This window comes from Streptacidiphilus sp. BW17 (genome assembly GCF_041262485.1).
In the GTDB taxonomy this organism is placed as follows: domain Bacteria; phylum Actinomycetota; class Actinomycetes; order Streptomycetales; family Streptomycetaceae; genus Streptacidiphilus.
On record NZ_JBGCCR010000007.1, the window covers coordinates 1 to 57,040 of the forward strand.

The 57,040-nt window shown below is 70.5% G+C and carries 50 protein-coding genes and 3 tRNA genes (1 of these 53 cut by a window edge); 20 read left to right on the forward strand and 33 right to left on the reverse strand.

All coding sequences use genetic code 11. From position 1 onward, the window contains the following. Window positions 1-110 precede the first annotated feature (110 nt). Window positions 111-1,289: an ROK family protein gene (locus tag ABH940_RS10660; RefSeq protein WP_370063578.1), complete on the forward strand. Its 1,179-nt coding sequence runs from the start codon at window positions 111-113 to the stop codon at window positions 1,287-1,289. 18 nt (window positions 1,290-1,307) lie between these two features. On the opposite strand, the gene ABH940_RS10665 is transcribed toward ABH940_RS10660, so the two are convergent. From ABH940_RS10665 to ABH940_RS10690, 6 genes are all read right to left on the reverse strand, one after another. Then, entirely contained in the window at window positions 1,308-2,447 is a 1,140-nt protein-coding gene (locus ABH940_RS10665; protein ID WP_370063576.1) for a DUF475 domain-containing protein, read from the reverse strand. A gap of 96 nt (window positions 2,448-2,543) precedes the next feature. After that, entirely contained in the window at window positions 2,544-3,122 is a 579-nt protein-coding gene (locus ABH940_RS10670) for a TerD family protein (protein ID WP_370063574.1), read from the reverse strand. A 20-nt stretch (window positions 3,123-3,142) separates the two neighbouring features. After that, entirely contained in the window at window positions 3,143-3,718 is a 576-nt protein-coding gene (locus tag ABH940_RS10675; protein ID WP_370063572.1) for a TerD family protein, read from the reverse strand. Window positions 3,719-3,885: 167 nt separating this feature from the next. Next, window positions 3,886-4,344 carry a peroxiredoxin gene (locus tag ABH940_RS10680; RefSeq protein ID WP_370063570.1) on the reverse strand — a complete coding sequence of 153 codons (459 nt, stop codon included), beginning with the start codon at window positions 4,342-4,344 and terminating at the stop codon, window positions 3,886-3,888. Window positions 4,345-4,619: 275 nt separating this feature from the next. Beyond that, window positions 4,620-5,549 carry a DinB family protein gene (locus ABH940_RS10685; RefSeq protein WP_370063568.1) on the reverse strand — a complete coding sequence of 310 codons (930 nt, stop codon included), beginning with the start codon at window positions 5,547-5,549 and terminating at the stop codon, window positions 4,620-4,622. 214 nt (window positions 5,550-5,763) lie between these two features. Continuing rightward, complete coding sequence (locus ABH940_RS10690; RefSeq protein WP_370063566.1) at window positions 5,764-6,210, reverse strand: DUF3052 domain-containing protein; 447 nt, start codon at window positions 6,208-6,210, stop codon at window positions 5,764-5,766. A 539-nt stretch (window positions 6,211-6,749) separates the two neighbouring features. Here ABH940_RS10690 and aceE point away from each other — a divergent pair. From aceE to ABH940_RS10705, 3 genes are all read left to right on the forward strand, one after another. Then, on the forward strand, window positions 6,750-9,500 hold the full coding sequence (aceE, locus tag ABH940_RS10695; RefSeq protein ID WP_370105123.1) for a pyruvate dehydrogenase (acetyl-transferring), homodimeric type: 2,751 nt from the start codon (window positions 6,750-6,752) through the stop codon (window positions 9,498-9,500). 165 nt (window positions 9,501-9,665) lie between these two features. Further along, complete coding sequence (locus ABH940_RS10700; protein ID WP_370105124.1) at window positions 9,666-10,418, forward strand: G1 family glutamic endopeptidase; 753 nt, start codon at window positions 9,666-9,668, stop codon at window positions 10,416-10,418. 368 nt (window positions 10,419-10,786) lie between these two features. Next, window positions 10,787-11,914 (forward strand): alpha/beta hydrolase, encoded by a 1,128-nt coding sequence (locus ABH940_RS10705; protein WP_370105125.1) that lies wholly within the window; start codon window positions 10,787-10,789, stop codon window positions 11,912-11,914. Window positions 11,915-12,075: 161 nt separating this feature from the next. Here the strand turns inward: ABH940_RS10705 and ABH940_RS10710 are convergent, their stop codons facing one another. Together ABH940_RS10710 and ABH940_RS10715 are read right to left on the reverse strand one after the other, a co-directional pair. Continuing rightward, window positions 12,076-13,113, reverse strand: a complete 1,038-nt coding sequence (locus tag ABH940_RS10710; RefSeq protein ID WP_370063558.1) for an aldo/keto reductase — start codon at window positions 13,111-13,113, stop codon at window positions 12,076-12,078. Continuing rightward, window positions 13,110-13,511, reverse strand: coding sequence for a MerR family transcriptional regulator (locus tag ABH940_RS10715; protein ID WP_370063556.1), 402 nt, complete (start codon window positions 13,509-13,511; stop codon window positions 13,110-13,112). Before ABH940_RS10715 ends, ABH940_RS10710 begins: the two co-directional genes overlap by 4 nt. 118 nt (window positions 13,512-13,629) lie before the next feature. On the opposite strand from ABH940_RS10715, the gene ABH940_RS10720 reads away from it, so the two are divergent. Next, a complete protein-coding gene (locus tag ABH940_RS10720; protein WP_370063812.1) occupies window positions 13,630-14,481 on the forward strand; it encodes a serine hydrolase domain-containing protein in 852 nt (283 codons plus the stop codon). Here the strand turns inward: ABH940_RS10720 and ABH940_RS10725 are convergent. Further along, window positions 14,472-15,218, reverse strand: coding sequence for a pirin family protein (locus ABH940_RS10725; RefSeq protein WP_370105126.1), 747 nt, complete (start codon window positions 15,216-15,218; stop codon window positions 14,472-14,474). The two genes, ABH940_RS10720 and ABH940_RS10725, sit on opposite strands and share 10 nt — an antisense overlap. Before the next feature lie 284 nt (window positions 15,219-15,502). Here ABH940_RS10725 and ABH940_RS10730 point away from each other — a divergent pair, with 284 nt between their 5' ends. From ABH940_RS10730 to fabF, 5 genes are all read left to right on the forward strand, one after another. Continuing rightward, window positions 15,503-16,669: a PucR family transcriptional regulator gene (locus ABH940_RS10730; protein ID WP_370105207.1), complete on the forward strand. Its 1,167-nt coding sequence runs from the start codon at window positions 15,503-15,505 to the stop codon at window positions 16,667-16,669. Window positions 16,670-16,772: 103 nt separating this feature from the next. Further along, window positions 16,773-17,720, forward strand: a complete 948-nt coding sequence (locus tag ABH940_RS10735; protein ID WP_370063552.1) for an ACP S-malonyltransferase — start codon at window positions 16,773-16,775, stop codon at window positions 17,718-17,720. Beyond that, entirely contained in the window at window positions 17,717-18,745 is a 1,029-nt protein-coding gene (locus ABH940_RS10740; RefSeq protein WP_370063550.1) for a beta-ketoacyl-ACP synthase III, read from the forward strand. The genes ABH940_RS10735 and ABH940_RS10740 overlap by 4 nt, the downstream gene beginning before the upstream one ends. Before the next feature lie 37 nt (window positions 18,746-18,782). Then, window positions 18,783-19,031 carry an acyl carrier protein gene (locus ABH940_RS10745; protein WP_370063548.1) on the forward strand — a complete coding sequence of 83 codons (249 nt, stop codon included), beginning with the start codon at window positions 18,783-18,785 and terminating at the stop codon, window positions 19,029-19,031. A 128-nt stretch (window positions 19,032-19,159) separates the two neighbouring features. After that, a complete protein-coding gene (gene fabF, locus ABH940_RS10750; protein ID WP_370063546.1) occupies window positions 19,160-20,422 on the forward strand; it encodes a beta-ketoacyl-ACP synthase II in 1,263 nt (420 codons plus the stop codon). 101 nt (window positions 20,423-20,523) lie between these two features. Here the strand turns inward: fabF and ABH940_RS10755 are convergent, their stop codons facing one another. From ABH940_RS10755 to ABH940_RS10765, 3 genes are all read right to left on the reverse strand, one after another. Continuing rightward, window positions 20,524-22,827, reverse strand: a complete 2,304-nt coding sequence (locus ABH940_RS10755) for a protease pro-enzyme activation domain-containing protein (RefSeq protein ID WP_370105127.1) — start codon at window positions 22,825-22,827, stop codon at window positions 20,524-20,526. Between the two features lie 210 nt (window positions 22,828-23,037). Next, complete coding sequence (locus tag ABH940_RS10760; protein ID WP_370063542.1) at window positions 23,038-23,532, reverse strand: DUF3145 domain-containing protein; 495 nt, start codon at window positions 23,530-23,532, stop codon at window positions 23,038-23,040. A gap of 278 nt (window positions 23,533-23,810) precedes the next feature. Next, on the reverse strand, window positions 23,811-24,830 hold the full coding sequence (locus ABH940_RS10765; protein WP_370063540.1) for an NADP-dependent oxidoreductase: 1,020 nt from the start codon (window positions 24,828-24,830) through the stop codon (window positions 23,811-23,813). A 130-nt stretch (window positions 24,831-24,960) separates the two neighbouring features. Between ABH940_RS10765 and ABH940_RS10770 the strand changes: the two genes are divergently transcribed. Both ABH940_RS10770 and ABH940_RS10775 read left to right on the forward strand, forming a co-directional pair. After that, complete coding sequence (locus ABH940_RS10770) at window positions 24,961-25,410, forward strand: MarR family winged helix-turn-helix transcriptional regulator (protein WP_370063538.1); 450 nt, start codon at window positions 24,961-24,963, stop codon at window positions 25,408-25,410. A gap of 148 nt (window positions 25,411-25,558) precedes the next feature. Beyond that, window positions 25,559-25,632: transfer RNA gene (locus ABH940_RS10775), tRNA-Ile, on the forward strand. Window positions 25,633-25,807: 175 nt separating this feature from the next. Here the strand turns inward: ABH940_RS10775 and ABH940_RS10780 are convergent. The 4 genes from ABH940_RS10780 to ABH940_RS10795 form a co-directional block, all read right to left on the reverse strand. After that, complete coding sequence (locus tag ABH940_RS10780) at window positions 25,808-26,527, reverse strand: dienelactone hydrolase family protein (RefSeq protein WP_370063536.1); 720 nt, start codon at window positions 26,525-26,527, stop codon at window positions 25,808-25,810. 133 nt (window positions 26,528-26,660) lie between these two features. Next, window positions 26,661-27,260 (reverse strand): HdeD family acid-resistance protein, encoded by a 600-nt coding sequence (locus tag ABH940_RS10785; RefSeq protein WP_370063534.1) that lies wholly within the window; start codon window positions 27,258-27,260, stop codon window positions 26,661-26,663. A gap of 76 nt (window positions 27,261-27,336) precedes the next feature. Beyond that, a tRNA-Asn gene (locus tag ABH940_RS10790) sits at window positions 27,337-27,409 on the reverse strand. A 54-nt stretch (window positions 27,410-27,463) separates the two neighbouring features. After that, window positions 27,464-27,536: transfer RNA gene (locus tag ABH940_RS10795), tRNA-Asn, on the reverse strand. Between the two features lie 263 nt (window positions 27,537-27,799). Here ABH940_RS10795 and ABH940_RS10800 point away from each other — a divergent pair. Further along, complete coding sequence (locus ABH940_RS10800; protein ID WP_370063532.1) at window positions 27,800-28,093, forward strand: YtxH domain-containing protein; 294 nt, start codon at window positions 27,800-27,802, stop codon at window positions 28,091-28,093. A 40-nt stretch (window positions 28,094-28,133) separates the two neighbouring features. Beyond that, window positions 28,134-29,558 (forward strand): FGGY family carbohydrate kinase, encoded by a 1,425-nt coding sequence (locus tag ABH940_RS10805; protein WP_370105128.1) that lies wholly within the window; start codon window positions 28,134-28,136, stop codon window positions 29,556-29,558. A gap of 6 nt (window positions 29,559-29,564) precedes the next feature. Here the strand turns inward: ABH940_RS10805 and ABH940_RS10810 are convergent, their stop codons facing one another. The 5 genes from ABH940_RS10810 to ABH940_RS10830 all read right to left on the reverse strand — a co-directional run bounded on the left by ABH940_RS10810 (window position 29,565) and on the right by ABH940_RS10830 (window position 36,601). Next, window positions 29,565-30,842 carry an RNA polymerase sigma factor gene (locus ABH940_RS10810; protein ID WP_370105129.1) on the reverse strand — a complete coding sequence of 426 codons (1,278 nt, stop codon included), beginning with the start codon at window positions 30,840-30,842 and terminating at the stop codon, window positions 29,565-29,567. Between the two features lie 118 nt (window positions 30,843-30,960). After that, a complete protein-coding gene (gene dnaG, locus ABH940_RS10815) occupies window positions 30,961-32,880 on the reverse strand; it encodes a DNA primase (RefSeq protein ID WP_370063525.1) in 1,920 nt (639 codons plus the stop codon). 98 nt (window positions 32,881-32,978) lie between these two features. Next, on the reverse strand, window positions 32,979-34,247 hold the full coding sequence (locus tag ABH940_RS10820; RefSeq protein WP_370063523.1) for an NAD(P)/FAD-dependent oxidoreductase: 1,269 nt from the start codon (window positions 34,245-34,247) through the stop codon (window positions 32,979-32,981). Window positions 34,248-34,464: 217 nt separating this feature from the next. Next, window positions 34,465-35,733, reverse strand: coding sequence for a deoxyguanosinetriphosphate triphosphohydrolase (locus ABH940_RS10825; RefSeq protein WP_370105130.1), 1,269 nt, complete (start codon window positions 35,731-35,733; stop codon window positions 34,465-34,467). Between the two features lie 103 nt (window positions 35,734-35,836). Then, window positions 35,837-36,601, reverse strand: a complete 765-nt coding sequence (locus ABH940_RS10830) for a serine protease (RefSeq protein ID WP_370105131.1) — start codon at window positions 36,599-36,601, stop codon at window positions 35,837-35,839. A 394-nt stretch (window positions 36,602-36,995) separates the two neighbouring features. Here ABH940_RS10830 and ABH940_RS10835 point away from each other — a divergent pair, with 394 nt between their 5' ends. Next, a complete protein-coding gene (locus ABH940_RS10835; protein ID WP_370063517.1) occupies window positions 36,996-38,159 on the forward strand; it encodes an alpha/beta hydrolase in 1,164 nt (387 codons plus the stop codon). A gap of 120 nt (window positions 38,160-38,279) precedes the next feature. Here the strand turns inward: ABH940_RS10835 and ABH940_RS10840 are convergent, their stop codons facing one another. Further along, window positions 38,280-39,191, reverse strand: a complete 912-nt coding sequence (locus ABH940_RS10840; RefSeq protein WP_370063515.1) for a PAC2 family protein — start codon at window positions 39,189-39,191, stop codon at window positions 38,280-38,282. 455 nt (window positions 39,192-39,646) lie between these two features. Between ABH940_RS10840 and ABH940_RS10845 the strand changes: the two genes are divergently transcribed. Next, entirely contained in the window at window positions 39,647-40,333 is a 687-nt protein-coding gene (locus ABH940_RS10845; protein WP_370063513.1) for a GNAT family N-acetyltransferase, read from the forward strand. A 12-nt stretch (window positions 40,334-40,345) separates the two neighbouring features. Here the strand turns inward: ABH940_RS10845 and ABH940_RS10850 are convergent, their stop codons facing one another. From ABH940_RS10850 to ABH940_RS10870, 5 genes are all read right to left on the reverse strand, one after another. Continuing rightward, entirely contained in the window at window positions 40,346-40,807 is a 462-nt protein-coding gene (locus ABH940_RS10850) for a hypothetical protein (protein WP_370063511.1), read from the reverse strand. Between the two features lie 90 nt (window positions 40,808-40,897). Beyond that, on the reverse strand, window positions 40,898-41,869 hold the full coding sequence (locus ABH940_RS10855) for a hypothetical protein (protein WP_370063509.1): 972 nt from the start codon (window positions 41,867-41,869) through the stop codon (window positions 40,898-40,900). 519 nt (window positions 41,870-42,388) lie between these two features. After that, window positions 42,389-45,106 (reverse strand): pyruvate, phosphate dikinase, encoded by a 2,718-nt coding sequence (gene ppdK / locus ABH940_RS10860; protein WP_370063507.1) that lies wholly within the window; start codon window positions 45,104-45,106, stop codon window positions 42,389-42,391. Window positions 45,107-45,615: 509 nt separating this feature from the next. Next, window positions 45,616-46,788 (reverse strand): tRNA dihydrouridine synthase DusB, encoded by a 1,173-nt coding sequence (gene dusB / locus ABH940_RS10865; protein ID WP_370063505.1) that lies wholly within the window; start codon window positions 46,786-46,788, stop codon window positions 45,616-45,618. 58 nt (window positions 46,789-46,846) lie between these two features. Then, a complete protein-coding gene (locus ABH940_RS10870) occupies window positions 46,847-47,737 on the reverse strand; it encodes a helix-turn-helix transcriptional regulator (protein ID WP_370063503.1) in 891 nt (296 codons plus the stop codon). Between the two features lie 102 nt (window positions 47,738-47,839). Between ABH940_RS10870 and ABH940_RS10875 the strand changes: the two genes are divergently transcribed. Both ABH940_RS10875 and ABH940_RS10880 read left to right on the forward strand, forming a co-directional pair. Beyond that, window positions 47,840-49,306, forward strand: coding sequence for an MFS transporter (locus ABH940_RS10875; RefSeq protein WP_370063501.1), 1,467 nt, complete (start codon window positions 47,840-47,842; stop codon window positions 49,304-49,306). 67 nt (window positions 49,307-49,373) lie between these two features. Further along, a complete protein-coding gene (locus ABH940_RS10880; protein WP_370063499.1) occupies window positions 49,374-49,973 on the forward strand; it encodes an NADAR family protein in 600 nt (199 codons plus the stop codon). Window positions 49,974-49,988: 15 nt separating this feature from the next. Here the strand turns inward: ABH940_RS10880 and ABH940_RS10885 are convergent, their stop codons facing one another. From ABH940_RS10885 to ABH940_RS10895, 3 genes are read right to left on the reverse strand one after another with little or no spacing between them, the layout of a single operon-like run. Beyond that, window positions 49,989-50,762, reverse strand: coding sequence for a DUF4097 family beta strand repeat-containing protein (locus ABH940_RS10885; RefSeq protein WP_370063497.1), 774 nt, complete (start codon window positions 50,760-50,762; stop codon window positions 49,989-49,991). After that, on the reverse strand, window positions 50,759-51,412 hold the full coding sequence (locus ABH940_RS10890) for a response regulator transcription factor (RefSeq protein WP_370063495.1): 654 nt from the start codon (window positions 51,410-51,412) through the stop codon (window positions 50,759-50,761). Before ABH940_RS10890 ends, ABH940_RS10885 begins: the two co-directional genes overlap by 4 nt. Continuing rightward, window positions 51,400-52,635, reverse strand: a complete 1,236-nt coding sequence (locus ABH940_RS10895) for a histidine kinase (protein WP_370063493.1) — start codon at window positions 52,633-52,635, stop codon at window positions 51,400-51,402. Before ABH940_RS10895 ends, ABH940_RS10890 begins: the two co-directional genes overlap by 13 nt. A gap of 174 nt (window positions 52,636-52,809) precedes the next feature. Here ABH940_RS10895 and ABH940_RS10900 point away from each other — a divergent pair, with 174 nt between their 5' ends. Further along, on the forward strand, window positions 52,810-53,247 hold the full coding sequence (locus ABH940_RS10900; RefSeq protein WP_370063491.1) for a hypothetical protein: 438 nt from the start codon (window positions 52,810-52,812) through the stop codon (window positions 53,245-53,247). Between the two features lie 156 nt (window positions 53,248-53,403). Here the strand turns inward: ABH940_RS10900 and ABH940_RS10905 are convergent, their stop codons facing one another. After that, complete coding sequence (locus ABH940_RS10905; RefSeq protein ID WP_370063808.1) at window positions 53,404-54,786, reverse strand: glycine--tRNA ligase; 1,383 nt, start codon at window positions 54,784-54,786, stop codon at window positions 53,404-53,406. Window positions 54,787-55,128: 342 nt separating this feature from the next. Between ABH940_RS10905 and ABH940_RS10910 the strand changes: the two genes are divergently transcribed. Continuing rightward, window positions 55,129-55,578 (forward strand): Fur family transcriptional regulator, encoded by a 450-nt coding sequence (locus tag ABH940_RS10910; protein ID WP_370063489.1) that lies wholly within the window; start codon window positions 55,129-55,131, stop codon window positions 55,576-55,578. Here ABH940_RS10910 and ABH940_RS10915 read toward each other — a convergent pair. After that, window positions 55,557-56,468 (reverse strand): isoprenyl transferase, encoded by a 912-nt coding sequence (locus tag ABH940_RS10915; RefSeq protein ID WP_370105132.1) that lies wholly within the window; start codon window positions 56,466-56,468, stop codon window positions 55,557-55,559. The two genes, ABH940_RS10910 and ABH940_RS10915, sit on opposite strands and share 22 nt — an antisense overlap. A 100-nt stretch (window positions 56,469-56,568) precedes the next feature. Further along, a protein-coding gene (recO, locus tag ABH940_RS10920; RefSeq protein ID WP_370063485.1) for a DNA repair protein RecO crosses the window boundary here: on the reverse strand, window positions 56,569-57,040 show its 3' portion. It continues 275 nt past the right edge of the window; the window shows 472 of its 747 coding nt (coding positions 276-747); its start codon lies off the right edge, out of view; its stop codon occupies window positions 56,569-56,571.

Here is a 57,040-nt window from a genome sequence, read left to right on the forward strand (position 1 = left end):
CGGCTTCCTCCACCGCTACAACTACCATCGCTGTCACACCGCACTCGGAGGCCAAACCCCCATCAGCCGAGTCAACAACGCTGCGGATCAATACATCTAGAGTGTTGACCATGATTGCCAAGCCGGCGACCTCCGCCACGCTCCGGGAGATCAACCTCCGCACCGTCTTCGACGTCATCCGTGCGCGGGCTCCCATCTCCCGGGCGGAGGTGGCCCGGGTCACCGGGATCTCCAAGCCGACCGTCTCCGCGCTGCTCCAGGACCTGCTCGACCTGGGGCTGGTCGCCGAGTCCGGTGGCGCCGACCGTCAGGAGCTCGGCCCCACCTACGGCGCGCTCTTCTTCGCCCCGCGCCCGGAGGCGGCGCACGTGCTGGCGCTCGACGTCGGCGCGCGCCATCTGCGCGGCGCGGTGGCCAACCTGGAGGGCGAGATCCTGGCCCGCGCGGACGTCGAGGTGGCCGGGCAGGACGCACCGCAGATCGTCGCGACGGCAGCCTCGCTGATGGCCACGGTCGCGAACGCCGCAGGCCTTCCCCCGAGCAGCCTCCAGCACGCCGCCGTGGGCGTCCCCGGCGTCGTGGACCTCAAGGAGGGCCGCATCTGGCAGGCCCTGAACGTCCCTGCACTGGACGGCTATCCGGCGCAGAAGGCGTTCACCGAGGCGCTCGGCGGGATGCCGGTGACGCTGGAGAACGACATCCACCTGGCCGCGCTCGGCGAGCGCCGCTGCGGACGTGGCGCGGATGTGGACAACTTCTGCTTCCTGTCCGTGGGCACCGGTGTCGGCGCGGGCCTGGTGCTGCGCGGCGAGCTCCACCGCGGTTTCGCGGGAGCGGCAGGCGAGTTGGACAGCGTCTTCGACGAAGCCGAGATCGAGTCCAACGACCCCTGCGCGGCGGAGATCCTGCGCTACGCGGAGACGCTCTTCCCGGCCGGGGCCGCGCCCACCGGAGCGGAGGAGCTCTTCTCCCTGGCCCGCGCCGGGGACGCGCACGCGGTGGCGGCGATCGACGAGGAGGCCCGCCGGATCGCGGGCTACCTGGCACCGGTCGCGGCGGTCGTCGACGTCGAACTCGCCATCCTCGGCGGCGGCATCGGGCTCAACGGCGACCTGCTCCTCGACCGCGTCGCCGCCCGCCTGGCCCGACGCGTGCCGTACCCGCCGCGTGTGGAGGTCTCCGCGCTCGGTCACGCCGCGGTGCTGACCGGCGCGGTCGCGCTGGCGACGCACGAGGCGCTGGAGCAGATCCTGGCCGCACGCTTCCACGCCACCCACCGCAGACCGTAGTGCGCTACCGGCGCACTCCTACAGCCGCGCCGTGTGCGCGGGCGCGGACAGTTCGGCGTCCTCGCCGTCCCCGTCGCCCTCACGGCGGTTGCGGACCATCGAGCTGAGCAGGGCGAGGCCGATGAACGCGACGCCGATCAGGCCGGTGACGACCTCGGGGATCGTGTACTTGATGGAGACCATCAGGATCATCGCCAGCGCGCCGATCGCGTAGTGCGCGCCGTGCTCCAGGTAGACGTAGTCGTCCAGCGTGCCCTGGCGGACCAGGTAGACGGTCAGCGAACGGATGTACACCGCGCCGATGCCCAGGCCCAGCGCGATCTGGAAGATGTTCTGGCTGATCGCGAACGCGCCCACCACGCCGTCGAACGAGAACGACGCGTCCAGGACCTCCAGGTAGAGGAAGAGGAAGAACGCCGCCTTCCCGGCGACGAGCAGCGTCGACTTCCCGGACCTCCCGGAAGCCGCCTCACCCTCGCCGACCTCGCCCGCCGCGTCGTCGTCCGCCTCGTCCTCACCCGCGCTCTCGAACAGGTTGGACAGCCCGCCGACCACCAGGTACGAGACCAGTCCGGCGACTCCCGCCAGCAGCACGGTCTCCGCCTGTGCGCCCGCGAAGAACCGCGCGGACAGCATCAGTACGACCAGGGCGACGATCACCGACAGCTGGTCCAGCTTGCCGATACGCTCCAGCCCCCGCTCCAGCGGGCCGAGCCAGCGGATCTCCTTCTCGCCGAAGACGAAGTCGAGGAAGATCATCAGCAGGAACGTTCCGCCGAAGGCGGCGATCGCCGGGTGGGCGGCGTCCAGGTGCTGCGCATAGGTGAGGCCGTTGTAGGTCTTCGACGAGTCCAGCGCCAGCGAGACCACGGTCTGCGGGCCGATGTGCGCGGTCAGCGCGACAACCAGCAGCGGGAAGATGAGGCGCATGCCGAAGACGGCGATCAGCACACCCACCGTCAGGAAGATCCGCTGCCAGAACGGGGTCATCCGCTTCAGCACCGTCGCGTTGATCACCGCGTTGTCGAAGGAGAGCGAGATCTCCAGGACCGACAGGATCAGGACGACGCCGAACCCGTTCGCCCCCCATAGGTACGCGGCGGCGGCCAGACCGAGCAACGTGATCCCGAAAGACCAACGGAAGGTGCGGAGGAACACGTGTCCCAACCTTTCACGTCCGGACGAGCGAAGGGCGGGCGGGTACCTCACCCGTACCGGTGAACGCCCGCCCGCCCCTCAGCTCATGACTTCTTCTTACGAAACGTTCACCCCGAAGTCTAGAGCGATCCCGCGCAGTCCGGACGCGTATCCCTGGCCAACCGCACGGAACTTCCACTCACCCTGGTAGCGGTAGAGCTCCCCGAAGATCATCGCGGTCTCTCCCGAGGCGTCCTCGGAGAGGTCGTACCGCGCCAGCTCGCCGCCGTCGGCCTGGTTGACCACGCGGATGAACGCGTTGCGCACCTGGCCGAAGCTCTGCAGGCGGCTGTCGGCGTCGTAGATCGAGACCGGGAAGACAATCTTGTCGACCTGCGCCGGGACCAGCGCCAGGTTGACCTTGATCACCTCGTCGTCCTCCGCGCCGGTGCCGCCCACGAGCTCGTCGCCCATGTGCTCCACCGAACCGTCAGGGCTCTTGAGGTTGTTGTAGAAGACGAAGTACTCGTCGCCGAGCACGCGTCCCCCCGCGCACAACAGCGCGCTGGCGTCCAGGTCGAAGGCGGCCCCGGTGGTGGCTCTGGCCTGCCAGCCCAGTCCGATCTGCACGGCCGTCAGGTTCGGTGCCGCCTTGGACAGCGAGACGTTGCCGCCCTTGGCCAGACTGACGCCCATAACGTGTTCCCGCCCCTCGATCAGACGTTGACGCCGTAGTCCTGGGCGATGCCGCGCAGGCCGGAGGCGTAACCCTGGCCGATGGCACGGAACTTCCACTCGGCGCCGCTGCGGTAGAGCTCGCCGAAGACCATCGCGGTCTCGGTCGAGGCGTCCTCGGAGAGGTCGTAACGGGCGATCTCGCCGCCGCCGTTCTGGTTCACCACGCGGATGTACGCGTTGCGCACCTGGCCGAAGTTCTGCTGGCGGTTCTCGGCGTCGTAGATGGAGACCGGGAAGACGATCTTCTCGATGTTCGCTGGCACGGCCGTGAGGTTGACCTTGACGATCTCGTCGTCGCCCTCGCCCTCACCGGTCAGGTTGTCGCCGGTGTGCTCCACCGAGCCGTCCTGGCTCTTGAGGTTGTTGTAGAAGACGAAGTCCTTGTCGGAGGCGACCTTGCCGCTCGACGAGAGCAGCAGCGCGCTGGCGTCGAGGTCGAAGTCGGCTCCCGTGGTGGTGCGAACGTCCCACCCGAGCGCGACGAGGACGGCGGTCAGACCCGGCGCCTCCTTGGTGAGCGAGACATTGCCACCCTTGCTGAGGCTGACACCCACGAGTCCTCCAGAAGTTCAGGGGACATGCCGTGTCCCCGTTGGTGCGGTTGCGGTCACTTGACAAGCCAACGGCTCGATCGTAGTGGCGGGTTCCCGCCCGGCGCAGCCGCAGCGCACCAACGGTTACGACAACGTCGCAGTCCCCTCGCGTTCCGGGACGAAAGGGCTCAGATCGCCTGGAGCGCCTTCAGGTACTCCTGCTGGTCACGCGCGTCCGGGAGACCGTTGACGACGGTCCAGCGGACGACGCCCTCCTTGTCGATGACGAAGGTGCCGCGCACGGCGCAGCCCTTCTCCTCGTCGAACACGCCGTAGGCGCGGGAGACCTCACCGTGCGGCCAGAAGTCCGAGAGCAGCGGGTACGCCAGACCCTCCTGCTCGGCGAAGACGCGCAGCGACGGCAGCGTGTCGTTGGAGACGGCGAGGATCTGCACGTCGTCGTTCTGGAACGACGGCAGCTCACGCTCCAGGCTGCAGAGCTCGCCGGTGCAGACACCGGTGAAGGCGAACGGGTAGAACACCAGGACAACGTTCTTCTCGCCACGGAAGTCGGAGAGCTTGACCGCCTCGCCGTGCTGGTTCTTGAGCTCGAACTCGGGAGCCTTGGAACCGACCTCGATTGCCATGCGAAAAACCCCTCATCGTCGTGGGCCGTGCCGGTGACAATCCTGCCATGAGGCAGGCGGGTGACCATGCAGTGTCCAGGGGCGCGGGGAACTGCTGCCTGCCGCCGCAGGGGTTGCACCATCCAGGGGCGCGGGGAACTGCGCGAGAAACCACCCTGCGCGGATTGCCCTGCACGCTCGGCCCACCACGTGGGTGAGTGGCTTGTCGCGCAGTTCCCCGCGCCCCTGGATGGTGCAACTTCCTCGTCGCCGGTAACTGCGGCTCCACCCCAAGCTCACTTGAAGCCCGGCAGGCGGCTCAGCACGCTCACCGCGCTCACCGCCCTGCGGAGCAACGTTCCGCCGGGCAGGTTCGGGACCTGGTCGACCAGCGGGGCCAGTGCCAGCAGGCCTCCCACCCGACGGAGCCGGATCTCGCCCTTGGCGATCATCGACGGCAGCGAGCCCGAGCTCACCAGCAGATGCTCCGCCGCGCCCTCCACCCCCGGAACGTCGTCCTCAGCGGTCCGCGGGCGCGTACGCCACCCGTCCGCGTCCGCCGTGAAGACCCAGCCGACACCCTCGCCCCCCTGGGCGGGGCCCTGAGGTTCCCACAGCCCCGCCGAGGACGGCAGCCGCTGCCGCCATGCGAGCGCGCCGACGACGTCGACCATCGCCGCAAGGCCCGCGTCGGCCAGCGGACGGGGGATCTCCGCGCCCGCGCAGGCCTGAGCCAGCTCATGGCCCATCGCGTGGATCTGCGTCAGCACCGGCAGCGGGCCGAGCGGGGAGTCGACCAGCCTGCGGCCCAGCTCCGGGACCGGCAGGACCTCGTCGAGCGCCGCGGCGACCCGCTCCCTGCCCTCGGCGAGCGCCGCGAGGACCTCGTCGCGGGAGGGGTCGAAGGGCTTGGGCCGCCTGGGGGTCGGCGTCTCGCCGCGCGCCGCCGCCATGAGCGCGCCGAGGACGGGGCGTCCCGGCCAGGAACCCAGCGCAGCGAAGGCGCGCAGATCGCCCTCCCCGGCGTCCGCAAGGGTCAGGAGCGCGTCCCAGCCGCCCAGGATCCGGGCGCGGACGGCCTCCGGCGACTCCTCGGCGATCCCGCGCGGCCCGTGCAACTGCGGCGCGTGCGGTACCGGAGCTGCCTCCCCGCCCTCGGAGTCCCCGGAGTTCTCGGCGTTCTCGGAGACTTCGGAGTCCTCGGAGGCGGACTGATCATCTGCCATGCCGCCATTCTGCCGCCGGGCACTCCCGACCAGCGCGCCGACCACCCCGGTGGTCACTCGCGCCGGTCACTCGCGGCGTCCGGCTGCCGCCTGCGCATTTCGCCCACAGCGCAAAACCGCGGGGCCCGGACGGAGCATGCTCCGTCCGGGCCCCGGACGTCCTCACGCCTCAGCGGCGGCAGTCTCTGGTCGGGTGCGCCTCAGCGGCGCGCGCTCAGCGCTTGCCGGCCTTGGCCGCCTTCGGCGTGGCCAGCCGGACGGCCGACCACTCCTTGCTCACCGCGGCGGTGCTGGTCTGCGAGAGACCCGCCGTCTGCGCGGCGTCCGCGATGTCGTGGGCCTCAACGTGGCCGTCGCGCCCGGTCTTCGGAGTCAGCAGCCAGATCAGGCCGCCCTCCACCAGGTACTCCTGGGCATCGACGAGGGAGTCGGTGAGATCTCCGTCTTCGCTGTCCTCGCGGAACCACATCAGCACGACGTCGGCGACGTCGTCGTAGTCCTCGTCGACGAGTTCGGTGCCGGTGATCTCCTCGACGGCCTCACGCAGCTCCTGGTCGACGTCGCTGTCGAAACCGAGCTCCTGGACCACCTGTCCGGTCTCAAGACCCAACCGACGAGCCGGGTTGGTCCTGTCCTCCGCGGGGTCCGCGGTCGCGCTCACGGGTATTGCCTCCTATAGCCGACCCTGTCTCCTGGTACCAGGGCTGTGCCGGTAGTCCACACGGGCGGGGCGCGGAGCGCAAGTACCCGGCCGCCGATCAGGCCCTGGCTACGGTGCGTCGCGGCGCGACACGCCGTCGTGAGTGACACAGATCACTCCCATTTGCCCCAGTATCACCGGCAACCAATATTGCGCGCAGCTGATTGCCGTTCCACTTACCCGCCGTAGGCGACGCTCACTCCTCGTAGGCGAATCCGTCTCACCCTTCGACCGTGTGACCGAGCACTCGTTGACCCGGCGTAGAGTCTCTCTTTGGCCCTCCCCAGCCTGCCCACTCCACACCGTTGTGGGGAAGGTCGGGCCACCTCGTCGTTGCCACCGCGATTAGGACGAGAACCGGGACGAAATGCCCCCAAGGGACCACTCCCAAATGGGCGCGAATCGGTTACTCATGGGTAGAGATGACGTTTTCTCCCCCTGCGGTCCACGATGGAGGCGGCGCGACACACCTCCAGAACGACCGACAGTGAAGGAACAGCGTGGCTTCCGGATCCGATCGCAACCCGATCATCATTGGCGGCCTGCCCAGTCAGGTCCCGGACTTCGATCCCGAGGAGACCAGCGAGTGGCTGGACTCCCTTGACGCCGCCATCGACGAGCGGGGCCGTGAGCGCGCCCGCTACCTCATGCTGCGGCTGATCGAGCGCGCCCGCGAGAAGCGTGTCGCCGTGCCGGAGATGCGTAGCACGGACTACGTCAACACCATCGCCACCAAGGACGAGCCGTTCTTCCCCGGCAACGAGGAGATCGAGCGCAAGGTCCTCAACGCGACCCGCTGGAACGCCGCGGTGATGGTCTCCCGCGCCCAGCGCCCGGGCATCGGGGTCGGCGGTCACATCGCCACCTTCGCCTCCTCGGCCTCGCTGTACGACGTGGGCTTCAACTACTTCTTCAAGGGCAAGGACGCCGACGGCGCGTCCGGGGACCAGATCTACTTCCAGGGCCACGCCTCCCCGGGCATCTACGCCCGTGCCTACCTGCTGGACCGACTGAGTGAGCAGCAGCTCGACGGCTTCCGCCAGGAGCACTCGGGAGCCCCGCACGGCCTGTCGAGCTACCCGCACCCGCGCAACATGCCGGACTTCTGGGAGTTCCCGACCGTGTCCATGGGCCTCGGCCCGCTGGGCGCGATCTACCAGGCCCGGATGAACCGCTACCTGCTGAACCACGGCATCAAGGACACCACCGACTCCCGCGTCTGGGCCTTCCTCGGCGACGGCGAGATGGACGAGGTCGAGTCGCTGGGCCAGCTGTCCATCGCCGCGCGCGAGGGCCTGGACAACCTGACCTTCGTGGTCAACTGCAACCTGCAGCGCCTCGACGGCCCGGTCCGCGGCAACGGCAAGATCATCCAGGAGCTGGAGTCGATCTTCCGCGGCAACGGCTGGAACGTGATCAAGCTCATCTGGGACCGCAGCTGGGACCCGCTGCTGGCCCAGGACCGCGACGGTGCGCTGGTCAACAAGATGAACAGCACGCCCGACGGCCAGTTCCAGACCTATGCCACCGAGTCCGGCTCCTACATCCGCGAGCACTTCTTCGGCGGCGACCTGCGCCTGCGCGCGATGGTCGAGGGCATGACGGACGAGCAGATCCAGCACCTGGGCCGCGGCGGCCACGACCACAAGAAGGTCTACGCCGCGTTCAAGGCCGCGACCGAGCACAAGGGCCAGCCGACCGTCATCCTGGCCCAGACCGTCAAGGGCTGGACGCTGGGCCCGAACTTCGAGGGCCGCAACGCGACCCACCAGATGAAGAAGCTGACGGTCGAGGACCTCAAGCGCTTCCGTGACCGGCTGCACCTGCCGATCACCGACAAGCAGCTGGACGAGGGCTACCCGCCCTACTACCACCCGGGCAAGGACTCGGAGGAGATCCAGTACATGCACGACCGCCGTGCGGAGCTCGGCGGTTACATGCCGACCCGCAAGGTGCGCCCGCGCAAGCTGGAGCTCCCCGGCGACGACGCCTACAAGGTGCTGAAGAAGGGCTCCGGCCAGCAGTCGATCGCCACCACGATGGCGTTCGTCCGCCTGCTCAAGGACCTGATGCGGGACAAGAACATCGGCAAGCGCTTCGTCACCATCGCGCCGGACGAGTACCGCACCTTCGGCATGGACTCGCTCTTCCCGTCGGCGAAGATCTACGACCCGATGGGGCAGCAGTACGAGTCGGTCGACCGCGACCTGCTGCTGGCGTACAAGACGTCCCCGCAGGGCCAGATGATCCAGGACGGCATCACCGAGGCCGGTTCCACCGCCTCGCTGATCGCCGCGGGTTCGTCCTACGCCACCCACGGCGAGCCGCTGATCCCGGTCTACGTCTTCTACTCGATGTTCGGGTTCCAGCGGACGGGTGACCAGTTCTGGCAGATGGCCGACCAGCTGGCGCGCGGCTTCGTGCTCGGCGCGACCGCCGGCCGCACCACGCTGACCGGTGAGGGCCTACAGCACGCCGACGGCCACAGCCAGCTGCTGGCCTCGACCAACCCGGCCGTCGTCGCCTACGACCCGGCCTACGGCTACGAGATCGCCCACATCGTGCAGGACGGTCTGCGCCGCATGTACGGCAGCAGCGCGGAGCAACCGCACGGCGAGGACATCTTCTACTACCTCACCGTCTACAACGAGCCGATCCAGATGCCGGCCGAGCCGGACAACGTGGACGTCGAGGGCATCCTCAAGGGCGTCCACAAGCTGTCGGTCGGTCAGGCGGGCCAGATCCCGGCGCAGATCCTCGCCTCGGGCGTGTCGGTGCCGTGGGCGCTGGAAGCCCAGAAGATCCTCGCCGACGACTGGAACGTCAAGGCCGACGTCTGGTCGGTGACCTCCTGGAACGAGCTGCGCCGCGACGCGGTGGAGACCGAGGAGTTCAACCTGCTCCACCCGGACGAGGAGCAGCGCTACCCGTACGTGCAGCGCAAGCTCTCCGGCGCGGAGGGCCCGTTCGTGGCCGTCTCCGACTGGATGCGCGCGGTGCCGGACCAGATCGCGCGCTGGATCCCGGGGCAGTACCAGTCGCTGGGCGCCGACGGCTTCGGCTTCGCCGACACCCGTGGCGCGGCGCGCCGCTTCTTCCACATCGACGCGCAGTCGATCGTGCTGAGCGTGCTGACCGAGCTGGCCAAGCAGGGCAAGGTCGACCGCACCGCGCTGAAGGCGGCCATCGACCGCTACCAGCTGCTCGACGTGAAGGCCGCCCACCCGGGCGCCGCGGGCGGCGACGCCTGAGCGTAGCTCTCACCAACTGATCGACCGGACCGGGACCCTGACGCATCGTCAGGGTCCCGGTCCGCTTTTCTGTGGATTCCGGTAAAGCACTCCCCGCCGTGGTGGCACTCCTCTACTTTGGCGGCACGCCGACAAGCCGTCGGCGTCCCGTGCGAGAGGAGCACCATGCGAACGATCCGTCGCACCACCGCTCTGTCCGCAGCCCTGCTGGCGGTTCTCGCGTCCGCCGGCCCCGCGGTGGCGACCGCGGCACCCGCCATCGCCCCGGCGCTCGCCAACAGCACCGCGCACAACCTGCACGTCCACCTGCGCAACGCCTCCAGCTCCAACTGGTCCGGCTACGCCGCCACCGGAGGAGGTTTCACCTCCATCTCGGCCAGTTGGGTCGAGCCGACCGGCAAGTGCGGCAGCGCGACCAGCTACTCCAGCTTCTGGGTCGGCATCGACGGCGACGGCAGCAACAGCGTCGAGCAGACCGGCTCCGAGGTGGACTGCTCGGGCGGTTCACCGCAGTACTACTCCTGGTACGAGATGTATCCGGCGTACCCGGTGAACTTCAGCAACGCCGTACGGCCGGGCGACCACTTCACCGGCTCAGTGACGTTCCTCGGCTCGGGCAAGTTCACCATGAAGCTGAGCGACACCACGGCGGGCTGGAGCCGCTCGGTGACCAAGTCCTACTCCCCGGCCAAGCGCTACTCGGTCGAGGTGATCGCCGAGGCCCCGTCCAGCTCCACCGGAGTGCTGCCGCTGGCCGACTTCGGCACAGTGAACTTCACCGGCGCCCTGGCCAACGGCAAGGCGCTGGGCAGCTACAGCCCGACGGTGATCAACATGGTCTCCGGCTCGACCACCAAGGCGTCCACCTCCGCGCTCTCCGGCGGCGAGGGTTTCTCGGTCACCTGGAAGCACAGCTGATCCACCGGCCGACCCACGGCTGATCCACCGGCCGACCCACGGCTGATCCATGGCTGACCCACGAGGTTCAGCGCGTAGCCACCGCACGACAACAGGGGGTGACGCCCATGGCGTCACCCCCTCATCGTTTCGTGAACGCCTCGTAAGAATCGACGCCGAATGCCCGGCGATTGACGGCCATTGTGATGGTTGTCCCAGTTTCCCCCTGGCCCGTACGGCGTACGCAGCCAGGTGGTGCCCGTAAGGTTGCGCAGAGCGTCTCGCATCGCGGTCACCCGCTGCTTCGCGCGAACGCTTGTGAGCATCCGCAAGACCTCCGGGCGCGACGGCCCGTTCGATGGTTGACGGCAGCCCGAGGAGACACCTGCATGCGGTTCAAGCGCACCCTGGTGGCGGCACTGGTCTCGGTCACCTGTCTTGCCGGTACCGGCGCGGCCGCCGCAGGCGCGGCCGTCTCGGACGAGCAGTTGGCCGTCACCACCCCGCCCGCAGGCAGCTCCGCCTGGGTCCAGGACCACTCCTACGGCGTCCAGCTCCCCGACCCGGCCACCGCGAGCGCGGCCGACGTCGCCACGTTCTTCGGCGGGCTCACCGCCGCGCAGCAGCAGCGGCTGGTCGCTGCCTACCCGCTGGTCGTCGGCAACCTCGACGGCGCGCCGCTGGCGCTGCGCTACCAGGCCAACCGGGTCGCCATGCGGGCCGAGCTGGACGGCCTCACGGCCCAGGCCGTCAAGGACCCGACGACCACCGGCCAGATCGCCATGCTGACCCAGCTGCTGCAGCCCGGCCACCAGGTGCTCGCCTTCGACCCGCGCAGCCGCGGCCTCGTCGCCGAGGTCTTCGGCGACCTCGCCACGGCCCAGCGGGTCTCCGTCTACGTCCCCGGTTCGGACATGGACCTGTCCCACTTCTCCCAGGCCGAGCAGGCGGCCCAGAACCTCCGCTCCGAGGAGGCCCTGGTCTCCCCCGGCACCACGACGGCGGCCATAGCGTGGTCCGACTACGTGACCCCCGTCGGCCTCGGCGCCGACGCCGCGACCTCCCGTCTGGCGGAGGCCGGCGCCCCGCGCCTGGTCCGCCTGCTGGCGGGCCTCGCGGTGACGACGGAGTCGTCCACGCCGCCGAGCCTCTTCTGCCACTCCTACGGCTCGGTCCTCTGCGGCAACGCGGCCCCGTCGATCCACGCGGCGGACGGGGTGACGGACATGGTCGTCCTCGGCAGCCCCGGCATGGACGTCGACGACGCCGCGGCGCTCGGCGGCGGGGTGCAGCTCTGGGCCACCACCCGGAACCCCAACGACTGGATCGGCAACGTCCCCTTCCTCGAGGTCGGCGGCCTCGGCCACGGCGCAGACCCGACGGGCACGTCCTTCGGCGGCCACGTGATCGCCTCGACGGGAGCGGTAGGCCACGAGGGCTACTTCACCGACGGGACGACGAGCCTGCGCAACTTCGCCGACATCGCGGTCGGCGACTACGGCGACGTCACGAACTGAGTTGTCGGGGGCCAACCTTCTGCAGCCGGGACGTTGCACTGTCTGGGGGCGCGGGGAACTGCGCGAGAAACCACCCTGTTTGGTGAGTCCCTGAACGAGCAGAGCCATCCGCTCATCGGTGGTTTCTCGCGCCCCTGGGTAGTGCAACTACCTCAGATCACTCAGCTTGAGATGCTGCGCATGTCCGCGTAGCGGTCCCCCGCGACCTGAGCGGCGATCGGCTCCAACTCCCCCAGCTCCTCCGGGGTCAGAATCAGAGAAGCCGCCGCCGCGTTCTCCTCCAGGCGGCTGCGCTTGCGCGTGCCCGGGATCGGGATCACCGGCAGGCCGTGCACCTGGGCGCGCTGCTGGACCCAGGCCAGGGCCACCTGGCCCACCGTCACGCCGCGCTCCGCGGCGATCTTGTGGACCGGGGCCAGCAGTGCGGCGTTGTGCGCGGCGTTGTCGCCGGTGAAGCGCGGCTGGTGGTTGCGGAAGTCGTCCGCCGCAAGCTCGTTGGCGTTGCTGAAGGAGCCGGTCAGGAAGCCGCGGCCGAGCGGCGAGTACGCCACCAGCGCCACACCCAGCTCCGCCGCCGCCGGGACGGCCGTGCGCTCCACGTCCCGCGAGAACAGCGACCACTCGGACTGCAGCGCGGCGATCGGGTGGACCGCGTACGCCTCGCGCAGCTCCGCGCCGCTGACCTCGGACAGGCCCAGGTGGCGCACCTTGCCCGCGGCGACCAGCTCGGCCATCGCGCCGACCGACTCGGCCAGCGGGACCTCCGGGTTGCGCCGGTGCATGTAGTACAGGTCGATGTGGTCCAAGCCCAGGCGGCGCAGGCTCGCGTCGACGGCCTGACGGATGTACGCGGGGTCGTTGCGGACGGCCCGCTGGGTCGGGTCGTCCTCGCGGCGCTCGATGGCGAACTTGGTCGCCAACAGCACCTCGTCGCGGTGCGCCCGGACGAACGGGCCGACCAGCTCCTCGTTGCGGCCGAAGCCGTACATGTCGGCGGTGTCGAACAGGGTGACGCCGAGCTCCAGCGCGCGCTCCAGCGTGGCGCGGGACTCCTCGGCCCCGGTGTCGCCGAACTGGTCACTGTAGAAGTCGCTCATCCCCATGCAGCCGAGGCCCTGGACGCTCACCTGGGGGCCGTGCGCACCGAGCGTCGTGGTCGGCATACCGGAACCGGTCGAGCCGGTCGGGTTGGTGGTCATGTGCAGTCCTGCCTCTCCCCGTACAAGTCGATCTTGTAGTCAAGCACCAGAAGGTTCGCCTGCAGGTCGCGGATCCGCGCGAGCACCTCTTCGCGGTGCTCGACCAGCAGTTCCCGTCGCTCGGCCTCGGTCCCCGCGCCGGCGCGGACGAGTTCCGCGTAGCGCAGCATCCCGGCGACCGGCATGCCGGTGGCGCGCAGGTTGCCGAGGAAGGCGAGCCAGCCCAGGTCCGCGTCGCAGAAGCGGCGCTGGCCGTGGTGGGAGCGGGCCGGGTGGTCGAGCAGGCCGATCCGCTCGTACCAGCGCAGCGTGTGAGCGCTCAGGCCGGTCCGCTCGACGACCTCGCCGATGGTGTACCGAGGCACCAACTCCGCAGTCATCGCGGTTGCTTCGGACATCCGCGCCCCCTTCCGATCTTTCGTGGACGACGCTACTTACCTAGAGTGCACTCCAAGCAAGCGGACACGCCCCCGACACGGTCCACTCGGCCCGGCTCATAGACTCCACCCCATGACCCTGGACAGCCTGCGCATCGTCGAACAGTGGCCCATCACCACCGCCGCGACCGTCGTGGTCCGCCGCGACGGCAGCATCGCCGGGAGCCACGGGCCCCAGCAGCACCCGTTCAAGCTGGCCTCGGTGACCAAGCCGCTGAGCGCCTACGCCGCCCTGGTAGCGGTCGAGGAGGGCGCGCTGGAGCTGGACGACCCGGCGGGCCCGGAGGGGTCGACCGTACGGCACCTGCTCGCCCACACGTCCGGGCTGGCCTTCGACGAGCACAAGGCGATGGCCGCGCCCGGTACCCGCCGTCTCTACTCCAACGCCGGTTTCGACGTGCTGGCCGAGGTCGTCGCCAAGGCGACCGGCATGCCGTTCCCGCAGTACGCGGCGGAGGCGGTCTTCACGCCGCTCGGCATGACCTCGACCTGGCTGGACGCGACGAGCAAGAGCCCGGCCGGGGCGGGCGGCGTCTCCACCGCCGCCGACCTGGCCCGCTTCGCCGCGGAGCTCCAGGCGCCGCGCGTGCTGCACCCGGAGACCCTGGCCGAGGCGACCCGGGTCGCCTTCCCCGGCCTGAACGGGGTGCTGCCCGGCTACGGCCACCAGAAGCCGAACGACTGGGGGCTCGGCTTCGACATCCGCGACCACAAGTCCCCACACTGGACCGGCCTGACCAGCTCACCCGCGACCTTCGGCCACTTCGGCCAGTCCGGCACTTTCCTCTGGATCGACCCGGAGGCGGGCGCGGCCTGCGTCACGCTGACCGACCGCGACTTCGGCCCGTGGGCCGCCGAGGTCTGGACGCCGTTCACCGACGCCGTGCTCGAAGAGCTCAGGGAGACTCAGCCGTGGGGGACTCAGCCGTAGGAGACCGGCGACTCCATCGCCCAGACCAGCAGCTCCGCGCCGTCGGGGCCGGCGGTGGGGTCGACCGGTGCGTCGCCCTCGCCGATCCGCAGCGCGTCCCCTGCGGCCAGCTCGCGTCCGCGTCCGCGCGGGCCGCCGCGCTCGCGGAAGCCGACGCCGCCCCGGGCGAGGTGCGCGTACACGTACGCGGCGCGCGGCAGTTCGGGCAGCGGGCAGTACGGCTGGGCGCGCAGCAGGTGCAGCGACGCGTCCTCGCGCCGCAGCAGGCCTGGCGGGGTGAGCAGCACGTGCTCGGCCCCTGGGTCGATCGGGTCGGCGAGGGCGTAGGCGGGCTCCGTCCCGAAGCTGCCGGGCTGCAGCCAGAACTGCAGGAACCGCACCGGCTGCGCAGCATCGTCCCCGGCGGCCGCCGCCACCGTGCCCTCGCTGTGGATGACGCCATCGCCCGCGCCCAGGTACTGCAACTGCCCGGGACGGACCACGGACCGGTGGCCGTGGTCGTCGGCGTGCTGCAACGCGCCCTCCAGCACCCAGGTGAGGATCTCGGTGTCCCGGTGCTTGTGCGGGCCGAAGCCCGCGCCGGGATCCAGACTCTCCTCGTTGCACGCGAGCAGCGCGCCGAAGCTGGTGTTGGCCGGGTCGTAGTGCCCGGAGAACGAGAACGCGTGTGCGGTCACGATCCCCGGCTCCGGCTCGGAGCGGTAGCGGTGCCCGGCACGGTGGATCCTCAGCGGCATGTGCCCACTTTAGGCCCGTCCGGCCGGTCTTCCCCGGCCCGCCGGACGAGGCCTCGGCAGACGGGCCCTGTGACCCGCACCACGCGTCCATGGGTACCCGGGTTGCGCAAAAGCCCCCGGGCATGGTGCAGGCTTGAGACGTGCCAGTCCCAGCCGCGAAGAAGTCCGAGAACCAGCCCTCCGCCTCGCCGGAGAAGGCCCCCGCGAAAACCGACGACGCCTCGCGCCGCGGCTCGACCCGCGGGACCGCCTTCGAGCGCCGCACCGTGGCCGCGACGCACGACATGCACGCCGCGACGCTGCGCAACCTGGAGCGTGCCGCCGGGAAGATGGCCACCGCCGCCATCGCGCGGATGGACGACAACCTCTCCTGGTACCGGAACATGCCCCCCGAGCACCGCTCGTGGATCGGGCTGGTCGCCCAGGCCGGTATCGCCGCGTTCACCGAGTGGTTCCGCCACCCCGACGCGCCGCAGGCGATCAGCACCGACGTGTTCGGCACCGCGCCCCGCGAGCTGACCCGTGCGGTGACGCTGCGTCAGACCGTGGAGATGATCCGGACCACCATCGAGGTGGTCGAGGAGGCCATCGACGAGGTCGCCGCCCCCGGCGCGGAGGACGCGCTACGCGAGGCGGTGCTGGTCTACGCCCGCGAGATCGCCTTCGCCACCGCCCAGGTCTACGCCCAGGCCGCCGAGGCGCGCGGCGCCTGGGACGCGCGGCTGGAGGCCCTGGTCGTCAACTCGCTCCTGTCCGGCGACGCCGACGAGGGGGTGCTCTCCCGCGCCGCCGCGCTGGGCTGGGGCGCCCCGGACCGGGTCATGGTGGTCATGGGCAGCGCCCCCGCCGGAGACAGCGAGCTGGTGGTCGAGGCCATCCGCCGGGCCGCCCGGCACGCCAAGCTGCACGTGCTGACCGGCGTACTGGGGGCGCGGCTGGTCGTGGTGGTCGGCGAGAAGAAGCCGCGCAGCGGCGACCGGCTGTGGGACCCGGTGGTCGCCGCGCGCTCGCTGATCGGGCAGTTCGCGGACGGCCCGGTGGTGATCGGCCCGACCGTCTCCGACCTGCTCTCCGCCACCCGCTCCGCCCAGGCCGCCGCGGCGGGACTGCGTGCCTGCTCGGCCTGGCCCGACGCGCCGCGTCCGGTGCAGGCCGACGACCTGCTGCCCGAGCGCGCCCTGGCCGGGGACCAGCAGGCCCGCCGCCAGCTGGTGGAGGAGATCTACGCCCCACTGGACGAGGCCGGTTCGGCACTGCTGGACACCCTCTCCGTCTATCTTGAGCAGGCGTCCTCGCTGGAGGGCGCGGCCAGAATGCTGTTCGTGCACCCCAACACGGTTCGCTACCGCCTACGCCGTGTGACCGACGTCACGGGCTACGCGCCCTCCGACGTGCGCTCCGCGTTCACCCTGCGGATCGCCCTTGCCCTGGGCCGACTCCAACAGTCATGACCTGGGATGATGCACGGCTGTAGGGAATCCACAACTCGGTGGGTGGTTCTTCGTCGCGGTCCTCACCCGCGTAGCACCGGCCGGACAAGAGAAGGTTGATGACGTGCTCGTACTCGTTGCTCCCGGACAAGGCGCCCAGTCGCCAGGATTCCTCGCCCCCTGGCTGGAGGTACCCGGCGTCGCCGACCGGCTCGGCCGTTGGTCGGAGGTCGCCGGCCTGGACCTGGTGCGCGCCGGGACCGAGGCGTCCGAGGAGGAGATCAAGGACACCGCCGTCGCCCAGCCGCTGCTGGTCGCCGCGGGCCTGGTGACCTGTGCCGCGCTGTTCGGCGGGGACCACGAGAACCTCTCCCGTCGGGTCGGCGCCGTCGCCGGGCACAGCGTGGGTGAGATCACCGCCGCCGTCGCCGCCGACGTGCTGAGCGCGGAGGACGGCCTGGCCTTCGTCCGCGAGCGCAGCCTGGGCATGGCCGAGGCAGCCGCCGCGACCGCGACCGGGATGACCGCGGTCCTCGGCGGCGACCCGGAGGAGGTGGCCGCGAAGCTGGCCGCCCACGGCGTCACCGCGGCCAACAACAACGGCGGCGGCCAGATCGTCGCCGCGGGCACGCTGGAGCAGCTGGCGGCCCTCAAGGACGACGCGCCGGCCAAGGCCCGGCTGATCCCGCTCAAGGTCGCCGGCGCCTTCCACACCGACCACATGGCCCCGGGCGTGGTGCGGCTGGAGAAGCTCGCGCCGACCCTGACCGCGGCCGACCCGACGATCACCTACGTCTCCAACCGGGACGGCGAGGTCGTCAGCTCCGGCGCCGAGGTGCTCTCCCGCCTGGTCTCCCAGGTCTCCAACCCGGTCCGCTGGGACCTGTGCATGGAGACCCTGGCGCAGCTCGGCGCGACCGCGGTGATCGAGCTCTCCCCCGCCGGAACCCTCACCAACCTGGTCAAGCGCAACGTCAAGGGTGTCGCGACGCTGGCCCTGAAGACCCCAGCCGACCTCGACAAGGCCCTCGCGCTCGTGGCCGAGCACGGGGCCGGGGAGCAGAACGCATGACAGCGCAGATCAAGCCGGTGACCGGCGCGCAGTACTCCCGCATCCACGGCGTCGGCGGCTACCGCCCGACCCGGGTGATCCCCAACTCCGAGGTCCTGAACTGGATCGAGTCCTCGGACGAGTGGATCCGCACCCGCAGCGGCATCACCGAGCGCCGCTGGGCCGGTCCGGAGGAGTCCGTCGCCGAGATGTCGGTCCAGGCCGCCAGCAAGGCGATCGCCATGGCCGGGATCAGCCCGGACCAGGTCGGCAGCGTCATCGTCGCCACCGTCTCGCACCTCAAGCAGACCCCGGCCATCGCCACCGAGATCGCCGACCGGCTGGGCTGCGGCACCACGCCCGCCTTCGACATCTCGGCCGCCTGCGCCGGCTTCGGCTACGGCCTCTCGCTGGCCGACGGCCTGGTGCGCGGCGGCAACGCAGAGTACGTGGTCGTGATCGGCGTCGAGCGCCTCTCCGACCTCACCGACATCCACGACCGCTCCACCGCCTTCATCTTCGGCGACGGCGCGGGCGCGGTCGTGGTCGGCCCGTCCGACATCCCCGGCATCGGCAAGGTGGTCTGGGGCTCGGACGGTTCGCAGGCCGACGTGATCAGCCAGACCGCCGCCTGGGACACCGCCTTCGGCAAGCCCGACGCGGTCAACGGCGCCGGCGAGGAGACCAAGTGGCCGGCCCTGCGCATGGAGGGCCAGACGGTCTTCCGCTGGGCCGTCTGGGACATGGCCAAGGCCGCCCAGCAGGCCCTGGACGCCGCGGGGATCACCGCAGACCAGCTCGGCGCGTTCATCCCCCACCAGGCCAACATGCGGATCATCGATGCGATGATCAAGGCCCTGAAGCTGCCCGAGTCGGTTCCGGTGGCCCGCGACATCGCGGAGACCGGCAACACCTCGGCTGCCTCGATCCCGCTGGCCATGGAGCGCATGCTCCAGTCCGGCGAAGCCAAGAGCGGTGACCTGGCCCTGATCATCGGGTTCGGGGCGGGTCTCGTCTACGCGGCCGCAGTCGTTACTCTCCCGTAAGCACCACCTCCAGAAACACCATCACGAAGGAGCCATCATGGCCACGCAGGACGAGGTCCTCTCCGGTCTCGCAGAGATCGTCAACGAGATCGCCGGGATCCCGGCCGAGGACGTGCAGTTGGACAAGTCGTTCACCGACGACCTGGACGTCGACTCGCTCTCCATGGTCGAGGTCGTCGTCGCCGCCGAGGAGCGCTTCGACGTCAAGATCCCGGACGACGAGGTCAAGAACCTGAAGACGGTCGGCGACGCGGTGAACTACATCATCGCCAACGCCAACTCCTGAGCATTCCCGCTCACTTGGGGGGTGCCGCCGCTGGCGGCGGCACCCTTCGCCTTTCCCGGGCCCAGCATCCCGGGGTCTGAACCACCCGGTCTTGAACCACCGGACTTCCCCTTCCAGGAGACAGAGCAGTGACCACCGACAGCCGCACCGTGGTCGTCACCGGGATCGGCGCCTTCACGCCGCTCGGCGCCGACGCCGCGTCCACCTGGGAGGGCCTCGTGGCGGGCCGTTCCGGTGTCTCGCTCATCGAGGACGAGTGGGCCGCCGACCTTCCGGTCCGCATCGCCGCCCGCACCGCCGTCGACCCCGGCGAGGTCCTGCCCCGCCCGCTGGCCCGCAAGCTGGACCGCTCGGCGCAGTTCGCCATCATCGCCGCACGCGAGGCCTGGGCCGACGCCGGCTTCACCACCTCGGCCGTCGAGGAGGGTTCGCCGATCGACCCCGAGCGTCTGGGTGCGGTCGTCGCGTCCGGCATCGGCGGCGTGACCACCCTGCTCGACCAGTACGACGTGCTCAAGGAGAAGGGCGTCCGCCGCGTCTCCCCGCACACCGTGCCGATGCTGATGCCGAACAGCCCCGCCGCCAACGTCGGCCTCGAGGTCGGCGCCCGCGCGGGCGTGCACACCCCCGTCAGCGCCTGCGCCTCCGGCGCCGAGGCCATCGGCTACGCGATCGAGATGATCCGCACCGGCCGTGCCGACGTCGTCATCGCCGGCGGCACCGAGGCCGCGATCCACCCGCTGCCGATCGTCGCCTTCGCCAACATGATGGCGATGTCCAAGAACAACGACCACCCGCAGCAGGCCTCCCGCCCCTACGACAAGGCCCGTGACGGCTTCGTCCTCGGCGAGGGCGCCGGCATCGTGGTGCTGGAGTCCGCCGAGCACGCCGCCAAGCGCGGTGCCCGGGTCTACTGCGAGGCGATCGGCCAGGGCCTCTCCTCCGACGCCCACCACATCGCCCAGCCGGAGCCGACGGGCGCGGGCGTGGCCCGTGCCATCGGCCACCTGCTGGAGCAGAACGAACTCGACCCGGCCGAGATCGTCCACGTCAACGCCCACGCGACGTCCACCCCGCAGGGCGACACCGCGGAGGTCAAGGCGCTGCGCCGGGTCCTGGGCGACCACCTGGACCACATCGCCATCTCGGCGACCAAGTCGATGACCGGTCACCTGCTGGGCGGCGCGGGCGGTATCGAGACCGTCGCCACCGTCCTGGCGCTGTACCACCGCACGGCCCCGCCGACCATCAACGTCGACGACCTGGACCCGGAGATCGACGCCGACATCGTCACCGAGGCCCGCGCCCTGCCCGAGGGCCGGATCGCCGCGCTGAACAACTCGTTCGGCTTCGGCGGCCACAACGTGGTGCTGGCCTTCCGCACGATCTGACGTTCCACAGGCACGCACTGAGGGGCGTGGGGACCAGGTCCCCACGCCCCTCAGCCGTGTTCACACGTCAGCTGTGTTCATACATCAGCTGTGTTGATGCGTCAGCGCATCCGGCCCCAGAGGAACGAGTCCAGGTAGGCCTGGGTCGGCGAGCCGACGCCGGTGGCGTCGTCGTAGCCGCGGGTGGCCTGCAGGCTGGTGTCCTCACCGAAGGCGACCAGACGGACCTTCAGCGAGCCGCCGATCATGCCGAAGTCGACCACGTTGCTCAGCGGAGCCTTGTGCTCCGCGGCCGCGCGGTTCACCACGTCACGGAAGAGGCCCATGCTCGACCGGGCGTAGATCTCCGGGTTGGCGAAGCCGATCGCGCCGCCCTGGGCCTGGATCGCGTCCGCCTGGACCGCGGAGAACTCCGGCGCCGAGACGCTGGTGCCGCCGTAGCCGCCCTCGCTGTACGTTCCGCCGGAGGTCATGCCGACCAGGACGGAGGTGTACAGGTCACCGTTCATGGCGACGTCCGGGGTGACGCGCTGCGCGGTGGCGCTGTGGGCGCCGGTCATCAGCGTGTGCGACAGCGAGTTGGGGACGGTGCCGCGCTGGTACCACGGCTGGGCGAAGTCCTCGCTGGTGCCGCCGCCACCGCCGAAGTAGAACGCGCCCGGGAGCGGCGTCCACGAGGTGCCGTCGGCCGAGAGCGCCGAGCGCAGGGTGCCCATCGAGGTCTCGAAGCCGTACTTGCCGCTCTTGCTGGCCAGGCCGAGGGCGGTGCCGCCGACGTCGGTGACCCACGGGTCCGAGGACGGGAAGCCGACCTGCGCACGAGGCGTGTCGGTCTGGCAGTTGACCCCGGTCGCGGCGGCGGTGGGCGACTGGTCGCCGCAGTCGCCCGCGGAGAAGTCAAAGCCCATGCCCTCGATCGCGCCCTGCTCGAAGACCTGCTCGTAGGCCTGGATGGTGGCCTGCGTCATGTCGCCCTGGTCGGTGGTGTGCATGATCTCGCTCCAGGAGTTGGAGACGACATCCGCCAGGTGGTTGTCGACGATGTTGCTCAGAGCCGCGATCAGGTCGTTGTCGTTGCAGGAGTTCGCGCCGACGTAGACGACCTTGGCGTCGGGGGCCAGGCCGTGGACCATCTCGACGTCCAGCGACTCCTCGCCCTGCCATCCGGCCGGACCGCCGCAGGCGGCCTGCGAGTTCCACTGCGAGGGGGTGACCACCTCGGTGTACTGGCCGGACTTGAACGGCTTGTCGCCGTGCGCGGCCGAGAAGGTGTTCGCGTCCTGCAGCATCGTCGAGGACGCGTAGGCGTCGACGATGGCCACGGTGGCGCCCTTGCCGGTCAGGCCGGAGGCGGTGATGCCGTAGGCCTTGCGCAGCTGGCTCGGCTGGAAGGAGCACTGGTCGAACGGGACCGCGCCCTTGACGTAGCCGGCCGGAGCACCGGTGGCCGTCTTCTGGCCCCAGTAGTCGGAGCAGGTCGAGACGGTCGGCAGACCGTCGCCCGGCTTGCTGCCGGTGCCCGCGACCGAGTCGCTGACCTTGACCGACTGCGGCTTGGCGACCGTGCCCAGCTCGGAGCTGAGCCCGGCGACACCGAGGACCGTGTTCGCCACCGCTGCCGGGACGGTCAGCCCGGCCGCCGGCGCGTGGACGCTCTGTCCGGCGACGGCGTAGCTGTGCACGGAGGTGCCGAACGCCTTGGTGACGGCGGCGTTGTCACCGCGGAAGGTGACCTCGTGCTGGGTGGTGCTCAGCACGGTCAGCCCCGACCCCTTCAGCCACGACTGGACCGCGCCCAGCTGGGCGTCGGTGACGCCGAAGCGGGCACGGAACGCGTCCGGGCTGAGGAAGTGACGGTAGTTCGGGTCGTTCTGGTTGGACACGGCCGCGGCGTAGGCGGCCGCTCCGGCCGGGTCCTGGCCCTGCAGGTAGACCGTGCCGGTGAACTGGGCGGACGCCGCTTCGGCGCCGCGGTCGGCCTTGCCGGTGGCCCACTGCGGGTGGCTGCCGGCGATGGCCTTGGCGGCCGGGCGCGGCGCCTGAGCCTGCGACGGCGCGGCCAGAGCCAGCGAGCCGGAGGCCAGCGCCAGGGAGGCGGCTGCGATGGTGGCTATCCGGGCGCGGCTGGCACGGGAGCTCTGGTTCTGGGTGATGACGACTCCAGGGTGAAGGTCCGTCAGAGGAATCGATGGAGGCGCACATGTTCGACACGACTCCGTGAGGTTGTCTACACGGGCCGCGTTTTGGGACGCAAGAGTCCAGGCAGGGGAGATTCGCGGAATGACACCACGACAAGGGGGTGCAGATGAGGATTCGGCGACCGGCCGACGAATGGTGGACTGACCGTCCGACAAAAGCGCACGACGGACCGGATTCCGGACAGTTTCGAGGTCAGCCCGCGCCAAGGGCCTGCGACATCCAGGGCATACCCAGACATTCGACCGACCATGACGCGCGTGGGATCACGCGCAGTTGCACGGCGCAGCCCGACGGTCGCACTCCCCCCACCCGGGGGCCCCCGACCGGCTGGATTTTTCGGACACGGCGACGCTACGCCCGTAGCGCGACACCTGTCAGACCGTCAGCTTCACCACGTCAGCTCCACGCCGTCAGCTTCACACCACCTGGTGCAGCCAGCGCACCGGGGCGCCCTCACCCGCATGACGGAACGGTTCCAGCTCGTCGTCCCAGGGCCTGCCCAGCAGCCGGGAGATCTCCGGCTCCAGCTCGCTCTCCCCCAGCCGGGCCCGCAGCAGCGCGGCGCGGAGCCGGTCCTCGGGGATCATGATGTCGCCGTGCACGCCGATGACGGCATGGAAGATGCCCAGGTCCGGCGTGCTGCTGAACCGTTCACCCTCGGCCCCCGTGATCGGCTCGGCGGTCACCTCGAACCGCAGCAGGTGCCAGCCGCGCAGCGCGGACGCCAGCCGGGAGGCGGTGTCGGGCTCGCCCTGCCAGGAGAACTCGGCACGCCAGGTACCGGGCGCGGCGGGCTGCCTGATCCAGTCCAACCCCACCCGCTGCCCGAGCACACCCGCCACGGCCCACTCGACGTGCGGGCAGAGTGCGCGCGGCGCGGAGTGCAGATAGAGAACTCCACGTGTCGTCACCGGACCTCCAATGTGGTGCGAGGGGCGCCTTCCCCAGCGGTCTCGTGCCACGTCCTGCCGGAATGTCCGGTTGTTCCGCTTGATCCGTTTCTGGCCTGACGAGTACCCAGATATCGGGTGGCTGCAAACACGGGACCAGATAGAGACGGTACCGCCGAAGCATGCCCTGCGGGCCGCAGTCCAGCGGAACCACCCGGACGGCACGCGTATCCCGCCCGAGTGGTCGCACGGAGGGTGACGGATCATCAGATGATCTCGTCACGCTCACTCTGGGAACGTCAGATGCGCACCAACATCTTCCCGGTGTTCTCCCCGCGCAGCAGGCCGAGGAACGCGTCCACCGCGTGGTCGAAGCCCTCGACCACCGTCTCGTCGAAGCGCAGGCGGCCCTCACGGAGCCAGCCACCGACCTCGGCGACGAACTCGGGCTGGAGGTCGGCGTGGTCGCCGACCAGCATGCCGGTGAGGCTCAGCCGCTTGCCGATCGTCTGCACGAGGTTGCGCGGCGCCGCCGGCGGAGTGGTGTCGTTGTACTGCGCGATCGCCCCGCACAGCACGGCCCGGCCGTGGACGTGGAGCGCGCCGATCGCGGCCTCCAGGTGCTCGCCGCCGACGTTGTCGAAGTAGACGTCGATGCCCTCCGGAGCGACCTCCGCCAGCTGCTCGGCAACCGGGCCGTTCTTGTAGTTGAAGGCGGCGTCGAAGCCGAAGTCCTCGACGAGGCGGCGCACCTTCTCGTCCGAGCCCGCGCTGCCGACCACACGCGAGGCGCCACGGAGCCGCGCCACCTGGCCGACGATGCTGCCGACCGCGCCGGCCGCGCCGGAGACGAAGACCGCGTCGCCCTCCTTGAAGTGGCCGACCCGCAGCAGTCCCGCGTAGGCCGTCAGGCCCGGCATGCCCAGCACACCGAGGTAGGACTCGATCGGCGCGGCCTTGGAGTCGACCTTGACCGCGTGCTCGGCCGGGACGTCGGCGTACTCTCGCCAGCCGAGGCCGTGCAGGACGGCGTCGCCGACTTCGAAGCCCTCGGCCGCCGAGGCCACCACCCGGCCGACGGCGCCGCCGTCCATGGCCTTGCCCAGCTGGAACGGCGGGGCGTAGGACTTCACGTCGTTCATCCGGCCGCGCATATAGGGGTCGACGGAGAGGTACTCGTTGCGAACCAGGATCCGGCCGGGTGCGGGGGCGGTGACCGGGGCCTCCACCAGGGCGAAGTCGGCGGGCGTCGGCCAGCCCTTGGGGCGGGCGGCCAGCTGCCACTCGCGGGCGACGGCGGGAAAGGTCTGCTCGGCCATGGATACGCCTTTCACATCGGCGGGGACAGCTGGACCGGCTGGAACAGCTGAAATATTGACCATCTCAAGCAATGCTTGGTCAAAAGGTTAAGGAAGTCAAATATTCAGACCCTTCAGGTAACCTGGAGGCATGCACCCCCACGAGAGCATCCCGGCCGACCCGCTGACCCCCGAGGTCGTCGACCTGATGGCCGCCCTGGTGGGCGTCTTCCACAAGGAGTACGAGGAGGCCGCCTCCGCGCGTTCGCTCACGGGCGCCCAGGCCAAGGTGCTGGCCCTGCTGCGCCGGGGGCCGATGCCGATGCGGCAGATCGCGCAGACGCTCAGCTGCGAGCCGTCCAACATCACCGGCATCGTCGACCGGCTGGAGGCCCGCGGACTGGTCGCGCGGCAGGCAGATCCGGAGGACCGCCGGGTCAAGCGCGTCGCCGTGACCGAGCCCGGCGCCGCCGCCGCGGCCGAGCTCCGCGCCTCGCTCAACTTCGCCCGCGAGCCGCTGGCCGCACTCACGCCCGAGGAGCGACTCCAGCTCCGGGATCTGCTGCAGCGGATGCTGGCCGGGGCACAGCGTCAGGACTGATCCCACTCCTGAAGGATGGAACCCCGCGCGCACGGGCAGCGTCTCACCAGCTATGCTGCGGCGAGCGGCCCAAATACAGGGCCGCTCGTGCTGATGTACGACAGTCACACACGAGGGTGGCATACGGCAGCGGCACGGATGCGGTGATGGGGCTGTAGCTCAGCCGGTTAGAGCAGGGGACTCATAATCCCTTGGTCGTGGGTTCGAGTCCCACCGGCCCCACTTCTTCAGCTTCTCCAGGAGAAGCGCTGTCAGGCGCAAGCGCTGACCTGGCAGTACGTTAGCGAAAAGGCTCCCCGGTGCATGCACCGGGGAGCCTTTTTTCACCCGAACGGGCGCGTACCTGCCATTCGTCCTGTTACTCCGCCGTCCTGTCACTCCGCCGTCCTTCACGCCGTCAGGAGTCGAGCTCCTGACGGAACAGCGACTCGACGAGCCCCAGCGCCTGCTCCGCCGCCTCCGGCGAACTGCCGAGGAAGCTGTGGCCCTCTCCCGGCTGGACGACGAACCGGTGACGGTCCCCAGCCCCGGCCAGCGCCGCAGCGATCTCCTCGCGGTGCGCGGGGGTGACCACGTGGTCGTTCTCGCCGACGATGTAGACCAGACGACCGGCGATCTTCGGCGTCAGCGCGAGCGTCGGCTCGGGCCGGCTCACCGCGATCTCCGTACCGGTCAGCCAGCCGCCGTAGAAGACCACGGTGACCGGGATGTCGTGCCCGGTCGCCGCGAGGTAGGCGAGGTGACCGCCGAGGCTCAGCCCGACCATGCCGACCGGCTCCGCGCCGAGCGCACGGAGGTGGTCCAGCGCCGCTCCGGCGTCCGTCAGCACGCCGTCGCGGGTCAGCTGCGGCAGCAGCTCGAACCCGTGGGCCCGGCCGGCCTCGTCGCGCGGGCACTCCACGCCGGGCTCGATCCGGTGGTAGAAGTCCGGGGCCAGCGCGGTGAACCCACGCGCCGCGAGCTCGTCGCAGACGTCCCGGACATGGGCGTCCACCCCGAACAGCTCCATCGCGACGACGACGCCGGGGTGGTCGCCCTGCCCGTCCGGGCGGGCCAGGTAACCGCCCATCGGCGGACCGTCGGGGACCGGGATGTCGATGCGTTGCTTGGTGACCATGGTTCGACAGTAGGCCGCCGGAGCTGCGGCCCCCAGGGGTTATCCGGGTACTGATCCCACCCGGTACCGGGATGGTGACGCTGCCTCAGCTGCCGCCTCACACAAGCCCCGCCGCCTCACATGCCGTGCTGCCTCACACGCCGTGCGGGATCGACTTGGCCCTGCTGCGCACCTGGAAGCCGGTGACGATCTCCATCACACCCATGACCAGCAGCCAGGCTCCGGCGAAGGCGGTCAGCACCGCGATCGACCCGAACGGCGCGACCAGCACCACCACACCGCCGAGCGTGGTCAGCACGCCCATGAAGATCTGCCAGCCCCGGGCCGGCATGGACGGGTCGGAGGCCGCCGCCATGATGTGGGTGATCCCCCGGAACAGCCAGCCGATGCCGATCCAGAGCGCCAGCAGCAGGATCGACTCCAGCGCGCCGCGGAAACAGAAGAGTCCCAGCAGAATCGATAGCGCGCCGCTGACGAAGGCCATCACCCGCAGTGCCGTCGAGACGTGCGTGCCGAACGCCGCGATCAGCTGGAGCACACCGGCCAGCAGCAGATAGAGCCCGAAGATCACGCCGACGACCCTCAGCGACTCCTTGGGCCAGACCAGTACGACGATGCCCAGCGCCAGCGTCAGCACGCCCAGCACCATCACGGCCTGCCACGCGATGCGGGCCAGCTGCTGCAAAGGCCCGGGGAGGATGTCCCCCGACAGGGGGTCTGAAGATTGGTCCATGCCGACCATGGTCCGAGCAACCGCCGCGCTCCGCGCGGCGAGACGAACCGGCAGAGCGCCGGTCGAAGAGGAGAGGCTCCCCCAATTGGACTCGAACCAATAACCTGCCGATTAACAGTCGGCTGCTCTGCCAATTGAGCTATGGGGGACTGCCATGCAATGCCGCTGAACGCGGCACCACCGCGGAAACCGCTGTGGTTGCGCTCCCCCAATTGGACTCGAACCAATAACCTGCCGATTAACAGTCGGCTGCTCTGCCAATTGAGCTATGGGGGATCGTTCGTCGCGCCCGCGCCGCTCCCGGAGACCGGCCGCTGCGCTTGCTGCGGGTCATACATTAGCGCACGTGGGGGGGTGCTCCGCCAATCCATTGCGGTTCAGGGCCGCTGACCACGGGTAGTCGCCTGTGACGGGGCTCTCGCCGGGCGTCGGCGGCGTGCCGAACGGGCGGCCCCGACCGCCCCCGCCTAGGCTCCATGGGGACCGGCGCAGGCACAGGCCGGAGAGCGCAGCAGTCAGCTGCAAGGAGGGCGGAGGGTATGCGCAAGCTCACTTTCATCGCGGGGTTGGCCGTCGGCTACGTGCTGGGCACCCGCGCGGGGCGGGAGCGTTACGAGCAGATGCGCAAGACGGCGCGGGACCTCTCCCAGACGCAGGCGGTCCAGACCGCCGGGCGCAACGCCAAGCTCGCCGCGAACAACGCGGCGAACAAGGCCGGGCAGGCCGTCGCGGACCGGTTCGGCGACCGGATCCCCACGCTGGTGGCGGACCGGATCCCCTACCTGCACAACCACAACGCCACGCTCGACGACTGGGACACTCGCAGGGCATGAACTACCGCGTGGCGACGACCCGATGAGGCATGATCTCGACATGGCCATCGCCGCGGGAATCGACTGCTCCACCCAGTTCACCAAGATCGTGGTCTGCGACACCGACACGGGTGCGGTGCTGCGGGAGAACCGTGCACCGCACCCCGGCGTCCCCGCCGGTTCCACCCCCACCGAGATCGACCCCCAGGCGTGGCTCCGCTCGCTCGGCGCCGCCGCCGAAGGCGGTCTGCTGGAGGGCATCTCGGCCATCGGCGTCTCCGCTCAGCAGCAGGGCCTGATCGGCCTGGACGCGGGCGGCGTGCTGGTCCGTCCCGCGATGCTGCGCAACGACCCGCGCCCGGCCACCGCCGCCCTCGCCCTGGTCGACGAGCTCGGCGGTCCCGCCGCCTGGGCCCAGGCGGTCGGCGCCGTCCCACCTGCCTCGTCGACCGTCGCCAAGCTCCGCTGGCTCGCGGAGAACGAGTCCGCCGCGGCCAAGCGGATCGCGGAGGTGCTGCTCCCGCACGACTGGCTGGTCTGGCAGCTCCTCGGCCAGTCCGCCCGGCGCACCACCGACCGCGGCGACGCCTCCGGCACGGGCTACTGGTCCACCGTCGAGGAGCGTTGGCGTCCGGACCTGGCCGCGCTGGCGCTCGGCCACGAACTGCACCAGTTCCCGCAGGTCCTCGGCCCCGCAGAGGCCGCCGGGCAGAGCCCCGAGGGCCTGCTGATCTCGGCCGGCACGGGCACGACCATGGCCACCGCGCTCGGCCTCGACCTCGGCCCGGGCGACGTGATGATCTCCCTCGGCAGCAACGGCACGCTCCACGGCGTGCACACCGAGGCCCTGCAGGACCCCGCCGTCGCCACCTACGCCGACGGCACCGGACGCTTCCTCGTCCAGGTGGTCACCCTCAACGCGGCCCGCGTCCTGCGCGCGGCGGCATTGATGCTGGGCACCGACCTCCAGGGCCTCAGCGAGCTGGCGCTGCGCTCCACCCCAGGCTCCTACGGTCTGGTCCTGCTCCCCTTCCTGGAGGGTGAGCGCACCCCGCCGCTGCCGCACGCCGCCGGGACGCTGGCCGGGCTGCGGGTCGACTCGATGAAGCCGGAGCACTTGGCCCGCGCGGCAGTGGAGGGCATGCTGTGCGGCCTCGCCGACGCGCTGGACGTGCTGCGCACGGCCGGGGTCCCGGTCCACCGGGTCTTCCTCACCGGCCTGGCCGGCCGGCTGGCCGCGGTCCAGGCCGCGGCGCCGGGCATCTTCGGCGTCCCCGTCGTCGTCCCGGCCCAGGCCGAGTACGCGGCGATCGGCGCTGCCCGCCAGGCCGCGTGGGCCCTGGCGGGCACCGCGGAACCCCCCACCTGGGAGCGCCCCGCGCCCGCGACCGTCCTGGACCCGTCCGACGAGACCGCGGTGGGCGGGGCGGTGCGGGCGCAGTACGAGGCCGTGCTGAAGCAGACGCACCCCGAACTGAACCGCTGACGTCCCTCAGTCGAGATAGCCCCGCAACTGGTCCGCGAACGCGTGGTCGCGCAGTTTGTTCAGCGTCTTGGACTCGATCTGGCGGATCCGTTCCCGCGTCACGCCGAAGAGTCGACCGATCTCCTCCAGCGTGCGCGGACGGCCGTCCGCCAAGCCGTAGCGGAGTTGGACCACCTTGCGTTCACGCTCCCCGAGCGTGCTGAGCACCGCCTCCAAGTGCTCGCGGAGGAGCATGAACGCCGCTGTCTCCACCGGGGACGCCGCGTCCCCGTCCTCGATGAGGTCCCCCAGGGCGACGTCGTCCTCCTCCCCGACAGGGGCGTGCAGGGAGACCGGTTCCTGGGCCAGGCGCAGGACCTCGATGACGCGTTCCGGCGACAGCTCCAGGACCGCGGCGACGTCCGCCGTGCTCGGTTCGGAGCCCTTCTCCTGGAGGAGTCTCCGCTGGACCCGGACCACACGGTTGATCAGCTCGACCACGTGGACCGGGACGCGGATCGTGCGGGCCTGGTCCGCGAGCGCGCGGCTCATCGCCTGGCGGATCCACCAGGTCGCGTACGTCGAGAACTTGTAGCCGCGGGCGTAGTCGAACTTCTCCACCGCGCGGATCAGGCCCAGGTTGCCCTCCTGGACCAGGTCCAGCATAGTGAGGCCGCGTCCGATGTAGCGTTTGGCCACCGAGACGACCAGGCGCAGGTTGGCCTCGATCAGGCGGCGCTTGGCCATCCGGCCGCGCACGATCAGCTGGTCGAGTTCGTCGGCGACGTGGACGTCGACGGTGTCGTGATGGAGCGTCAGATACTCCTCGGCGAAGAGCCCGGCCTCGACCCTGCGGGCCAGCTCCACCTCGTCGGCCGCGGTCAGCAGCGGGATCCGGCCGATCTCGCGCAGGTACTGGCGGAAGAGGTCCGCCGACGGGCCCCCGGTGTCGTCCAGTGCCGGGGCCGGCTCGTCCTCGACGGCCTGCAACTGCTCGGCCGTGGGCTCGTGAGTGGCCGGGACGGGTGCGGGGGCCGGCCCTATGACAGGGGCGCGGGGAACAGGAACGGTCACCGGGACCGGGTCGGAGGGCGGCGCGGTCGTGGGATGGAGGGCCGTGGCAACGTCCACGTCCTTCCCTTCCGGCGTCGGAGGAGGCCCCGGAGGCGGGGCCGACGCCTGCTCGGGGGCGGCGTTCGGGACACGCGGCATCGGAACGTCGGGCGGCTCGTCGCCCTCCGTCCGGGACGCCGGGGGCACGGCACCACCGTCGTCGGCGGGCCGCGACTGCGAATAGTGGGGCACCAGGACCAGTGTGCTCCCGGCCGGGGCTCCGGGCAGAGACCCGTGCGCAGAGTTTCTGTGGCCAAGCGGTCACCCAGGGTGAAGCGCCGCGGGTTCCGGGCACGCAGCCGACGCGGCGTCAGAGTGCCGCGACCCCACGGGATCGCAGCGCGCCCTCGTACTGCTGGAGTGCCCACAGCTCGCCCTGGACGGCCGCCAGCTGCTCCGGATCGCCGTTGGTGCCGAGGCGTTGCAGCTGGCCGCGGCAGGCGGCGACGCGACGGGCCACCGCCTGGAGCCGCAGCTTGACCAGGAACTCGCCCGCGTAGATCGCGTCCGGCGCACGACGGGTGCGCACCGGCTCGACGGCGAGCTCGGTGATCAGCCCACGCACCGCGTCGTCCGGGGCGACCTCGCGCAGCACGTCGACCCAGACGTCGGGAGCCTGCGCGCCGACGGTGACTCCGCCGCCCACGACGACGGCCTCCCGCACGGCCCTGTAGGGCGGAGTGGCGAACTCGTCGACGCCGAAGTGGTCCAGCACCGGGGCGACCAGCGCGGGGAACTGCAGGGCCAGCTTGAGCAGTTCGCGCTCCACGAACTGCACCGGGTTGCGCGGGTCCAGCCGGAACGCCGGGCGCTGCGGCGCGGCCTGGACGGGCGCGGGCTGGACACCCCGACGCTGCGGGCCGCCCTGCGCGTTGCCACCGGACTCGCGGCGCGACGCCTCCCACCGGGCCAGCTGGCCGACGCGGCGGACCACGAACTGCTCGTCCAGGATGCCCAGCAGACCGGCCAGCCGGACCGCGTACTCGTGCTGGATGGAGCGGTCCTTGATCCGGGCCACGATCGGCGCGGACTGGTCCAGCGCGGCAGCGCGGCCCTCCGCGGCGTCCAGGTTGTGGCTGGCGACGGCCGCCTTGATGGCGAACTCGAAGAGCGGGACCGGTTGTTCGATCAGGTTGCGGACCGCGTCGTCGCCCTCGGCCAGGCGCAGCTCGCACGGGTCCATCCCGCCGGGGCTGACCGCGATCGAGGTGCGGGCGGCGAACTTCTGGTCGTCCTCGAAGGCGCGCAGCGCGGCCTTCTGGCCGGCGGCGTCGCCGTCGAAGGTGAAGACCACCTCGCCCTTCCAGGCGGAGGTGTCCATCAGCAGCCGGCGCAGGATCTTGATGTGGTCCTCGCCGAAGGCGGTGCCACAGGTGGCCACGGCCGAGGGGACCCCGGCCAGGTGACAGGCCATCACATCGGTGTAGCCCTCGACCACCACGGCCCGGCCGGAGCGGGCGATCTCCTTCTTGGCCAGCTCGATGCCGTAGAGGACGTTGGACTTCTTGTAGAGCGGCGTCTCCGGGGTGTTCAGGTACTTCGGGCCGTTGTCGTCCTCGCGCAGGCGGCGCGCGCCGAAGCCGACGACCTCGCCGGTCAGGTCGCGGATCGGCCAGATCAGCCGGGCCCGGAACCGGTCCATCGGGCCGCGGCGGCCCTCCGAGCAGATGCCGGAGAGCAGCAGCTCGCGGTCGGTGTAGCCCTTGCCGCGCAGCAGCCGGGTCAGGTTCTCGAAGCCACCGGGCGCGTAGCCGACGCCGAAGTGGGCGGCGGCCTCGCGCTCGAAGCCGCGCTCCTTGAGGAAGCGGCGGCCGATCTCGGCCTCGGGGCTGTTCAGCTGCTCCTGGAACCAGGCGGAGGCCAGCTTGTTGATCTCCAGCAGCCGGGTCCGCTCACCCTGCTGACGCCCGGGGACGTAGGAGCCGCCCTCGTACCGCAACGTGATGCCGACCTGGGGCGCGAGCCGCTCCACCGTCTCCACGAAGGAGAGGTGTTCGATCTTCATCACGAACCCGATGGTGTCGCCGCTCTCCTGGCAGCCGAAGCAGTTGAAGACGCCCTTGGCCGGGTTGACGTAGAAGGACGCGGACTTCTCGTCGTGGAACGGGCAGAGGCCCTTGAGCTGACCGCCACCGCCGCCGGCGAGCTGGACGTACTCGCCGACGACGGCGTCGATCCGCAGGGCGGTCTTGACCGCCTGCACGTCCTCGTCCTTGATGCGTCCGGCCACGCCTGAAGTCTACGGGGGTGCGACGACACCCGAGGGTCACGCCGCTGCGGCGGCTGCTCCCCTGCCGACCGCTCCCGTGCCGACTGCTCCCCTGCCGACTACTCCCCCGCCAGCTCGGCGAGCGGGACCGCCGGGTCGGCCAGCCGTTCCGGGTCGACCGGGCGCTGCGAGCGGACCAGGTTCTGGATCGGCTCGGTCACGTCCCAGACGTTGACGTTCATCCCCGCCAGCACCCGGCCGTCCGCGCTTTGCCAGAACGCGATGAACTCGCGCTTGCCCGCGTCGCCGCGGACCACCACCCGCTCGTAGTCGCCGGGCGCGACGAAACCGGAGTACTCCATGCCGAGGTCGTACTGGTCCGAGAAGAAGTAGGGGACGCGGTCGTAGACGACCTCCTGTCCGAGCATGGACCGGGCGGCTGCCGGGCCGCCGTTCAGCGCGTTGGCCCAGTGCTCGACGCGCAGCCTGCGACGGAAGAGCGGATGCCAGGCCCCGGCCACGTCCCCGGCCGCGAAGATCCGCTCGTCGGAGCTGCGCAGGGACGCGTCGACCGCGATCCCGCCGCCCTCCTCGCGGCTCGCCAGGGCCAGCCCGGCCTGCTCGGCCAGCGCGGTCTGGGGAGCCGCGCCGACGGCGACGAGCACGGCGTGCGCGGGGTACTCCTGACCGTCACTGGTGTGGGCGGCCAGCACCATGCCGTCCCGGCCCTCGATGCCGGTGACCGTGGCGCCGAAGTGGAACTTCACGCCCCGCCCCTCGTGCAACTCGGCGAAGAACTCGCCCAACTCCGGACCGAGGACGGCGTGGAGCGGTGTCGGCAGCGGCTCGATCACGGTGACCTCGACGCCGTAGCCGCGGGCCGCCGCTGCCACCTCGAGACCGATCCAGCCCGCGCCGACGATCACCAGGGTGCCGTTCTCCCGCCCCAACGTCGTAAGCGTCGACCGCAGCCGGTCCGAGTCGGCGAGGCGACGCAGGAAGTGGACGCCGCCCAGGTCGATGCCGGGGATGTCCAGCACTCGCGGCGCGGCACCGGTGGTCAGCAGCAGCCGGTCGTAGCGGATCACCCCGTCGCCGCTCAGCTGCACCTCGCGCGCCTGGCGGTCCAGCCCCACGACGGCGGAGCCGAGGTGCAGCTCGACCTCGTGCGCGGCGTACCAGGCGGAGTCGTGCACGAAGAGCTCGGACCGCTCCGAGGCCCCGGTCAGGTAGCTCTTGGACAGGTTGGGGCGCTCGTACGGCTGCTCACGCTCCTCGCCGAGCAGTATCACCCGCCCGGAGAAGCCCTCCGTCCGCAGCGTCTCCGCGGCCTTGGCCCCGGCCAGTCCTCCGCCGACGATGACGTGCGTCTCGTGCGCGTCCGCCATGTTCCGTTCTCCCGCCTGTCGGATCACTCACTCGCTCTGCGGCTGTGTGCTCTGAAGCTGTGTGCTCTGTGCCGGGCGCTCTGTGCCGTGCCCGGCGCCACTGGTCCGTGTGCGCAGTTCCCGTGTTCGGCATCGAGAGTCCCGCATGAGCACCCGGAGGTGAAGAGGGCGTCACCCGTCCGTCGTGCGGGAGTCAATTCGGATCCTCCTGCCGAGGCTACTGACGCCCGGTCAGCAGCCGGTGCCGGACCAGCGCGGACGCGTCCGTCAGCGTGGCGATCTGGTCGATGACCGCCCGCAGCCGGCCGGCGTCGTCCTCGGCCTCCTCGTACAGCGTGCGGAAGACCGGGTCCAGCCCCTGCGGCGCGATCGCGACCAGTGCCTCGGCCAGCTCGCCGATCACCACCCGCTGCCGCTGGCGCAACAGCTCCTGGTCGTCGCGCTGCATGACGTAGCGGTCGGCGACCGCCTTGAGCACCGCGCACTCCAGCCGGACCGAGCGCGGCACGATCAGGTCGGCCTGATAGCGCGTCAGCGGGCCCGGGCCGTAGGAGGCGCGGGTGGCCGTCTCGGCGGCGGTACAGAACCGGCCGATCAGCTGGCTGGTGGCGTCCTTGATCCGGGCGCGGTCCCGCGCGGAGCCGTCGTAGCTGTGCGGCCACCACTCCTCGCCGCGCAGCCGGTCCAGCGCCTCGGCGAACTCCTCAGGCTCGGCGTTGGGCGCGTAGCGGGCCGCGACCTTGTACAGCTCGGCGCGCTCGGCGGTCGACACCAGCGCGGCCGGGTGGACATGGCCTGCGTGCAGGCCGTCCTCGACGTCGTGGACGGAGTAGGCCACGTCGTCGGCCCAGTCCATCACCTGCGCCTCGAAGCAGCGGTGGTCCGCCGGGGCGCCCTGGCGCAGCCAGCGGAAGACCGGCAGGTCGTCCGGGTACACGCCGTACTTGTGCGGCAGTTCGGCATGCTCGCCGCGCGCCCACGGGTACTTGGTGGCCGCGTCCAGCGCGGCCCGGGTCAGGTTGAGGCCGACGCTGGTGGTCCGGCCGTGGTCGTCCGGGTGCGGGACGAAGCGCTTGGGCTCCAGGCGGGTCAGGATGCGCAGGCTCTGCGCGTTGCCCTCGAAGCCGCCGCAGGCCTGCGCCGCCTTGTCCAGCGCCTCCTCGCCGTTGTGACCGAACGGCGGGTGGCCGATGTCGTGGGAGAGACAGGCCGTCTCCACCAGGTCGGGGTCACAGCCCAGCGCCGCGCCCAACTCCCGCCCGACCTGGGCACACTCCAGCGAGTGGGTCAGCCTGGTCCGCGGGAAGTCGCTCTCCAGGGGCGCGACCACCTGCGTCGTCCCGGCCAGCCGCCGCAGCGCGGCGGAGTGCAGCACCCGTGCGCGGTCACGCTGGAAGGCCGTCCGGCCGGGACGCTTGTCCGGCTCCTCGACCCAACGCGCCTGCGCGGCGGGGCTGTAGCTGGTGACCTGCGCGGTTTCGTCCATCCCCGTCACGGTAACCCGACGGACCGACAGCTCGCGTCAGGCTCGCAGCAGGCGCTTCCCGCGCGGCTGCTCGGTCACCAGGCCGTCCCCCACTGCAAAAGGCTCAGGAGCGCGACGGCGAAGGCGTCACCGCTCCGGCTGCGGACGCCGCCTGGTACAGCGCCTTGGCCGGGGCGCCGAAGTACGCCGCGTACGACACGTCGTCCGTGTCGCCGCCCTCCTGGTAGCCGCCGATCACGCCGAGGACCGTGCCCAGGCCGGAGACCGGGTCGATGTCCCGGAGCAGCGGGCCACCGCTCGTCCCGTCGGTGAAGCCGGTGCAGTCGAACTCCGCCTGGGTGGGGCTGAAGATCTTGGTCGTGTTGAGGCAGGAGACCGGCTTGTCCGTCTCCGCCGGGTAGCCGACCACCCCGACCGTCGCCGGCATCGGCTGGTTGAAGGCGATCTTCTCGGCGCCGACCTCGTCCTCGACCCGGGCGCTCGGGTCACCGTTCTTGTGGACGACGGCGAAGGCGACGTCCGTGTCCGGGTCGCTGTTGGCCGCCCAGTGCGGGTCGATCAGCAGCGCCGAGGAGTACCACACGCCGAACGGCTGCTGGCCGTCGTGGTAGCCGGGGACGAAGGCGATCGGGCCGGGGGTGGGCGAGCCGTTGGCCGGGTCGCTCAGGCAGTGCGCGGCGAGGACGATGACGTCGCCGCCGGGAGAGTCGACCACGCTCGCCGTGCAGAAGTGGTGGGACAGCGACGTGTCACTGGCGGAGAAGACCGCGCCGACCGCGGGCAGTCCCCCGAACTCGCTCGCATGGCCGTTCGGCGTCGCCAGGGGCCCCGCGAGACTTGTCGGTACGGACGCCTTCGGATGGGGCATGCTGTATGCGTCCAGCGGTCCCGAGGCCCGGCGCTCGGTGGCTGCCTCACCGGCGGCACCCGTGCTCGCGTGGACCAGAACCACGAGGAAGCACGCCACGAAAGCCAGCGCCCCAACGGAGCGTGACGTTCGTCGCAACAGTCCTCGGTCCACCGTCGGATCATAGACATCGGCTCGGGGGGGCTGTCGAGAGGCGCGGCGTGGCTACTGTCTGCTTTTTCGACAGTTCTGTCACGAACGTACAGGTAAGAGGTCTGCCCTCACCTGCCTTGGCTAGCGTGCAAATAAGATGGCACCCCACTCCGGCGTCCACCGCCGCAGGGTGTTCACAGAGAGACAGAGGCCATCGGGCCTGCCCCCGACCTCGAATCGCGAGAGACGAAGAGACCCAGACGTGAGCCTGACCGGAACAGCGTTCTTCTACACCCTGATCATTGCGACACTCGTCGCGATGGCGGGCACTCTGGTGCTCTGGGGTCGGGTGCGAGGCCCCCAGTGGCTGCGCTGGGTCAGCCGGGTCGCGATGATCGCGGCCTGCCAGCTGACCGCCATCTCGGTGGTCGCCGTCTGGATCAACAACTCGAACGGCCTCTACACCTCGTGGGCGGACCTCTTCGGCGAGCAGCAGCCGATCAGCGTCCCGGTCGCCTCCGCCGACAACGGCATGAACATCCAGTTCGCGGCGGACCGGGCGGGCTTCCAGCGGGCCCACTTCTTCGGCAAGGCGTCCGGGCTGACCGGCGAGGCGCTGGTGTGGGTGCCGCCGCAGTACAACGAGCCGCAGTACGCGCGCTACGACTTCCCGGTGATCACGCTGCTCTCCGGCTACCCGGGCAGCCCGTGGTCCTGGATCGGCGGCGGCGGCGTGCCGAACAGTATCTCGGGGATGATGGCCAACGGCACCCTGCAGCCCTCCATCCTGGTGATCCCGGAGATCTCCCCGTCCGGGGTCAACACGGACTGCACGGACGTGGGCGTGAACAAGAACGCCACGTGGCTGGCCAAGGACGTGCCCAGCATGATCAAGAACCAGTTCCGGGTGATGAACAACCCGCACGCCTGGGGCCTGGTGGGCTACTCCACCGGCGGCTACTGCGCACCGAAGCTCGTGCTCCAGTACCCGACCGTCTTCGGCAGCGCGGTCGGCATGAGCCCCGACGACTTCCACGGCGACCCGACCATCGTCCGCGACAAGAAGATCCTGGCCGCGCAGAACCCGCTGGCGATCGCCAAGAAGGCGACCAACTCGGACGTGTCCATACTCATCGCCACCACCAAGAGTGACCGTTTCAGCACCCCGGCCAACGCCCAGCTGCTGTACCACACGGTCAAGTGGCCGGTGCAGATGCCGCAGCCGATCGTCCTCAACGACGGCGGCCACAACTGGAACACCTGGAAGAGCCTCTACCCGGTGGTCTTCCCGTGGCTGAGCCAGCAGTTGATGGCTCCTCAGCCTGCGGCGACGCCGAGCCCCTCGCCCTCCCCGGTGATCAAGGCCGACGCGGTCGCCAAACTCGACAGCACCTACGCCCTGCTGACGGGCCGTAGCCAGGGCTGAGACGAACCGTCAGGACAGCGCAGAAGGGGTGGGGCCCAGCGGGCCCCACCCCTTCTCGTATCGGTAATGACCACGGTGTGAATGCGGGCTCAGAGCCGTCACGACGCGGTCACGACAAGGTCACTCCCCCTCGCCCTGCTCGGCGAGGAACTCCTCGAAGGCGCGGCCGAGTTCGTCGGCGGAGGGCAGGTCCACCGGCTCGGCGAGCAGGCTCTCCCGGTCGGCGGCGCCCGCCACCGCGTCGTACTGCTGCTCCAAGCCCTGGATGGCGGTACGCAGCTCCGCGTCGCCCTCGGCGATCTGACGGTCGACGTCCTCGCGGACCTCGTCGATCCGGCCGCGCAGGCCCGTGCCGGGCAGCATCAGCCCGGTGGCCCCCTGGAGGGCCTCCAGGACGCTCACAGCGGCGTCCGGGTAGGGCGTGCGGGCGAGGTAGTGCGGCACGTGGGCGGCGAAGCCGATCACGTCGTGCCCGGCCTCGGCCAGCCGGAACTCCAGCATCCCGCCGACGCTCCCGGGCACCTGCACCTTCTCGAACCAGCGCGGGTGGACGCCCAGCAGCTCCTTGCGGTTGCCGTGCGGGGTCAGGCCCACGGGACGGGTGTGCGGGACGCCCATCGGGACGCCGTGGAAGGTCACCGAGAGGCGCACGCCGAGCCGCTCCACCACCTGGAGCACGGCCGCGGCGAACCGCTCCCACTCGACGTCCGGCTCCGGCCCGGTCAGCACCAGGAACGGCACGCCGACGGCGTCGTGGACCAGATGCAGGTCGAGCGCCGGGGCCGCGTAGGAGGCCCAGTGGTCCTGGTCGAAGACCATGGCCGGGCGGCGGGCCCGGTAGTCCACCAGCCGGTCCGCGTCGAAGCGGGCGATCAGCTTCTTCTCCGGGTCGGCGAGCAGCTCCTCGACGATCTGCTCACCCGTCTCACCGGCGTCCATGAAGCCCTCGAAGAAGTGGAGCAGGATCGAGGCGTCCGCGGCCAGCTCCTCGGCTTCGGGCTCGAATGCGTACAGCCCCTGCGGTTCCAGCACCTGCGTACCACTCCTTCGCTCGCCTGCGTGCACGCCGATCGCGGGGTGCCCGGAAAAAGGCTTCCCCTACCCTGGTGCAAGCATTGCGGAACCCTGGTTCATTCCCCAATTCGGTGCGCGGAGCGGAAACGTGCGCCCCCGATGACACGCCGTGCATGCCGGAATCGCGCGGCTGGGATGACTTAGTCCCCCGGTGCAGGTATGGTCCTCTCGCTGCACTCCACTCCCGTCACTGCGTACGCTGCGTGGAGCGCCCGCACCACCCCTTGCTTCGCACCTTGCCTTCATCTGGCCGCCCGCTGTCCTTCGCGCTCTCGTCTCCGCCTCGGCCATCTTCCGGACACAAACTGTCCCCCCGCTCCCCGCGTGCCTCACGGCGAACGCGATCCGTCGCCGTACCCGCGCACGCCGGGGTGCTCTCTCCCGTCCCCACCCGCCGAAGGACCGAAGGCCAAGTGCCCGTTCCCGTCTTCCTCTGCGGCACCACCGCGTGGCTGGAGCCGCTCGCCGAGCACCACATCGAGCCCCTGGCCGCGGCTGCGGCCGAGGACCGCAGCAGTTATGCCTTCACGCCGGTTCCGCACGGCGTCGAAGCGACGGCACGTTACGTCCACGACGCGCTCGCCGCCCAGGCGGCGGGGCGCGCGCTGCCCTTCGCCACGGTCAGAGCCTCGGACGGCCTGGTGGTCGGGTCGACCCGGTTCACCGAGCTGGACTACTGGCAGGGCCCGGTGATCTGGCCTCCCGGCCCACGTGGCCCCGTCGGCGACCCGCTCGCCGCCACCCCCGACGCCACCGAGATCGGCGCCACCTGGCTCTCCTCCCGCGCCCAGGGCACCGGAATCAACACCGAGGCCAAGCTTCTGATGCTGCGTCACGCCTTCGAGACGTGGGGCGTGCGCAGGGTGTCCCTCCGGGCGGATGCGCGGAACATGCGGTCACGCGTGGCGATCGAGCGCCTGGGCGCAGTGCTGGAGGGCGTCCACCGCAACCACACCCGCGGCTTGGACGGCATGGTCCGCGGCACGGCGTTCTACTCCATCCTCGACGAGGAGTGGCCGGCGGCGCGGGCCGCGCTGGAGCTCAGGGCCCTGAGCCGCCCCACCGCCCTGGCCCCTGACCGACCGCTGATCTCGGCGTAGGGGGACGTTGCCCTAACCCTTGACCACAATCGTCACCTTCCAGCTACCTCCGGACTTGGTCGTGCTGGTCAGCACGGCGGTACCGTCCGCCGTGCCGACGAACATCGCCGGGGTGACGCCGAGCGGCGCGGTCATCACGCCGGTGTTGGCCGGGGCGAGGATCTGCGCTCCGGAGGCCTGGACCTGGCCCCACTGGCTGCCCTTGACCGCCGTCAGGAAGACGTCCACCCTGCCTCCCTTCGCCAGGCAGTAGGCGCCGTTCTGTTGCTCCGTCAGCTGCCCTGCGGAGTGCGGCAGCACACCCGCCGGCAGCTGCGTGCACGCCGGCGCGGGCGCCGCTGCCGCCGCAGACGACGCAGCCGCCGAGGCCGGTGCTGACGAGGCCGGGGCGGAAGCAGACGACGATCCGCTCGTGCACGCCGTGGCGACGAACGGCAGCAGCAGGACAGGCAGTATTCGCAGGACTCGGTTCACCACTCGCTCCTCCGGGAAGGCCCGAGGCCGGGCCCGCCCCCTGGGGGACGGACTCGGCCTCGGTAGGACTCAGAACTCAGTGCTCAGAACTCAGTGCTGGTTGCTCGCGCCAGCGTAGTAGGTGACGCAGTTGCCCGCGCCCCCTCCGTAGTTGTTGCTCCACAGCGACTGGACCGCGAAGTTGGCGCCGTTCAGGCTGATGATCGCGGACGCGCCCTGGCCGCTGGAGATCCAGGCGCACTTGTCACCGGTCTCGGAGCCGGACGGGTCCACCCAGCCGCTGCTCGGCGCCGGGTCGGTCAGCGTCTCCGCGTACTCGTGGCCACCGACGATGGTGATGCCCTCGTCGGTCGAGTTCACGCCGGAGGAGCCGGTGGCGACGAAGCCCGAACCGCAGGACGAGCCCGCGTCGGTGATGTACGGCATGTTGGTGTAGGGCAGGTCCGCACCGGACGCCGTGGTGGTGTGGTCGTGCCAGGCGCAGTACTGGGTCTTGAAGCCGGACGGCACCACGCCGTGGGCGGCGTCGACGATGATCTGCACGTTGTCGCCGGAGACGCCGAAGTGCGACGCGGCCTTGACCGCCTCGGCGGCGATCTGGGCGTCGCTGGGCTTGGTCGGCGCCTTGGTGGAGCTGTCCAGCCAGGTGCCGCCGACCGGGTTGGCGGCCGGGTGGCCGACCGGGGTGCCCGCGCCGTTGCACTGGGTGGTGCCGGTGGCGACGCCCTCGCAGTACTGGGTCTGCGAGGTGAAGAAGGTGTCACCGCTGCCGTAGGCGTGCTGGAAGAAGTTCAGCTGGAGGGCGGCCTCGCCGGACGGGTCGTTGGTGACCGTGGAGCCGGTCCCCCACTGGTTGCCCCAGTAGACGACGTAGACGGTGGGGGAGGTGACGACGTTTCCGCCGCCGTACGCCAGGTTGCCGGTGGTGCTCACCGCAGCGGACGCCTTGTGGGCGTTCATGTGGTGCGGAGCGAGCTCGCTGGCGTTGGCGGGGCTCGCGGCGAGGAAGCCCGCAGCGGCGATCGCGGTGGCGCAGCCTGCGACGAGTGCAGAACGGAGCACGGGTGTTGCCCTTCTCGACGGGGGAATTACGGGAGGGCTGTGCAGCGCCGCTGGCCGAGCGGCAGTGGTGTCACCACGATTGGGGGTTGCTCTTGCGATGCGAGAACTTAGCTGGCCGATCATTGTCCGTTCAAGAGCCGGACAGCCCCCTCTGAGCGAACTCAGAGATTCCGGAAACAAAACCGCCACGTTGCGGCTCCCACCAGCGAAAACAAACCCGCGAACCAGCCAGATTCCAGGCGGAACTGACGCGAAATCAGGGTCTACACGCGTCCCGCTGCGGCCCGGAGGAAAACAGAAAAGCCGGGGCGGCGGAACGGACGCCGTTGTCCGTTCCGCCGCCCCGGCGGGCCCCCTGCGGCTACTCTGCGCCGAGCTCCGCAGGGGACGTGCGGTGCGGGCAGCGAGCCCCCTCCGGTCCCTCGGCTCTACCCATCCTTGGTCGGGGACAGGGACGTGGTGAGGAGGGGGTTTGCCCCCGCGCTGGCACCCGGCAGGTTGCGCACCGGGTGAGGGTTGTCAGCGCGAGTCGCTGCCCGCCGTCTCGATGGCGGCGCGGCCTGCCTCCAGGCGCGCCACCGGGATCCGGAAGGGCGAGCAGGACACGTAGTCCAGCCCGACCTCGTGGAAGAAGTGGACCGAGTCCGGGTCGCCGCCGTGCTCGCCGCAGACGCCGAGCTTGAGGTCCGGACGGGTCTTGCGGCCCTCGATCGCGGCGTTCCGGACGAGGGCGCCGACACCGTCGCGGTCGATGGTCTCGAACGGGGAGACCCCGAAGATGCCCTTCTCCAGGTAGGCCGTGAAGAAGCTGGCCTCGACGTCGTCGCGGCTGAAGCCCCAGACCGTCTGGGTCAGGTCGTTGGTACCGAAGGAGAAGAACTCGGCGGCCTCGGCGATCTGACCGGCGGTCACCGCGGCACGCGGCAGCTCGATCATGGTGCCGAGCGCGATCTTCAGATCGGTCCCGGTCGCGGCCTGGACCTCGGCGAGGACCTTCTCCGCCTCGTCACGCACTATCTCCAGCTCCTGGACGGTGCCCACGAGCGGGATCATGATCTCGGCACGCGGGTCGGCGCCGGCCAGCTTGCGCTCGGCCGCGGCCTCCGCGATCGCCCGGACCTGCATCGCGAACAGGCCGGGGATGACCAGGCCGAGGCGGACGCCGCGCAGACCCAGCATCGGGTTCTGCTCGTGCAGCCGGTGCACGGCCTGGAGCAGGCGCAGGTCGTTCTCGTTCGGGTCCTTGCGGGCCTCGGCGAGGGCGACGCGCACCGACAGCTCGGTGATGTCCGGCAGGAACTCGTGCAGCGGCGGGTCCAGCAGGCGGACCGTCACCGGCAGGCCGTCCATGGCCGTGAAGAGCTCGACGAAGTCGGTCTTCTGCAGCGGCAGCAGGACGGAGAGCGCGGCCTCGCGGTCGGCGTCGTTGTCGGCCAGGATCAGCCGCTCGACCTCCTTGCGGCGCTCCTCGCCGAGGAACATGTGCTCGGTGCGGCACAGGCCGATGCCCTGGGCGCCGTAGCGGCGGGCGCGGTTCGCGTCCTCGGCGTTGTCGGCATTGGCGCGGACCCGCAGGCGGCGGACCGAGTCGGCGTGGGAGATGATCCGGTGGACCGCCTTGACCAGGCCACCCTCCTCGTCGGCGCCGGCGTGCAGGGTGCCCTCGAAGTACTCAACGACGGGGCTCGGTACGACCGGTACCTCGCCGAGGTACACCTTGCCGGTGGAGCCGTCGATCGAGATCAGGTCGCCCTCCTCGATCACCTGACCGTCGGCGGTGGTGAACCGGCGCTTCTTGGTGTCGACCTCGAGCTCCTCGGCGCCGCAGACACAGGTCTTGCCCATGCCGCGGGCGACGACGGCGGCGTGCGAGGTCTTGCCGCCGCGCGAGGTCAGGATGCCCTGGGCGGCGATCATGCCGTCGAGGTCGTCCGGGTTGGTCTCGCGACGGACCAGGATGACCTTCTCGCCGGAGCGGGACCACTTGACGGCGGTGTAGGAGTCGAAGACGGCCTTGCCGACCGCCGCGCCCGGGGAGGCGGCGATGCCCCGGCCGATCTTCTCGACCTTGGTGTCCTCGTCGAAGCGGGGGAACATCAGCTGCGCGAGCTGCGAGCCGTTGACGCGGTGCAGCGCCTCGTCCAGGTCGATCAGGCCCTGGTCGACCAGCTGGACGGCGATGCGGAAGGCCGCGGCCGCGGTGCGCTTGCCGACGCGGGTCTGCAGCATCCACAGCTTGCCGCGCTCGATGGTGAACTCGATGTCGCAGAGGTCCCGGTAGTGGTTCTCCAGGGTCTGCATGATGCTCATGAGCTCGTCGTAGGACTTCTTGTCCAGCTGCTCGAGCTCGGACAGCTGCACCGTGTTGCGGATACCGGCGACGACGTCCTCGCCCTGGGCGTTGGACAGGTAGTCGCCGTAGACGCCCTGGTGGCCGGAGGCGGGGTCGCGGGTGAAGGCCACGCCGGTGCCGGAGTCCTCGCCGAGGTTGCCGAAGACCATGGAGCAGACGTTGACCGCGGTGGCCAGGTCGTGCGGGATGCGCTCCTGACGGCGGTAGAGCTTCGCCCGGTCGCTGTTCCAGGAGTCGAAGACGGCGTGGATCGCCAGGTCGAGCTGCTCACGCGGGTCCTGCGGGAAGTCACGCCCTGCGTGGTCCTTGACGATCTTCTTGAACGTCTTGACCAGGCCCTTGAGGTCCGCGGCGTCCAGGTCCAGGTCGTTGACCGTGCCCTTGGCCCGCTTGACGTCCTCCAGCGCCTCCTCGAAGAGCTCACCCTCGACGCCCAGCACGGTCTTGCCGAACATCTGGACTAGGCGCCGGTACGAGTCCCAGGCGAAGCGCTCGTTGCCGGACTGCTTGACGAGGCCCTTCACCGAGGCGTCGGAGAGGCCGATGTTGAGGACGGTGTCCATCATGCCGGGCATGGAGAACTTCGCGCCCGAACGCACCGACACCAGCAGCGGGTCGGTCGCGTTGCCGAGCTTCTTGCCCATGGTGGCCTCGAGCGCGTCGAGGTGTGCACTCACCTCGTCACGCAGCGGGGCCGGCTCGGAGCCGGTCTCCAGATAGACCTTGCAGGCCTCGGTGGTGATGGTGAATCCCGGAGGGACGGGAAGGCCGAGGTTGGTCATCTCGGCGAGGTTCGCGCCCTTACCGCCGAGAAGGTCCTTGAGGTCCTTGTTGCCCTCGGTGAAATCAAAGACGAATTTGGTGAGCGTGTCCTTGGTGGCCACGAGAGGGTCTCCTGCCGCACGGTTGCCCTGACGCCGGAGAACATACCCAGATCAAAGGCGGTTGGCTGCCCCCACTAGGCCGTCAGGGTCTCGTACCAACGGGTAACCCACGAGATCGAAACCCCGGAATCGGGCTTCGCCTGCGAAAGTTAAATCGTCGCCCTGACGCTAGCTCGTCTTCAAAGGTTGAAGGCAGGGTCGCACCTTCGTCATCTTTGGGCCATCAGACGGACACCCTGCGCTACGGCGACGTTTCCTTGGTTCAATCCTCTGGAGACAACAGCCCGACCACTGGCCACGGCTCGTTCGGGAAGCGTTTCACGACCCTTGCCACCTGCAGTTTTACGTCCTTCTGACGCAAAGTGACGAGGAATGTGGCCGGAGTCACGCGCCGCGACGGCTGCCGTCTCACCCCTCGTGCGTAGCCGGTCTCACCATCCGTCGCGGCATGTCCACGCTCAGTGGCCGACCCGTGACGCAATAACTGACCCGTCACCCGGCCGCCGGGCTCAGCCGCCGGAGGTGTCGAGCTCGGCCTCCGCGGACGGCACCGCGCAGTCGTACGGGTCGTCCAGCCACCCCGCCGGCAGCACCACCCGGGTCGCGCCCGAGCTGCGGCCACGCGGGCCGTCGGCGCTGTCCGGCCACGGCTGGTCGTGGTCGATCCGGCTCAGGTGCTCCTCCAGCTCGCTCAGCGAGGAGGTGGTGGCCAGCGCGTTGCGCAGCTCGGAGCCGACCGAGAAGCCCTTGGTGTACCAGGCGACGTGCTTGCGGAAGTCGACGACACCGCGCTTCTCGTCGCCCAGCCACTCCCCCAGCAGCTCGGCATGGCGGATCATCGTCCGCGCCACATAGCCGAAGTCCGGCCGGGCGTAGTCGACTTCGCCCTCGAAGACGCTGACCAGCTCCTTGAAGAGCCACGGCCGCCCCAGGCAGCCGCGGCCCACCACCACGCCGTCGCAGCCGGTCTCGCGGACCATCCGGACCGCGTCGTCCGCCGACCAGATGTCGCCGTTGCCCAGCACCGGGACGTGGTCCGGCACGGTCTCGCGCAGTCGGGCGATGGCGGACCAGTCGGCCTGGCCGCTGTAGTGCTGGATGGCGGTGCGCCCGTGCAGGGCGATCGCGGCCACGCCCTCCTCCGCGCCGATCCGGCCGGCGTCGAGGTAGGTGATGTGGTCGTCGTCGATCCCGACCCGCATCTTCATGGTGACCGGCAGGTCGCCCGCGTTGCCCACGGCTTGGCGCAGGATGTCGCGCAGCAGGTTCCGCTTGTACGGCAACGCCGAGCCGCCGCCCTTGCGGGTCACCTTGGGGACCGGGCAGCCGAAGTTGAGGTCGATGTGGTCGGCCAGGTCCTCCTCGGCGATCATCTTCGCCGCGCGGCCGACGGTCTCCGGGTCGACGCCGTAGAGCTGGATCGACCGCGGCTGCTCGCTCGGGTCGAAGTGGATCAGCTGCATGGTCTTGGCGTTCCGCTCGACCAGCGCCCGGGTGGTGATCATCTCCGAGACGAAGAGGCCCTTGCCTCCGCTCTGCTCCCGGCACAGCGTGCGGAACGGGGCGTTGGTGATCCCCGCCATCGGCGCGAGCACGACCGGGGGCCACACCTCCAGCGCGCCGAGGCGCAGCGGAGCGGCGGTGGCGGGAGCCACCGGCGTGGCGGTGTCCGTGCTGGTCATCCGGGCGGTCCTTCGCTTGGTCGGACGTCCGGCGGACGGGCGGGGCCGGACAGAACCTCTATTGTCCCACCGCCGCCAGCTGCGCCACGCGGGCCGTGGTCACCGGGTCCGCCGGGATGTAGGTGATCATGCGGTAGCCGGGACGCGGACCGAGCCAGAGGTTGGTGTACTCGAAGTTCAGCAGGCCGACCTCACCGTGGAGGAAGCGCTTGGTGCCCTCCGCGGTGGCGGTGACGTCGTGGTGCTCCCACGCCGTGGCGAACTCGGGCGAGGCCAGCTGCAGGCGCTTGAGCAGCGACTTGTACTTGGGCTCGGCCACGTGCTCGGCCAACGCGACCCGGAACTTGGCGGTCATGCCGCGCGCTGCCGTCTCCCAGTCGACCAGCAGCGTGCGCCAGCCGGGATCCGTGAAGGCCAACCACAGGAGGTTGCGCTCCTCCGGCTCGAACCGCTCCAGGCCGCCGCAGAGCGCGGAGTAGACGTCGTTGAAGCCGATGATGTCGAACCGTGCGTTGAGCACCACCGCGGGCATCGGCGAGAGCTGGTCGAGGACCGCGCGGACCGGCGGCGTGACCACCGGGCAGTCCCGGGGCGAGCCGGTCGGGTCCGGGGTGCCGGCCAGCGAGAACAGGTGCTGGCGTTCCACCTGGTCCAGCAGCAGACCGCGCGCGATCGCGTCGAGCACCTGGGCCGAGACCTGGATGTCGCGTGCCTGCTCCAGCCACGTGTACCAGGTGACGCCGACCGCGGCGAGCTGTGCGACCTCCTCGCGGCGCAGCCCCGGCGTGCGGCGGCGGCCGATGCTGGGCAGACCGACCTGCTCGGGCGAGATGCGCTCGCGGCGGCTGCGCAGGAACGCGCCGAGCTCGCGTCGTCGCAGCTCGTCGGGCCGGAGGGGCCTTACGGGCGGCAGGACGAGTTCCAGGCTGGACACCGGTGCGGTACTCATGTATTCCAGGATGCGCCTGTATTCATCCCGTTGCCAGGTACTCCGAGTACCAGGATAAGCAGACCCTGGTACCAGGCTACGGCGAGGCGGACAGTAGTCCCCGTGAGCATCCACACCACACCCCAGCAGACCCGAGCCTCCGGGCCGACCCAGACCACTGCTCCGGACCGCCCCCTTGCTGCCGCGCACCCGCGGCTGAGCACGCTGGGTCTGGTCACCGTCCTGCTCGGCGCGTTCCTGCCGATGCTGGACTTCTTCATCGTCAACGTGGCCCTGCCGACCATCGACCACGACCTGTCGGCCGGACCGGCGACTCTGGAACTCTTCGTCGCCGGCTACGGCATCTCCTACGCGATGCTGCTCGTCCTCGGCGGACGCCTCGGCGACCTCTACGGCCGCAAGAAGCTGTTCGTCGCGGGGGCACTGCTCTTCGGTCTCACCTCGCTGGCCTGCGGTCTGGCGCCCACCGCGCTGGCCCTGGTCGTCGCCCGCGTCGCGCAGGGCGCGTCCGCCGCGCTGATGCTGCCGCAGGCGCTGGCCACCATCCAGGCCGCCACCGAGGGTGAGCGCAAGGCCAAGGCCATGGGCATCTACGGCGCCGTCGGCGGCATCGCCGTGGTGATCGGCCAGGTGCTGGGCGGCGTGCTGCTCTCGGCCAACCTGTTCGGTACCGGCTGGCGGTTCATCTTCCTGGTCAACGTCCCGTTCTCGCTGGCGGCGGTGCTCCTCTCGTTCCGTTCCGTCCCGGAGACCCGCTCGGCCAACCCGGCCCGCGTCGACGTCCCCGGCACCGTGCTGCTGGCGGCGGCGCTGCTGGCGCTGCTGGTCCCGCTGATGGAGGGCCGCTCGCTCGGCTGGCCCGTCTGGACCTGGGTGCTGCTGGCCCTGTTCCCCTTCCTGTTGGCCGGCTTCGTGCTGGTCGAGCGGCGCGGTGAGCGGGCCGGGCAGGTGCCGCTGATCCCGATGACGCTGCTTCGGGTGCGCGGCCTGCGCCTGGGCCTGACCATGGCCGTCCCCTTCTTCACCGGCTTCGGCGGCTTCATGATGGTGATGGCCGTCGCCCTCCAGGTGGGCCTGCACGAGGGCCCGATCTCGTCCGGTCTGGCCATGGTCCCGATGGCGACCGGCTTCTTCGTCGCCTCGCTGGCCGGTCCGCGACTGCTGGCCCGGTTCGGTTCCCGGGTGATCGTCACCGGCGCGGTGATCCAGGCGATCGGCCTGGCCGTGCTGACTGTGACGGTGTTCCAGGACTGGAACGGCCTGAGCCCGTGGACGCTGCTGCCCGGTATGGCGATCGCGGGCACCGGACAGGGTCTGGTCATGCCGCCGCTCATCCGGCTGGTGCTGAGTCAGGTCCCGCTGGAGCGCGCGGGCGTGGGCGGCGGCATCCTGGCCACCACCCAGCAGTCCTCGCTGGCCCTCGGCGTCGCCACGCTGGGAACGCTCTTCCTCTCCCTCTCCCCCTCGATGGGCATGCACGACGCGCTGGCCCTGGTGCTGGGCCTGCAGTTCGTGGCGACCTTCGTGGTCATCGCCCTGTCGACGCGACTGCCGCGCAAGGTCGGGTGAGCCACGATGAGCAGCCCTGTGGATAACCCTTGGCGACCTGTCAGTGGGTGCTGCCAGGATCTCTCCCATGAACGCGAACGAGACCCCGGTCAGCGAGAACTCGGCCCACGACCACCCGGCACGAGCCCGTAGCCGGGAGCAGCTGGCGGCCCTGGTCGCGGCGGGAGCCCGCCCTAAGTGGCTGATGTTCTGGGGGCATCGGCCGCAGAAGGACGGTTCCGTCGGACCGGGGTCGCTGAGTCAGTGGTGGCCCTGCCGCTTCACCGTCGACGGCGTCGAGTACCGCAGCGCCGAGCACTGGATGATGGCGGCCAAGGCGCGCCTCTTCGGTGACGAGGCGTCGGTCCCGGCGATACTCGCGGCCCGCACACCGGCCGAGGCCAAGGTGCTGGGCCGCAAGGTCTCCGGCTTCGACGAGGAGCGCTGGGCGGCCGGGAGGTTCGAGCTGGTGGTGCAGGGCAACATCGCCAAGTTCGGCCAGGACGAGGCGCTGCGCGCGTACCTGCTCGGCACGGGCAACCGGGTGCTGGTCGAGGCCAGCCCGGTGGACCGGGTCTGGGGCATCGGCCTCGCCGCCACCGACGACGCGGCCAACGCCCCCGACCGTTGGCGTGGCCTCAACCTGCTGGGCTTCGCGCTGATGGAGGCCCGTGAGCGGCTGGCCTGACCCGTTCGCCCAGCGTCAGCGGTAGCCGATGGCGACCTCACCGCTGGTCGACGAGGTGGTGACGGTGTCGACCGCGCTGGTGGAGCTGAGGCCCGGGTCCACGTCTGCCGGCCCGCTCCCGGCGGTGCTCACCACCCGGTACTGCGTGCCGCGCGGCAGTTGGACGTCGAGCGCGCCCGAGGTCACCCCGGCGGTGACGGTGGCGGGCGGCGCGGCGAAGTCCAGCGTGATCGCGCCTGAGGTCGCCGTGGCCGCGACGTCGTCGGAGAGCAGGGCATTGGCCGTGATGGCACCGCTGTCCGCCCGGGCGGACACCTGCCCGGAGACGCCGTCCGACTCGATCGCGCCGGAGGCGGTCTGTACGTCCACCGGTCCGGCCATCTGCTTGACGGTGGTCGCGCCCGAGTCGCTGACCGCGTGCACCGAGGCCGTCGGAGGCACGGAGATGTCCAACTCGACGCTGCACCCACCGCCGGTGAGGAACTTCGCGCTCTTGCAGTCGGCCTGGATGCTGAGCATGCCGGTCTTCGGGTCGAAGCTCTGCGACACATGCGGCCGGTCGGTGAACCAGCGCAGGTTCTCCGTGACCTGTGCCTGGCCGCCGGGCCCGGGCTGGATGACCACCGCCGCTCCCGGCGCGACCACGTCGACGGCGGTGACGGTGTCGTGGGGGTAGCTGCGGACGTCGGTGGCCTGCTGCTGCACCAGCAGGCTGACGACGAAGCTCGCGGACAGCCCGACCACGACCAGCGTCGCCAGCCCGTACCAGAGGCCGCGCCGCGGCGTCACGAGCCGTCCCCCGACTCCAGGAACCGGAGCACGGCCTTGACTCGGCGGTGTTCTCCGTCCGTCGGAGCCAGCCCGAGCTTCATGAAGATGTTGTTGATGTGCTTGGCCACCGCGCTCTCGCTGACCACCAGCCCCCGCGCGATCGCCTGGTTGGAGCGGCCCTCCGCCATCAGCGACAGGACCTCCCGCTCACGCGGGGTCAGTTGGTCCAGCGGCCCGCTCTGGCGGCGCAGCAGCAACTGCGACACCACCTCGGGGTCGAGTGCGGTCCCGCCCGCGGCCACGCGTTCCAGCGCGTCGAGGAAGTCGTCGACATTGGCCACCCGCTCCTTGAGCAGGTAGCCCACGCCCCGGTTGTTGCCGGTCAACAGGTCGGCGGCGTAGCGCTCCTCGACGTACTGGGAGAGCAGCAGCACCGGCATGGCCGGGTACTGACGGCGGATCAGCAGCGCCGCCCGCACGCCCTCGTCGGTGAAGCCCGGCGGCATCCGCACGTCCGTGACCACCACGTCCGGTGTGTGTTCGTCCACCGCCGTCAGCAGCTGCTCGGCGTCGTTGACGGCGGCCACCACCGTGTAGCCCACGGCCTCAAGGACCTTGACCAGTCCGGCCCGGAGCAGGACGGAATCCTCGGCGATCACAGCACGCACGGAAGCTCCACAATCAGGGTTGTCGGGCCCCCGAGGGGGCTGGTGATCTGCAGGGTCCCGTCCACCGACGCGGCGCGCTGGCGCAGCCCGACCAGGCCGCTCCCCTTGGCCGGGTCCGCCCCGCCCACGCCGTCGTCGGCCACGGTGACGACCAGGCCTTGTCCCTGCGTCCGCACGGTGACCTCCGCCCGCGAGGCCCGGGCGTGCTTGGCGATGTTGGCCAGTGCCTCGGACACCACGAAGTACGCCACCGCCTCGACCGCCGGGTCCGCCCGGCGGTCCATCCGGACGTCCAACCGGACCGGCAGCGGCGCCCGCGCCGCGATCCCGGAGAGCGCGGCATCCAGGCCCCGGTCCTCCAGGATCACCGGGTGCAGGCCGCGGACCAGGTCGCGCAGCTCGGTGATGGCGGCCTGTGCCTCGTCGTGCGCCTCGTCGATCACGGTCATCGCCCGCACTGCCTGCTCCTCCGGCGGGAGGTTCTTCAGCGTCCGGCGGGCCAGCCCGAGATTCATCGCCAGCGAGACCAGCCGCTGCTGCGCACCGTCGTGCAGGTCGCGTTCGATCCGGCGGCGCTCGGCGTCGGCGGCGTCCACGACCTCGGCCCGGCTCTCCGCCAGATCCTCGACCCGGCGGGCCAACTCCCGTACCCGGTTCGGCCCGAGCAGTCCGGCGGCGGCGCGGGTGTCCGCCCACCGCCCGAGCCATGCCAACCACGGCACCACCACCAGGGCGAGCGCCCCGAGGACGATGCCCAGGGTCACACCGTGCTTGGTCAGCACCGTGTGCGAGCCTCGCGGCAAGGCCCAGTACCAGGCCGGGACGCTGACCAGCACCCACCCGGCGGCCCAGACGAAGAGCACACCCACCGCGTAGACCGCGACCAGCGCGTTGACCAGCAGGTGGTAGAGCACCTGCCGCCAGGTCGTCTCGGCGACGATCCACCGCCAGCGCGGCTCGGGCGCGGGAATGGCCGGGATCTCCAGCTTCAGCAGCGAGGCGAACCGGCTGCGCTGAATCAGGGTCAGCCAGGGCAGCAGCACAAGCACGAGCGCCGGGACCAGGACCCCGGTGACGCTGCTCGGCCCGCTCACGAAGACGGCGGCCGGCACCAGGGTCGGCAACACCGCCGTCGCGAGAAAGGCGATGTCGCGCAGACCCTGGCGCCCGTAGGGGGCGAAGAGGGTGCGCACCGCCGTGCGGGTCGCCGTGAGGAGGGGCATGCGCCCAGGTTAGAGGGCGAAGATCGGCTGGCGCTCTGAACCCTGAGACCGTCTCAGGGTGTACCTGGCACCACCCCCGATTCGGGGTCGCACGCTACCGCGCCGGCAACCCTGCTCCGCCACTGTGGAGTTCGACGGTGGCAGCGAACTGGCACCGAACATTGGGAGGGCACCGTGGGCAGCTCCGAACTCAGCGCGCTGGACCTGGAGTTCCGCGGCCTGCGCCTGCTCGACTCCCCTTGGTCGGTCCGCTTCGCGCGGGGCACACGGGGACGCCGCGCGCTGGAGATCTACAACAACGGCCTGTTGCTGGACGTGATGGTCGAGTCCGCCTTCGCCACCCACCTGCTGCGCGGCGCCCGACGCGGCGAACGCGACGGCGTCCGCTCGGTCCTGGCCTGGGGACACGTTCCGCGAGGTGGCGAGCCACCGCAGGTCCTCTTCGCGAGGGGCAGCAGGCACGTGACGAGCAAGGTCAGCGCGGAGGCGATCACCACGGCGGGCGGCTTCTGGCTTGCGCTGGGCACGCCGTGCGTCGCGGACCGGGTCGCGGCGACGAGCGCGGCCGGGATCACCGAGCAACTGCGGGTCCGCGCGGGCTGGTCGCGATAGCGAACAGGGGCGCGGGGAACTGCGCGAACAACCACCCTGTCGGGATGGCCCTGTTCGCTGAGCGACTCACCACACACGGTGGCTTGTCGCGCAGTTCCCCGCGCCCCTGGCGGAGTGCAACGACTAGGTAGTGCAACGACCTCTACGAGCGAAGAATCAGCAGCCGATGAGCCGCGGCGCCAGGAACTGCTGCACCTGGTCCAGCGACACGCGCGTCTGCTCCATGGTGTCGCGCTCCCGGATCGTCACCGCGTTGTCCTCGAGGGTGTCGAAGTCGACGGTGATGCAGAACGGCGTGCCGATCTCGTCCTGGCGGCGGTAACGACGCCCGATCGCACCGGCGTCGTCGAACTCGACGTTCCAGTGCTTGCGCAGGTCCGCGGCGAGGCCGCGCGCCTTCGGCGAGAGGTCGGCGTTGCGGGACAGCGGCAGGACCGCGACCTTGACCGGGGCCAGGCGCGGGTCAAGGCGCATGACGACGCGCTTCTCCATGACGCCCTTCGCGTTCGGCGCCTCGTCCTCGCGGTAGGCGTCGATCATGAAGGCCAGCATGGCGCGGTTCACACCGGCGGCCGGCTCGATGACGTACGGGTACCAGCGCTCGCCGGCGTCCTGGTCGAAGTACTTGAGGTCGACGCCGGAGGCCTCGCTGTGCGAGGCCAGGTCGTAGTCGGTGCGGTTGGCGATGCCCTCCAGCTCACCGAACTCGTTGCCACCGAAGTTGAAGCGGTACTCGATGTCCACCGTGCGCTTGGCGTAGTGGGACAGCTTCTCCTTGGCGTGCTCGTAGAAGCGGATGTTCTCCTCGCGCAGGCCGAGGCCGGTGTACCAGTCCCAGCGCTCCTGCAGCCAGTACTCGTGCCACTTCTCGTCCTCGCCCGGCTTGACGAAGAACTCCATCTCCATCTGCTCGAACTCACGCGTACGGAAGATGAAGTTGCCCGGCGTGATCTCGTTGCGGAAGGACTTGCCGGTCTGGGCGATGCCGAACGGCGGCTTCTTGCGCGAGGTGGTCTGCACGGCGGCGAAGTTGATGAAGATGCCCTGCGCGGTCTCCGGGCGCAGGTACGCCAGGCCGGCGGCGTCCTCGGTCACACCGAGGTGGGTCTTCAGCATCCCGGAGAACTGCTTGGGCTCGGTGAACTGGCCCTTGGTGCCGCAGTTCGGGCAGTTCACGTCGGCCAGGCCGTTGGCGGGCAGGCGGCCGTGCTTGGCCTCGTACGCCTCCTCCAGGTGGTCGGCACGGTAGCGCTTGTGGCAGGAGGTGCACTCGGTCAGCGGGTCGTTGAAGGTGGCGACGTGGCCGGAGGCCTCCCAGACCTCGCGGGCCAGGATCACCGAGGAGTCCAGACCCACCACGTCCTCACGCCCGGTGACCATCGCCCGCCACCACTGACGCTTGATGTTCTCCTTGAGCTCCACGCCCAGCGGCCCGTAGTCCCAGGCGGCACGCTGACCGCCGTAGATCTCACTGCAGGGATAGACGAAGCCACGGCGCTTGCTCAGGCTGACGATGGTGTCGATCTTGTCGGCGGCCACAGTGCTCTCTTCAGGTACGACGAAGGCGGTCAAGGATGGATTTCCATGCACGCGGATACCACAGGCTACCGGCCCTCGCGGGGGACGTTTCACATCGATGGTCGCGCGTTCGCGGTGGAGATTTCCAGCCGGTCGGCGGCCCGGGAACACCGCCTCATCCGGAAACGTCGTCCGAAAGCCCGTCCGGGACCTCGTCCGAAAGCTCATCCGCCGCCTCATCCGCAGGTACGGCGCTGTCGACGGCCCGAACTGGCAGAATGGCGGCGGGGAGACTCCTTGGAGCCGCCCCGCCCACCCTGTTTCCCTTCCCGCCCCATCCGTTCGAGAGCCGCAGGAGAGCCGGTGACCCCCGCGAACACGTCGTCCCCCGCCCGGTCGACCCGTCAGCGCACCGCCGTTGCCTCGCTGCTCGCGGAGATCGACGACTTCCGCAGCGCGCAGGAGCTACACGACCTGCTCAAGCACCGGGGCGACTCGGTCGGCCTGACCACGGTCTACCGCACCCTGCAGTCGCTCGCCGACGCCGGGGAGATCGACGTGCTGCGCACCGACGACGGCGAGGCCGTCTACCGCCGGTGCAGCAGCGGTCACCACCACCACCTGGTCTGCCGCTCCTGCGGCCGGACGGTCGAGGTGGAGGGCCCGGCGGTGGAGCGCTGGGCCGAGGGCGTGGCCGCCGACCACGGCTTCGTCGACGTGGCCCACACCCTGGAGATCTTCGGTACCTGCGCCGACTGCGCAGCTCAGGCGGCTTCGGCGCAGGCGCAGGCTCAGGCGTCTTCCGAGGCCTGAGCAGGCACGCTCGCCAACTCGCTCGGGCCGGTGTCGTCCGAGGCGGCATCCGACACCGCGCTCGACTCCGCGCCCGACACCGCGTTCGGCAGCGCCCCGCCGTAGCGGCGGTCGCGCATCGCGAACTCCTCGCAGGCCCGCCACAGGTCGCGCCGGTCGAAGTCCGGCCAGAGCACGTCCTGGAACACCATCTCGGCGTAGGCGGACTGCCAGATCAGGAAGTTGGACGTGCGCTGCTCACCGCTCGGGCGGATGAAGAGGTCCACGTCCGGCATGTCGCGGTGGTACATGTAGCGCGCGAGGGTCTTCTCGTTGACCTTGGACGGGTCCAGCCGACCCTCGGCCACGTCCTTGGCCAGCGCCGCCGCCGCGTCCGCGATCTCGGCGCGACCGCCGTAGTTGACGCACATGTACAGCGTCATGGCGTCGTTGTCGCGGGTCATCTCCTCGGCGACCTGGAGCTCCTGGACCACCGACTTCCACAGCTTCGGCATCCGGCCGGCCCAGCGGATCCGGATGCCCATGGCGTTCATCTCGTCGCGGCGGCGGTGGATGACGTCACGGTTGAAGTTCATCAGGAAGCGGACCTCGTCGGGCGAGCGCTTCCAGTTCTCGGTGGAGAAGGCGTAGAGCGAGAGGTTCTTGACTCCCAGCTCCAGGCAGCCCCTGAGCACGTCGAGGACTACGCCCTCACCGACCTTGTGCCCCTCCGTGCGCGGCAGGCCGCGCTCCTTGGCCCAGCGCCCGTTGCCGTCCATCACGATGGCGACGTGCTCCGGGACCAGCTCGCCCGGGATCTTGGGCGGCCGGGCACCGCTCGGGTGCGGGGTGGGCGGGAGGTACTCCCGGGTCCGCCTGCTGCCGAAGAGTCCGCGCCGTGCCGTAGCCATGTGCCCCTGCTTCTTCTCTCGGTACTTCGTGTTCTCTCGGTACTGCTCGGTACTGCTGGGTACTGCTGGGCGTGCCTGCTCGTACTCCTGGGCGTGCCTGTCAGTGGGCCACGTACTTGAGGGAACGCAGACCCCGCTCCAGGTGCCACTGGACGTAGGCGGCGACCAGGCCGCTGCCCTCACGCCGGTGGCGCGGCTCACACGCGTCCGCGGTCGCCCAGTCGCCGGACAGCAGCGCGCCGAGCAGCTCCAGTGTCTCAGGGGAGGGTACGACACTCCCCGGTACCCGGCAGTCACCGCACAGGGAACCGCCGGTCTGCACCGAGAAGAACCGATTCGGCCCGGGAAGGCCGCACTTGGCGCAGGCAGCGAAGGAGGGCGCGTACCCGTTGACCGCGAGCGACCGGAGCAGGAACGCGTCCAGCACCAGGTGCGGCTCGTGGTCCGCGCCTGCCAGGGTCCGCAGCGCGCCGATCAGCAGCAGGTACTGCTGGACCGCGGGCTCGCCCTCGTTCTCGGTGAACCTCTCGGCGGTCTCCAGCATGGCCGAGGCGGCGGTCCACCGGTCGTAG

What these genes read in the sequence shown, in the direction of transcription:
- ABH940_RS10660 (WP_370063578.1), top strand. Translation starts at nt 111, where the DNA reads ATGATTGCCAAGCCGGCGACCTCCGCCACGCTCCGGGAGATCAACCTC.
- ABH940_RS10670 (WP_370063574.1), bottom strand. Translation starts at nt 3,122, where the DNA reads ATGGGCGTCAGTCTGGCCAAGGGCGGCAACGTCTCGCTGTCCAAGGCG.
- ABH940_RS10680 (WP_370063570.1), bottom strand. Translation starts at nt 4,344, where the DNA reads ATGGCAATCGAGGTCGGTTCCAAGGCTCCCGAGTTCGAGCTCAAGAAC.
- ABH940_RS10685 (WP_370063568.1), bottom strand. Translation starts at nt 5,549, where the DNA reads ATGGCAGATGATCAGTCCGCCTCCGAGGACTCCGAAGTCTCCGAGAAC.
- ABH940_RS10700 (WP_370105124.1), top strand. Translation starts at nt 9,666, where the DNA reads ATGCGAACGATCCGTCGCACCACCGCTCTGTCCGCAGCCCTGCTGGCG.
- ABH940_RS10705 (WP_370105125.1), top strand. Translation starts at nt 10,787, where the DNA reads ATGCGGTTCAAGCGCACCCTGGTGGCGGCACTGGTCTCGGTCACCTGT.
- ABH940_RS10710 (WP_370063558.1), bottom strand. Translation starts at nt 13,113, where the DNA reads ATGACCACCAACCCGACCGGCTCGACCGGTTCCGGTATGCCGACCACG.
- ABH940_RS10715 (WP_370063556.1), bottom strand. Translation starts at nt 13,511, where the DNA reads ATGTCCGAAGCAACCGCGATGACTGCGGAGTTGGTGCCTCGGTACACC.
- ABH940_RS10725 (WP_370105126.1), bottom strand. Translation starts at nt 15,218, where the DNA reads ATGCCGCTGAGGATCCACCGTGCCGGGCACCGCTACCGCTCCGAGCCG.
- ABH940_RS10730 (WP_370105207.1), top strand. Translation starts at nt 15,503, where the DNA reads ATGCACGCCGCGACGCTGCGCAACCTGGAGCGTGCCGCCGGGAAGATG.
- ABH940_RS10740 (WP_370063550.1), top strand. Translation starts at nt 17,717, where the DNA reads ATGACAGCGCAGATCAAGCCGGTGACCGGCGCGCAGTACTCCCGCATC.
- ABH940_RS10745 (WP_370063548.1), top strand. Translation starts at nt 18,783, where the DNA reads ATGGCCACGCAGGACGAGGTCCTCTCCGGTCTCGCAGAGATCGTCAAC.
- ABH940_RS10765 (WP_370063540.1), bottom strand. Translation starts at nt 24,830, where the DNA reads ATGGCCGAGCAGACCTTTCCCGCCGTCGCCCGCGAGTGGCAGCTGGCC.
- ABH940_RS10770 (WP_370063538.1), top strand. Translation starts at nt 24,961, where the DNA reads ATGCACCCCCACGAGAGCATCCCGGCCGACCCGCTGACCCCCGAGGTC.
- ABH940_RS10780 (WP_370063536.1), bottom strand. Translation starts at nt 26,527, where the DNA reads ATGGTCACCAAGCAACGCATCGACATCCCGGTCCCCGACGGTCCGCCG.
- ABH940_RS10785 (WP_370063534.1), bottom strand. Translation starts at nt 27,260, where the DNA reads ATGGACCAATCTTCAGACCCCCTGTCGGGGGACATCCTCCCCGGGCCT.
- ABH940_RS10800 (WP_370063532.1), top strand. Translation starts at nt 27,800, where the DNA reads ATGCGCAAGCTCACTTTCATCGCGGGGTTGGCCGTCGGCTACGTGCTG.
- ABH940_RS10805 (WP_370105128.1), top strand. Translation starts at nt 28,134, where the DNA reads ATGGCCATCGCCGCGGGAATCGACTGCTCCACCCAGTTCACCAAGATC.
- ABH940_RS10820 (WP_370063523.1), bottom strand. Translation starts at nt 34,247, where the DNA reads ATGGCGGACGCGCACGAGACGCACGTCATCGTCGGCGGAGGACTGGCC.
- ABH940_RS10825 (WP_370105130.1), bottom strand. Translation starts at nt 35,733, where the DNA reads ATGGACGAAACCGCGCAGGTCACCAGCTACAGCCCCGCCGCGCAGGCG.
- ABH940_RS10830 (WP_370105131.1), bottom strand. Translation starts at nt 36,601, where the DNA reads ATGCCCCATCCGAAGGCGTCCGTACCGACAAGTCTCGCGGGGCCCCTG.
- dusB (WP_370063505.1), bottom strand. Translation starts at nt 46,788, where the DNA reads ATGACCAGCACGGACACCGCCACGCCGGTGGCTCCCGCCACCGCCGCT.
- ABH940_RS10870 (WP_370063503.1), bottom strand. Translation starts at nt 47,737, where the DNA reads ATGAGTACCGCACCGGTGTCCAGCCTGGAACTCGTCCTGCCGCCCGTA.
- ABH940_RS10880 (WP_370063499.1), top strand. Translation starts at nt 49,374, where the DNA reads ATGAACGCGAACGAGACCCCGGTCAGCGAGAACTCGGCCCACGACCAC.
- ABH940_RS10895 (WP_370063493.1), bottom strand. Translation starts at nt 52,635, where the DNA reads ATGCCCCTCCTCACGGCGACCCGCACGGCGGTGCGCACCCTCTTCGCC.
- ABH940_RS10915 (WP_370105132.1), bottom strand. Translation starts at nt 56,468, where the DNA reads ATGGCTACGGCACGGCGCGGACTCTTCGGCAGCAGGCGGACCCGGGAG.